Below are 41827 nucleotides of genomic sequence, written 5' to 3' on the forward strand. Positions count from 1 at the left end.
AAGAAGTAATCGACATAGGGCACGACCACCAGCCTGAGCGGTTGTGCGCGGCTGACGATCCGATGCACGCGCTTGAAATAGCGGTGAAAGCGCGAGTACTGATTCGACTGGCGCAGCAGCCCGCGTGGCCGCTCGTCGGGATCGACGAACGCGATCTGCAGATCCGCGCGGTTCGCAGCAACGATCTGTCTGGCGAGCGGATGGTCTTCGTTACCGGATTCCGTCGCGAGCATGCACGGATAGCCGGCTTCCGTGCAGGCCTGCATGGTCCATTCGACATAGCGCCAGCGATGGCCGGTGAGGTTGGGTTCCACAATCAGGACGTAGTCTTGTTCCATCGATAGCGTGGTCGTCAGTAGTCGAATACGTTGTGGAAAAGCACCCTCGCGCCGCCTGTCTGGGGGCGCTAGCTGAACAACGTTAGCATCGGCGGCGGCAGTGAACCTGTCTATTTGACGCGTTCTGTGGGTCAACGTACGAGCATGCAAAGGGTTCGGCTGAACTGGCCTAGCTGATGGCGGTTGTCGCCGATTCTCTCGCGGTAAGGTCGTATATAGGATTCGATGAAAAAGCTCGCCAGCTTGCTGGTGCGACCTAATTATTCATGCGCCGGCGGCGTTTCGCAGCGATGCGTTGAATCGCTGCGTGTGCCTGATTCCGCGGCGCTCCGATTCGACGGAGATGCAGCTTGCGGGCGATCAGGCTTCCGGCACTCTCGATAGCGACCAGCTTCGGCGCGAGCGCGGCAACATGGGTGCTGTTGCAGCAGTTCGCCGTGCGTGGACTCGTAGCAATCAAATTTCTTGCCATCGGCCGGATGCTCGGGCCGGCGGCGATCGGCAGCGTGAGCGTGGCCTTGCTCGCCGTGGCGATTGCCGAGGCGTTATCGGATACCGGTCTCGCGCAAGCAGTCATTCAAGGCGAACATCCGCCGACGCGTTCGCAACTCGGTGCGGTGTGGACCACGCTGACAGCGCGCGGCGTGCTTATCTCGCTGCTGCTGGTGGCGCTCGCGCCATTGCTCAGCAGCCAGTTTCATCTGAACGGTTCGCTGGTGCTGATTCAGCTTGCGGCGCTGCTGCCGCTTTTGCGCGGACTGGCGTCGCCCACTTACTACCTCGTGCAGCGCGAGCGGCGGTTCCAGCATATTGCCGGCGTCGAGGTCGCCGCGGCATTTGTCGATTGCTCGACCGGTCTGGCGCTCGCGTATTGCGGCGCCGGGGCGGCCTCGGTGTTGATCGGCCTCGTGGCCGGTGAAAGCCTGAAAAGCACCCTGACCTGGGCGACGATGAAACCGCGCCCGCCGATCCGCGCCGTCTGGTCGGGCATCGGTCATTACGTAGGCTTCAGCCGCTGGATCTGGGCGAGCAGTGTGGTCAATCTGCTACTCAACCAGTTCGACAAGGTGGTGGTCGGCAAACTGCTCGGCCCGGCGCAACTGGGCGGCTACCAGATGTCGTCGCGGCTCGCGCAGATGCTGCTTGCCGACGCCGCGATCGCCATGTCGCAATACCTGTTCCCCACCTTTGCGGCGCGTCATCGCCGGAGTCCGCAGTCGGCATCGCGGATCATCAAGATTTATCTGCTCGTCATTGCGATCGGGCTGGCGGCCTTTGTCGAGGTGCTGAGGTTGATCGCCGAGCCGCTCTTCTCGCTGATTCTCGGCGCGGCCTGGTTGCCGGCGGTGCCGCTGTTCAGGATTCTGGTGATCAATATGGCGATCGGCGCGCTGATCGCCGTGCTGGTCGCTTATCTGCGCGCGGTGGGTGACGCGAAGGCAACGGTGCATGCGTCGCTGATTCAGGTTGTGGTGCTACTGGTCAGCGTGCCGCCGGCGGTTCATTGGTGGGGCGTGACGGGCATTGCCTGGTCGATGACCCTTGGCCTTGGCTGCGCTGCGGCGTGGATGCTGTTCAGGACGCTGACTGCAAGGGTTCCATGATGCGTGTTCTACATCTGGTTCTGGCGCCGCGTTTGTCGGGCGCCGAAGTCCTCGCGAAGGATCTGGCTATCGATCAAAGCGCCGAAGGCATGGCGGTGTGTGTCGCCTCGCTGCTACCCATGCATGCCGAATTCGTGCCGTTGCAGGACGATCTGCAGAAGCTCGGCGTGCAGTGCCTGTTTCCGCCGCGGCGCCACCGCCTCGCCGGCAAACTGTGGAATCTGTTCGTCGCGGTGCGGCGATTTCGCCCGGACGTGATTTTCGCGCACGCTACGATTCCTTCGTTTTACGCGCGCGCGTTGCCGCTGCGGGTGCCGGTCGTGTATGTCATGCATTCGGCGATCAACGACTTCGAGCGGCCGTTATTCCGGCGCATCGAGCACATCCTGACAGGGCGCGCGCGGGTGGTGATCAGCGTATCGCAACAAGGCGTGACCGATTACGTGCAGGCCATTGGGCCGCATCCTTCGATGACCGTGGTGCCCAACGGTGTCGACCTAGGGCGCTTCACGTTCACCGACGGCGCCGGGCGTAGCGGCAGGACGCCTGAGGTGGTGCAGATCGGGCGCTATGCGTCGGAGAAGAATCAGCTTCTGACGGTGCGCGCCTTCGGCGAGGTGCTCGAGCGGGTCACAGACGCGCGCCTCGTCCTGCACGGCGTGGTCGACGATCGGGATTACCAGCGCGCAGTTATCCGCCTCGTGCGGGAGTTGGGAATCGCGGACCGTGTCGTGGTGGCGGGGCCGCGCACCGACGTGGCGAGCGTGCTGTCGGAGTCGAGCGTGTTCGTCATGCCCTCACGCTCCGAGGCGCATAGCGTGGCGTTTCTCGAAGCGCTGGCGTCCGGTATCCCGATCGTCGCTAGCAGGATTCCGTCGTTTGCGTTTGCGAGCGGGTTTCCCGGCGTGCAGTTGGTCGACACGGACGATGTGTCGTCCTACGCCGATGCGATTGTCGTGGCGCTAGGACAGATGAGGGCGCAGCGCTCGCTTGCCGGCCTGACACTCAGGGATACGGCGGCCCGCTATCGGGCGATCGCGCAACAGGTCAGTCGTCGTCTGGCGGTATCGGTCCGTTCGTCCACCTGACCATCTTTCCCACACCCATGGTGCGCCGCATTCAATGGTGGCTGATGGCGATGCTGCGTTCCTCGGGTGTCGCCTCGGGCGCCGAGGCCGGTGGCCACGCGCTCGCCAGTTCGGACTCGCGCAGCGCGAGCGAGACGAGAAGCTGGGCTTCCTTGCTGCTCGAGTCGAGCTGCAGCGCATCGCCGGCTTTGTGCCAGACGCATGCCCATCGCGCGATATAGCCGCAACCGCGTGCCACACTCAGTAGCGCGTCCCGCTGCTGTTCACGCTCGGCCACCGCTGCGCGTATGCGCTGTGCCTCGGGATTGTCCGGCTGTACCGCAATGGCTGCAGCCAGGCGCGCTTTCGTCGCCGACAGATTGTTCTGCTGCAGATTGGCGCGGGCGGCTCTCATCTGCTTCGAGGCATCCACGCGCGGTTTGTCGGGCGGCTTGCTGGTCTGGCCGCCTGGATTGCGCTTCGCCTCGGCCGATGCGGTCACCATGCGGCCTGGCGGGGGCAGCGTAGACGCCGGTGGCGGGGTCGGCGGTGTTCGCACGGGGGCTGGCCTCACCGGCGTTTGAGCGACGAACGCAGGCGCGGATCGCTGAGTAACGGTACGCGGCGGCCTGAGGTTCTGGGTTTCCACTTTGCCGGATACCGCGATGGGCGTGCCCTCGACCGAGTCGTTGTTGTGGATGAACCCCAGGTAGACGGCGGAGGCCACGACCAGGACCGACGCACCGAGCACCAGGGGCTGGCGCAGTCTCTGCGTGGCAGGGGGGGTGGCCGGCGACTCGGTGGTGACCGCATGCGGATCGATTAAGTCGCGCGAGGAAGGACGCCAGATGCGCGGCGTGATCAGCCGGGCGGGCAGCATCGGCTGGGTGTCTTCCAGTGGGACTTGCAAGGGTGGTGGGGGCGTGGCGCGCGCACCGAATGAATCGACCGGACGCGCGTGGCATTGAGGGCAGGGCGTAAAGCGGCCGGCTAGCGGCGCACCGCAGTGCTCGCATTGGGGGTAATCATGCTGATCGGAAGTAACGTCGCTAAGCATTGCCGTTTCGCAAGTGGGCGTCGAATACCGGCGCCACAATCAAGAAAAACAAGGCACCGCAACGAGGCCTGCAAGCGGGATTACTGTGCGACTACGTAACCCCGTGCCTGCATGCATGCGCCATACGCGGCCCAGTACTGTGTCATTGGCGGTTCGGGTGCCGGCAGGGGTGGAAGCTTCACACCGGATGCCGCTGCTGTCTCCGACGCGCCGTTATCCGCGACGGTGGCCGATGCCGGCGTGGCCGCCGCGGTCGTTGCGCTTGCGGCTGCGGCCGTCGCCGTGGTCGAACTTGCTGTCTTCGTGGCCGCAGCGGTCGCTGTCTTAGCCGTCGCTGTACTCACGGCGGGCCCGCTTGCGCCCGATGCGGCTGCGGGCATCGCTGCGCCCGGCGGCGTCGCTGAAAAACTGCTGGGGGGCAAGGGGGGCCGCGACGGCGCACCCGTCGACGATGTTTTGGTGGCCACCGGTTGGCGTGGCGGAAGCTGCGATTCGTGCGCGATGTTGATCTTGGTCTGCTTGTTGGCCGTGGCGTAGCACATCGCGGTGTCGATGCTGCGCTGATAAGCGCTTTGACTTCGGATAGGATAGACGAGTGGCTGCCATGCGAAGGCAGCACTGCTAAATACCCCTATCATCAACGCTGTATATGTTCTGATTCGCATCGCAGTCGCTCCCGCAGCGATGGTTCGCCGTTCGCCGGCAATCGCGCTTCGCGGGATGTTGTCGTGGCTACTGATTCTGCCGCTAAACGGCGGCTAACTGCCGCGAAGGCTGCTTTCCTCAGCGTAACACCACGTGTTCCGCCGCAATACATCGTCATAGCATGTGAAACCGCCATCCTGCAGTCGAATCAAGACAATTCGGCCCATTGTGGCACCGCCTGCTTGCAGTACTCACTTAGTCGGAACCTCTGGATGCACCATCGCTTTCAGCAACGACTGTCCCCCTGTTGGCTATTCCGGCGTCTATCGCTGATGTCTGGCGTGCGCTATGCGAGAGCGCCGGCGAATTGGCGAGCTTGAGCCAGCGGGGCGTTCTGAGTTGGACGATGGATGCATAAAGCCAAACGTACGCGACCATGAAGGCGAGCGCTGTCGCGGCGAGTACGTAAGGCGAGCGCCAGAAAAAAGTAGCGGGAACTATGCTGATGAGGCTGAGCAGCCATATGTAAACAGACGCTAACGAATTGCGCCGAGTTCGTTGGTGAGGCTTGGCCGCCGTACCCCCTCTGCGCGTGATGCGCTTATAGATCAGCGTGTGGAGATGAAGTCCATCAGGCATGCTCACCGACCTGCCACGCAGGATCCTTCTCCGGTAAATGGAGAAGATTGTCTCAAAGACCGGATAGATCGCAACCAACGCATACCACGCACTGACTTGCGGATGGCGGGAAATTAGTCGTATTAATAGTTCAGCCATCACGAAGCCTATGAAATAGGCGCCGCCATCCCCCAGAAAGATCTGAGCATTCGGAAAGTTCCAGAGCAGGAAGCCGGCGATCGCACCGATCATCACGAGCGCGAAGCTCGCAACCAGAAAGTCACCTACTTCATACCCAACGTGACAAATTGATGCAAAGATCAGCAAGGTAACGACTGACGCCAGTCCATTGAGACCATCAATGATGTTGATTGCGTTGGTTAGGCCTGCAACGGTAATCATGGTGAAGCCAATGGCAATCGGTGCAAAACGCAACAGGTCATCGATTATCGGGGAATCCACTCGTGTCGCCACGCCGCCCAGCGCCCAGCAGCCAGCCAGCGCTGCGCCAAGCGCACACAGCAGCCTAGTACGTGGACTGACACGCTTCGTGAGGTCTTCTGCGAGACCGCCTGCAAATGCTGGTATCGAACAGCACAACAGCAACAGTGCTTCTCTGGTAGGCGACGTGCCAAGAAATACCGATAGTGCGACTGTTATTGTCGACGCGATGACGATTGCGGCACCACCCACGCGAGGCACCGCGACAGCGTGATTCTTCTGTACGCCGCTCAAGTCCCGGTCAAGAAAAAAACGACACTGCAGCGCTCCGGAACTCACCACCAGCCAGGTCGCCAGGAAAGAACAGATGAAGGCGATCGAGAGATTGAGCATACCTGGGTCTCCAACGCGTCAAATAAATGAAGCGGGTTTCTTGTTCTTGCTGCCGGGCTGTGATTTATAAATATCGTAAGGAGTATTCAGCGTCAACGAAAAGTAGCATAGTAATGAAGCCTCTGTCGGACAAGATCGCTACGAGCGTGGCAGATAAAGGGTCTTGAATTTCAGGCTAGAAGAATTTCGTGTCACTAACAAGGCGTGGTCTACCGTTCTGATCGGACAGGAAATAGATGAATCGCGCCATGACCAAAATCTTGCGGTTAGCGGCGTTATATTGGCCCGGTCAAAATGGCCTTGTCATCATGGGGGGGCTCGCACAGAGCGCCCCCCGTTGCTGATCGCACAACGTGGCACGTCGTTCTGTGGGCCTGCGCACGTAGCCAGCTCGGGTCGTCCACTACGATGGCTGGAGGCGATGACTGTGATGGTGCAAGGGCCGACGCTGATTGGTATTGAGTGGATGTTAACGCGCGTGGCGGGCCGGCGTCAGCTATCAAACAGATTTTCTGATCTGATGAAAAATTGCGGAGTAGAGATCGTGAGTTTCGTAATAAATATTTCACGCTGTCAGATTAAAAAGTCTGGTGCCTCCGACAAATGAAAATAGAGATTCATGCGATTAATGAAAGTCATCAGTCATGCTTAATTAAAGTTACGTAGCTCAACGCAGGGTGGAATGCCATGAAGAATGAGAGAAAGCGCGAGCGGCAGGAGAACAGCGAAAAATCTTCGGCATTCGACTTTGCGTCGATTTTTGACATATTGTTCGTCAGCCGTTGGCTGGTGCTTTGCACATTGGCGTTATTTGTGGCGGGCGGCGCGGCTTATGCGTTTCTTGCGAGGCCTGTCTATCAGGCGAGAATACTGGTACAGGTCGAGGACACGGGGGACGCTCCGAATGCTTCGCCTGCCGAATTTGTCGGCGATGTCTCGTCGATCATCGGAGCGAGGTCCACTTCTGACGGCGAAATCCAAATCTTGGGTTCGAAGCGTGTGCTATCCGAGACCGTTGACGTGCTGCAGCTGAATGTCTCGGCACAGCCTCACTACTTCCCCTTGATTGGCCGGTCGATAGCGCATCACCGCGAAAGTTTACCCGATCTGGGAATACCGCAGTTCGGCGACTTTGCATGGGGCGACGAGTCCATCAGCATAGCCCGGTTTGACGTGCCGAAGAGTCTGGATAACGCGAACTACAGTCTCAAGAATTTGGGTAACGGATTCTACGAGATCAGTGGAAAAGGCCTTGAGGGGGCGCAACGCGGGCGTATTGGTGTCGTCGATCAGTTCGAGACCCGCGAGGGGCCGATTCAATTAGAAGTCAAAGCCATCTATGCGGGTCCCAGAGTAGCATTCAATCTGGTTCATCGTTCGCGACAGCAGACTATCAACGCTTTGCAGGCCAGCCTGCAGATCGTTGAGCAGGGAAATAAATCGAACATATTGTCGGCGACGCTCACCGGGGACGATCCCGTGCTGTTAAGCAACACCCTGAATGAGATCGGCAAACAATATCTGAAGCAGAACGCCGAGCGTAGTGCTAACCTCGCAGCGAAGTCGCTCGCGTTTCTCAACACCCAGCTTCCTGAAATGAGGAAGGAGGTCGAGCAGGCGGAAAACAACTATAACGCCTATCGCGCCGCTCATGCGTCGGTCGACATGGACGAACAGGGGAAGTTGCTGCTGAAGCAGTCGTCCGACGCGAAGACGGCACTGTATCAACTCCGTCAGCACAAAGTGGAGGTGGCGTCGATCTTCGCGAATAATTCTGCGCAACTTATGACGGTGGACGCGCAGATCAGGGCGACCCAAACCCAGCTGGATTCGGTGACTCAACAGATCAAGGATCTGCCGGGAGCCGAGCAGGAGGCACTGCGCCTGATGCGTGAGGTGCGCGTCAGTACGGATCTCTATGCGTCGTTGCGCTCCAACATGGAGCATTTGCAATTGTTGAGTGCTGGGAAAATCGGTTCCGTACGCGTGGTTGACAACGCCGACGTTCCCGAAATACCCATCAAGCCGCGCAGAGAGTTTATCCTGGCGGCCGCTGGCGTAATCGGACTTTTTGCAGGTGTTGGACTTGCGTTCGTCCGAAGCATGATGGGCAAGGGCGTGGTCGATCCGCAAGAACTGGAAGCTACCGGCCTTAATGTCTACGGGTCTATTCTCTATAGCACGCGGCAGGCGAAGATGGAACTCGATGCAACGTCAAAAAAAGTGTTGCCGGGTCTTCTTGCTGCCGTTTATCCAAAGGACCCCGCCGTGGAAAGCATGCGCGTCTTGCGCACGGCCTTGCAGGTCGCGCTATTGGGTGCGCGCAATAACGTAATCATGTTGACCGGTCCGATGCCTCGTATCGGCAAGTCTTTTACGTCGGCGAATTTTGCGGCGGTGCTTGCGTCGGGAGGCAAGCGTGTGTTGCTGGTGGACGCGGACTTGCGCAAGGGGCATCTTCATTCCTATCTGGGCTTGCCGAAAGAAAGAGGTATTGCCGAGGTAATGAGCGGATCTTTACAGCTGAAGGACGCGATCCGGCGGAGCGTCGTCCCCAATCTTGATTTCCTCGGCACGGGGGCTTACCCCGAAAATGCGGCTGAGTTGCTCCTGAAAGGGAATATTCGGAAGATGATTGAATCGGTTTCGCCGCTATACGACATTGTTTTGATCGACTCAGCCGCTGCGCTGGCGGTGTCCGATGTCGGGATCGTTGCGCCGGCTGCCGGTTGCATCTTTATTGTGGCGCGCTACGGTGTAACGCGGATCAGCGAAATGTCTGAGGCAGTCAACCGGCTGAAGCAGGCGGGTTGCAGGGTGCATGGCGTATTTTTGAACGGCGTCCCACAGGGTGGTGGCGGATATGCCTTTGCGAAGAAGTACGGTACCCAGGCCTATACGCAGTACTACGATTCGCGGGAAACCTAAGCCACTTCAATTGGGACCACGCTGAGTGCGGAAAGTCCGCCCATGGATGGCTTTAGGATAAGTCTCACATGCGCGCACGATCCATACCAAAGCGTGGACTCTACGCCTGTCATGGCAGCCGGCCCAGGTCGCTTGAGCAGATTGTTGAGTCTTGAGGCGGTCGATGAAAATAATATTTCTCGTCAGTTCGATGGGGAGCGGCGGCGCGGAGCGAGTAGCCGCTACGTTAGCTAATGCCTGGACAGAGCGTGGGGATGACGTCACGCTCATTGCGACATTCTCAAGTCGCGGTCCCTGTTTTTATTCGCTGTCTGACAAGGTACGTTTTATTCATCTCGCGGATATTGTGAGTCGCCAAGGTCGAGGACCACTCCAATATCTCGCCCGGATCAAGCGATTGCGCTCATTGATCCGACACTCAGATGCTGACGTCGTGGTCTCGTTTTTGACGAACGTGAACGCCATGGCAATCATTGCATCCTTCGGGTTGAAGGTGCCTGTTGTTGTTTGCGAGCACAACACCCCATCTGCTGACGGCCGATCGATGCTATGGAAGCTGGTTTGCAGGTTCTTATATCCGAAGGCCAGTCTTCTGACTGTGCTCACGGAAGGCATAGCTGCATCATTCAAGAAGATGGTTCCCGCGGCAAAGCATATTGCAGTGGTCCCCAATCCATTGCCAGACGAACTGTTTTCAAATTCGTACCCGCCTGCTGACCGCGGAAGTCGAAAACGTATCGTCTCCGTGGGTCGTCTGAACAGACAGAAGCAATTCGACGTGCTAATCAATGCATTTGCCACCTTGGCGCCAAGAATCGAAGATGTCGATCTCTGGATCTGGGGCGAAGGAGACCAGCGTGCGGCTTTGGAGGCGCAGGTCCTTCGTTTGGGTATGACCGACCGCATCTTCTTGCCGGGAAACACGCCGACACCATGGAGCGAGATGGCGCGCGCTCGCGCATTCGCCGTGTCCTCACGATTTGAGGGCCTTCCCATGGCGCTGATGGAAAGTATGGCACTGGGTGTTCCTTGCGTCTCATTCGATTGTCCGAGTGGACCGAGAGAACTAACCCAAGACGGCCGCGATGGATTGCTGGTTGCCCCAGGCGACGCGGATGCGCTGAGCGACGCAATGAGCCGACTACTGCTGGATGACGCGCTCTGTGAGGAAATCGGCCGCAGGGCGGCGATCTCGATAAGGGAGCGATATGGATTGCATGCAGTGCTGCCGAAATGGGACCAGATATTTTCCCACGTTGAGAAAATATAACTGAGTCGGTGTGGCACGAAAGCACGCAAATCCTACGACATCTCGACCAGAACTCTCCTTCACTGACCCCGCCCTACGTCGTAAATTACCGCTACTTCAATCCTTCGGCCCTTGCTTCCTTTGCGGTTGAAGCGAGTGACCGGGTTAAGGCCGTCAGGGCATCCTGAATCCGTTCGCGTCCTAATTCAATGTGTCACTCCGCGAAGTGCCTGCCGATGTACCCAAGACATATTTGTCTGATCAAAAAAACATGCTAATCGTCGGTTATTCGTCATACTAAATGATGATTGATGTTTCATCCGTGTTACATTTTCTTACTTGGGGCAGGTACGAACTGCTTGTGTCATACGATATGATTCAACCCGAAGTAACTAGTTACCATGTTTGGGGCTAAAGCTTGCGGAGTGGTGGGAATTTGGACGTGACAGCAGGGACTGCAACCACCACCAAGTCGGAATGACCGATCGATAGGACCAGGTTTTCCGGTGCGTCTCGGGCGCTTCTTGAAGTGCAATACCGTACTGCATCAAATGGTGTCTGGACTCCCGACATCCGGTTAAACGTTCACGCAAGTATAAAGTTGGTAATCCTAATTGATATTCGTTATCCAACGCATTATCCGCGAAATCTGTTTTCGCGCCGTTAAATGGGAAGAGAGCGAGTGATGGCAGTTTTGCCATCGAAATGCGCCATTCTTTTTAGTAGATGACGGTGCGATCGTCAGATCACATTCTGTTAATCTTTATTGAAAATATAATGGCTTCAAAAAGAACGAACACCCAGGAATCATTTGTCGAAACTCACAGCGCAATGCGCCGAAAGGTTTTCTCCACGTTGCTGATGGGCGCCGGATCGCTTGTGCTGGCCGCTTGCGGTGGGGGCGGCGATAGCGCCTCGCAGAGCGCGGACGCTGTGGCCAACAAGCAAAAAGGCGGCAAGAAGACGGGTGGCGCTAGCGCTGCCAGCGGTGCTAGCGCACCGCAGCCAGCAAGCACCACCGGCACGAACGGTGTTTTGCTTGACACCTCGTTCGGCGTAAAAGGTGACGGAACGACCGACGACACGGCTGCGTTGCAGGCGGCGATCAATGGATCGGTCGGCCAGATCCTCATGATCACCGGTAACAGCCGGATCAACGGAACGGGTCTCACCTTGCAGACAAACAGCCATCTCCGTTTCGCTCAGGGCGCTTCGCTCAAGTTGCTGCCTTATAACCTGCAGACGTATCAGATGTTGCGCGTGTGGGATGTGAACAATGTGATCATTGAGAGTCCATATCTTGACGGCAGTAAGGAATTGAATTCGTCCACGACCGGCGAATGGGGCATGGGTATCTCAATTGCGGGCGCCACGAACGTCAGCATTTCAGCGCCCACCACGATTGATTGCTGGGGCGACGGAATTTATATCGACAACAGCACTACCGGTAATAATGCCTATAGCTCGAACATCACCGTCGATAACCACACCGCAGATGGCTGCCGACGGCAGGGCATGACGGTCATTAGCGTCAGCGGCCTTGCGGTGAATAACCCGTTATGGCAGAACATTAGCGGTACGGCGCCGAGCTCTGGCCTTGATATCGAACCGGACAACAGTCTGAGTGTCCTGGAAAACATCACCATCGTGAACCCGACGACAAAGAACTGCGACGGCGCCGGTATCCAGATCGACCTGGCCAATTTCCCGGGAACCGCGGCGAAGCAAGTCAACATCAGCATCAGCGGTCACACCAACGTCAACTGTGATGGCGCGTTCGGCGTTGCCAATCTGCAACCGAATGGCTACCCGGTCACGGGCGCGATTACGAGTGCGAACCCGGTATGGGACATGCCGCTGAACCTGTCGTATACCTTGACGAATTGGGCTAAGTCCGGCCCGACAGTCAGCGTCACGAACCCGACGATCGTGTGATCTGAACGAGGGGCGAGCGAGCCAGATGCTCGTGGCGCTGCTAGTGCGCCACGAGCATCCGCTCTCACGAGACCCCGCCATCGTGGATTCGCGCGGGGCACAGTGGGTGCTGCCCCGCAGCGACGCACGATCTTGTGCGTCTTTCGAGGCGCACAACCCGTCTCTCGTTGCGGGGCGTTGAACGAGGTGATGCATCTACCGTTTGTCGACGTTGCGCGCACAACCGGCGGCTAAAAGTCGTCGATGTCAGCCTCTCTTTCCATCAAGCAGATCACCAATGAACCGCTCGAAGCTCGGCAGCAACAGCTGGTTTGCATAGCCACTAATATGGTCGCCATCGAAGAATAGCGGTTTCCCGCCGGCATACGTTGAGCAGGTCGCGCCCGGACAGAGTGTCGGAAGCGGATCCCACACACTGACGGCCGGAACTGCGCGCCCGATATCTGCGTAGACTTCGAGCACCGGCGCACGGTAAGCCTCGATCTCGGCTTTGCTGACTTGGTCGTTGAATGCGCAAATCGGATTATTGCGGTTGAACCAGTCGGCGCAGCGGAACGCCGGCACCTTGAAGACCGGCTCGGGCGCTTCGAATACGATCTTTGCCCCTTTCGCGGCGAGCTTGCGCAGTACCGGAATGGCTTCCAGCGTGCCCTCGCGTCGGCTCTCTTGCGCCGCCGCTCCGAACATCTGCTCCTGTGTGGCCGCGTCGTCGAGGCTTGCGAATTCCTCTGAAAAGCGTGGCAGCCGCAGCGACGGCATGAACACCACGTCGCCGGGCCGCACGTTGGCAATGATTTCCGCTACCGCGGCATCGTCGTAAGGTTTGCAACGCAACGTGTCGTCGTGCTCCATCGGCAGCAGGCCAATGAACGGGCAGCCGCCATTGTTGTAGGCAAACACCTTGACGCCGGTGCGAACCGCCAGCGTACGAAACATCATGTTGTAAGCCTGCGCATGCGAGTCGCCAATCACGTACAGATTGCCCACGTGCGTCGGCGGCTCGGCGCAGCCGACACGTGAAAAAATCCACAAGGGGCCACCCCCCACCTCCTTTGTATCCCATTGTTCGCGGCATCCCGCAAATTCGACATGCACCGAGCCATACGGATACCAATCGGCTGCGCTGTGCGACACGACGCTTAACGACAGCGCCGGCTCTGCCTTGTGAATCCCGAATGAAAGCGCCGCACTGAGCGTAATGGTTGCCACACCGCAACTGACGACAAGCCCGCGCGGCCATTGCTTCAAGCGCGGTGCGCGCCGGATGGGATTCTCCACGAGGTAGTAGGATGCAGTGGCCAGTGCGAACGTCAGGACGACGGCCACCACACGCCAGATCCCGGCGTCAACTCCGGTGGTCCAGCGCAATAGAACAAGCACCGGCCAATGCCACAAATAAAGCGAATAAGAGATCTTGCCGATGAACACGACGGCTCGTGCGGTCAATGTACGGTGAAGAATCCCTTGGGGCTGTCTGCCGTTCAGGAAAGCCAACACTCCTAACGTGCCAAGCGCTGGAAGGATCGCCCCTGGGAAAGGAAACGAACCTGGATTCGAAATCACAAGACTCGCGACGAGTGCAGCCATCGAACAAAACGCGCCAACTAGCGAGAGCCGGGTAGCGGGTCGGCTGGCCGCCCCGAACGGACGGCCGGACAACTCCAGCAACTGATAAAGCATCACGCCCGCGGCCAATTCCCAGAACCGGCCCGCTATTAGATAGAAGTTGAGCGTTTCATCTCTTGCGCTAAGCCACTTAGCCACTAACAATGATATTGCAAATCCAACGAAAAAGAAGGCAAGCACAAGTCCCTTGCGTTGCTTCCTGCTGACCCATAGAAAAAACAGAATCGGAAAGATCAGATAGAACTGCTCTTCGACGCCGAGCGACCACGTGTGCATATAAGGATTGAACTCGACACGAGGCGAGAAGTAGTCGTTGCCGGTCTTGGCGAGCACAACGTTGCTCAATCCGAAGAATGCGAAGAAACCAGTGACGTCATTTGTGTTGCTCAGCCACGCCGATGGAATCAACAATGCGGAGGCCAACCCCGTGATCAGCAGGCAAACGATCAGTGCCGGCGCGATTCGCTGCATACGCCGCGCGTAGAAGAACAACGCGAACCTCGAAAAGCTCATATTCGTCATATGGCCGACTGACGCGCTAACAACGAAACCCGAGATCACGAAGAAAATGTCGACGCCAGCCAGTCCGCCGGGTAGCCAGGCGGAATGCAGGTGGTAGACGATAACTGAGAGGACTGCCAGCGCGCGAAGACCGTCAATATAGGGAGCATAAGCATGCCGGTCTGGGAATGCACTCGCGTCGGCCTGTGCTGGACTCATAGGCACTCCGATCGGTATTTGCTAATTTGTCGTGCCCTGCCATCGGAACGTTCTGGCTCGTTCCGCCGGAGATGACATCGGCGTTGCGAGAGATTGTTCGCACGCGGCCGCTCTTAAAGTCGCGCCATGGCGTAAATCGATCGCACCCCATCGCGCATGGTAGAGGCTAGGAACGAGCCGTGTCGGCCATTCGCCAGGTGCACCCGGACAAGCCGCCGGCGCTGGCAACCACGTGTCGCTGGGGTATCAGACAATTATCTTTCGACGAGTGGCTGAACATACATGGCATAAGCACGGCTAATTTGATCTGCAAGGCGTTACGGCGTTGGCGCTTACGCTATCGGATTTTGCGGACGTTTACTAGCGTGTGTGTCAGCGCACAGAGCAAGAAGGTTAGAAAGGGGCCGATTCTATCGGTCGGATAGAATGGCCTACCGATCGGCCGCCGGTCATCGGCGCGAAGTAGGACGGGATGAGTTTCGGACCACGACGGTGTCGTTCTGTGACTTTATACTTGGGATGCCGTACTACTGGCAAACGTATATGACGAAGACCGTGTCGATGCCCCATTCTGCCAATTCGGACCCGACAGGGTACGAAGCTCCGACGCGCGAACTATTTAAGACGCCAGGTGGGTGGGCGTTCGTGTTGATCTCGTCGTTGGTGCTTTACCTCCTCGCAACAACCGAGCGACCGCCAACCCTGCCTGACCAGTGGTCCTACCTTGCCTATTTCCAGGTGACCGACTGGCAATGGATAGTCGATTACTATAGCCAAAGCACATCGGCAGTGAGCCTGGCCGTAGGTTTGGTCACCGAAGAGCTAGGCTGGCGAGCGTGGATCCTTCTTGTTAATTCGTTTGGTGTGACTCCGGAGATGGGCATTCGAGTCACCGTTGTGATTATCAACGCGCTGGTTTTCTGTTCGCTGAGCCGCCTGAGTCGACCTTTGTTGGGACTGGCGCTCTGGTTCGTGATACCGGCAGCGCTTGCTATCGTGGGCCTGTTCCAGATCCGGCAAGGATTTGCTTTCGCGATCGCGATGTTGTTTGCGATCAACTTTAGGCGGCCTGTTTTGGGCGCCTTGATCGCAAGCACAATCCACACAACCTTTGCGATCCCGGCGATCCTGCTGATTGTCGCTAGATTGAGCGGCGACAGGCAAAAAATCGCGCTACCGGCGGTGAGCCTGGCCGGAATCCTGCTGGCTTCGATGGGTGGGCTGCTTTTTAAGGATTACGGCGGCCGGCGGATCGACAATTACGCGGGTTATCAGGCCGAATTCTCGGCACGACTCCTGGTGTTGGTGATCACATACGGAGTCGCTTCGGCGATGCTGCTCTATCAGTTAAAGCCAGTTGAGGACAGCCGGCTTAAGCCTCTGCGAGAATTGGCGACGATGCATATCGGACTGATCGTTTATCTGATCGCTGCATTTTTCGTTTTCCCCTTTGGGAAAGATCGCGTCTTCTACTATGTCTCCTTGCTTTTGCCGTATTTTTTTCAGGTGCTCAGGGTCCGCACCCCGGCCTCTTTATGGTTCCTGCTGGTGCTGCTTGTGACGATGAGTGCGGAGATCGTATTGGCCAACGCTAAAGGCGCGTATTCCGTGATTCTGTACTATTAATTCTCCCGCAAATCATGAGCTCGCGTACCGCGTCGCGTGAGTTAGCATTGAAGTTTCAATTTCCAACACGCTGCCTTGATCAAACTAAAAAGTGCAAACCGCACCTGGTCACGCTGACACCGCAAGACAGGCGCTCGCGCAACGCCTATCTGCGCGAAACCGCGTACAGCATCATATCCTTGATTAAAATTGATTCGATTACCTTTCTACTCATGCTTTCAACAGTAGGCTTAACGCCGTGCCAAATCATAATCCCTTTCGGTTGATGGTAGCCGGTACCAGGATCGCGGAAAATTTTTGATATACCCAGATCGGCTAATGGAATTTCTTGCCTTGATCCATCCTCCTTTTGAAGGAAGATCAATTCAGTATCCATAACCGATTGAGGTTGTCCCAATCCCAGGTTGGCAGAGAGTCCTTCGTGGCGTGCACGGAACCATATCGATTTGCCGTCGGAATCGCAAAGCCGGTTGGCTCGTGCGGTAAAGTCCTGGGCATGCTCGATCGAAGTGAATCCAAAGTTAAAGTCTGGCTGCATCGCCAGGTTAGATTTGAATTCAGATTTAAATCCTATTACGGTTGCCAATTTTTGAGGGTCGTTTAGCCGCAACTCTCCGTGATATGGCATACGGCTAACCGCCTCCTGCCCCATTGACGACAAAATCAAAAGAGACCCGCCATCTCGTTGGGTCAAGCTGGCAAGTTTTCCAATTTGATCGTCGGCGATGTCCATTGCCGCGAGAACGGTTTCAGATTTGAACCTGTCACTGTCTGATTTATTCTCTTGCTCAAAATCCTCGGGGAATACATAGCGCCAATAACGGTGCATTGCGCCGGCCACATGATTGGTAAAAAAAGTCGAAAACTCAGGTCTTGTTTTTTTGTACGCATTCAAAAATACATCGAAGGCGACGGGTGCCTGCATGAGCGGGCGACGCGCTCGATAATCATTGTTTGTTCGCTCCTTGACGAGCTGCGTGGCCAGCTTGATGAAAGTAGGAGGTCGAACTCCAATAAAAGAAAGTTTCATTGCATCGGTCACGAGCGTCCCTTTCAAGCTCACATCCTTAGCGACTGCACCGTCCAATGCCGTCTGCCGAAGATTGATCTCCTGAAATATCGAGTACTTTGATGGATATGTTTCTGGGGATTGTGCAAACGTATCCGGAATATAAAAGCTATATTTTTTGTCGGACGGTGCAGGGTAGGATTGGAGGCTCCCGAATACGCCAACCCTATATCCTTTTTCAGCAAGAATTTCCCAGATCGGCGGGAATTCACTCGCTGTTGAAAGATCCTGATTGATGAACCTTATATGATGTTTATCGTTATAGACGCCCCGATGCACGGTGGGCCAGGTCGACCATGGATGCAGCTCGCCCTGGTCGTGAGTCACCGTGGTGTACGAGAGAGACCGTGGGAGGATCTGAGCCAATTGTGAATGCGGGCGATGCGAAATATACCAGTCAACGATTCGCCACGGGACTTCGTTCAATTCATAGACAATAAGTGGAAGGCGGCCGCCGAGTTCAGAGATTTCAGAAAAATCAAAATGTTCAGACATTTTCTATCTCGATATTGAGGGTTGGATTTGTACCGAAATGAGAAGTCCTATCGTACCCTTCGCCTGCGCTCCCATTGTCACTCGCCGATTTAACCCGGTCATTCCCGGGGTGCTCTGTGTGGCATAAAAATTGTAGATGCCTGTTATCTTATGGTCCGCCAATATATCTGCTTTCTCCGCCGGTATATCCTCTACGGCTTTTTAGAAATATTGATTGGACAGTGAATAAGGTGGATAAATAAAGGGTTATTCCCCTTACAACTCAAAGAAGCACAGCAACTTCCACAGAGCATAGTTGCGTGTGCGGAACGCGCAATCCAGTTCGTCGCCTTTGTCGTCCGGGGGGGCATTGCTGCGCTCGCCTCGCAGGGTCGCCACCTGAAGACAACATAGGTCGAAGACAGTTTTCTTTATTTCATCGTCGAAATTTGCGAGTCTCGAATACAGGAGTGCTCCGAAATGCTTTTTGACCTCCTTGAAAATATTATTATCGATAGGCATGCCTATCGATCTTCGGTGCGCCAGCAATTTCGGCACGATCCAATATGCATCCAGAGATTTTGGATTTTTGATTAGGCCTGCCGTTAGGCCGGCTGGATTTGACCGATAATAATAAACTGGCTGCGGCAAGCTGGCGTACCCTTTTGCCAAGGGGAGTAGGACGAAGACGAAAATGGTGTCTTCATATGCCATACCCTCGGGAAACTGTACACTCCTGAACAGATCGCGCCTGATAACTTTTCCCCATGGATAACCCGATAGCGTCTGCGTATCGGGATCGGCATGGGCCGACACAGTTTCGTTGAAGACTTGCGTCCTGGACACGTTGTCGTCGACGTCAACTACCCAATAGCTACCCTGCACTATATCGACTGTGTCTCGGATGGCGCGTGAGAGCAAGGTCTCAACGCAGTTCTCCGGCAAATAGTCATCGGCATCAACAAACATCACATATTTGCCGCTCGCATGCCTTATTCCTTCGTTACGAGCAGCGGCAACGCCGTTATTAATAGTTCGGATTATTTTCAGTTGAAAGTGGTTTGTATATTTATCGAGAAGTGCCGCAGAATCATCCGTGGAGCCGTCATCAACGATGATCAGCTCATACATGAACGAGGTTTTTTGGGTGGTGATCGAATCGATGCATTTCGTCAGGTATTTTTCTGAATTAAATACAGGGACGATTATGGAGAGAGTGATGTTGTCATCGCTGTTCTTGCACGTGAGCGGTTGCGGGCCGAGCTGGCCATTTGGCCTGATTTTCTCGATTTCATTTTCTAAGGCCATTTTGTCTATTGGTTTATTTCGGCTGACATGGGTTGTCTTCAAGAAAAATGTGACGAACGACAAAGAAAAGCGAAAAATAAAGTCAAAAGTTCTGGCAATTGCCGTCGAACCCGTCATTTTCAATACATACCTATACACCTTGCTCATGCGCCCTCCCGATAAAACAAAGGACTTTCGCTCCATACCCTATCAAGAGCGTTCGCGATAGATAGAAAGAAGCTTTCGTGGCTGGTTGCTTCCAGCGATTCCAACCCGCCTCCAACCGCAGCGAAATGCGCTAACGAATGCACCTATCGCTTTCACCTGGCTGAACTCAGCGTCTAATCATCCGATCATGCGATGTGGCAAAGTCAAATGCCCACAAGGTCGCCACGTCTCTTTTCCAGAGCACTTTCCAGGCTGCTCATCTGCTGCTGGTTCCACTTCTCCGCTACCGCGCGACTTGCTTTGGCATAGTGTGCTGAGAGTTCGCGATCTCGCACCAAGGTCAGTATCGCATCTGCCATCGCCTGAGGGTCGTCGTCGGGCACGCATATGAGGGCATTTCCCCGCAGCGATTCGAGCCCGCGACTACCGGTCTCGGTGCTTACGAGCGGCACGCCCAATGCGAGGCACTCCATTGCCTTGATGTTGACCCCGGTTCCCATTCGCACAGCGTTGACTGCGACACTCCCGTGAGCGTAGGCGTCCGCGACGTTTTTGACTCGCCCGAGTTTGCGCACGCCCGGCGCATTGGGAACCGCGGTACAGACATCGCCGGCGAGAGCCAGTTCAAAATCCGGGATTTCGTTTCGTAGCAGTGGCAATACTTCGTCGATGAAGTAGCGAGCGGCCTCGACGTTGATCGAATTCACAGAGCCGACGAACACCGCTCTCGGGGCATGTGGGTCGGTGTGACGGGCGGACAGATCGAGCAGGTGCCCCACGGTCTTCATTTGTACGGTCTGCCCTATTAAACGCGTGAAGATGTCTGAATCATGCTCCTGCATCCAGACTACCGCGTCGGCGCGTAAAAAACCTCTGCATTCCTCTTCGATTGTGGTGGAGAACCATTCAGGAACTTTCCCGGCACGCAGGTATATCAGATGGCGATCTGCAAATTGGTCCATGGCGTCAATTACCCTCATGACTTCGGGAGGGAATGCTTCGAACGCGCGGGAGAAAAATACGTATGCGACGATCACGGCATCGAAGGCATGTGCGGCGTGCAGTTCGCGCAATGAATCGTGAATAGTCGGATCGTACCAATCGTCTATGTTCCAGAGATAGGCTGCCTCGCTTCCAGCAAGGCGGCGCAAACGCCTGACTGCGCGTGGAACGATCCCGCTTCTCGCATACGGAGGCCGGTAGCCCAATCGATGCAATCTCTTGCCGAAGTAAGCTTGCATAGCCGCTTCATCCCCGGATTCCATGGAAATCCATGCATAGTCCACCGAGTGGCCTGCTGCACTCAACCCCTGTTCGAGTGACAGGAGCCGGGCGCGATTGCCAGCTGTCGTGGGATGCGTCGGGGTCGGCGAAATGATCAATATCTTCATGGTGTCCTCTTCCTGGCTCGGTTGAATAAAGCGGTGATTGCGGGCCGACTTTGCGATCTCCGCTCGAGCAGCACTGTTACATCATGAGGGGCTTCTACGTAATTGTCTGAGCGTTGCGATGATTTCGAAGAACACATTCCGGGCGGCGAAGGAGACGAAACCGACGTAGATCAGCACGCCCACGCCGGACAATAAGACGAGACGGTAGATTGCATGCCACTCCGCAAGCTCGGCGTTCGATCGCAGCGCCGCAATGACCGCGCTCGCGACCGCGCAGCCGAGAAGGAACGGACGAACACGCGAAAGCAACGTTCTCAGCGATATTCCTATGAGCCTGCGAGTGATGATGAAGCTCGGTACCATGGTGATCAACTGGCCCAATACATACCACCAGACGATCGTAGCAAGCGGCATGTCCCGGGCAAGCCAGACGGTGATGAGCGTCACGGGCGTTTTGAACAACAGAAAGAGAAGTCCGATATGGGGCTTCCCGATTGCGTTGTAGACCGTCCCGTTATAGAACTCCATCACCTCAGCGGCCCCGAGCAGCGCCATCGGCCGCATGATATCGGCGCTTTGCCGCCACTTTTCGCCGAAACAGGCAACCGTGACTTCAGGTGCCACGCAGGCGAGAAGGATAAAGATCGGCACGGCAATCGCGCTCGTGACCGTGATCGCCTTGTAGTAGGCTCCCGCTATCGCTCGACCGTCGGACGCAACGCGCGAAAAGCCGCTATGCGCGACGTCGAGAATGGCGCCGCTCAGCGCGTACATCAGCGATTGGTAAACCTTCACCCCGACCAGATAGGTGCCGAGTGCTGAAGCGCCGAGGTTCGTCACGAGGAACAGTTCGATGCCACGCGTGTAGCCAAAGTAGAGTATGTGCGAGCCGACTCTGCTTGTCCCATAACTAAACAGGCTACGAATACCTTCGAAGTCGAAGTTGAATGAGAATCTCCACTGCGCGCGAAGCCAGAGAAGGCCTGTGTTCGCAGCAGCGGCGATTACCAACTGTGCAACGAGGCTCCAGATACCATACCCGGAGAGCGCAAGAGACATGCCGACCGCCCCCGAGACGAGGGTCGACGAAAACGCGCAGACCGCGATCCAGCGAAAGTGAAAATTCCTCTTATGCATTGCCTGCTGACTGAAGCCGAGTGCAGTGAACAGGATGCTCAGGCTGGCGACCCGCAACACGAGGCTTAACTCTTCGAGCTTCATGTATTTCGCAATGAGTGGGGATGCGAGCCACAACACCGCGAATAGCAGTACGGAAAGTGCAAAATTGACGATGAATGCCGTGTTTAGCAGAGCCGGCGTGACGCTGGGGCGCTGCACGATCGCTTCGCCGAGGCCTTGGTCGACGAAGATGGAGACGAACCCGAGCACGACCATCGCCGACGCAAAAACGCCGAACCCGTGTGGGTCGAGCAATCGCGCAAGAATGGCGAATAGGACCAGCGAAACGACCTTGCCGCCCCAGTTTTGAACGGCTGACCATAGGAGGCCGGAAAGCACCTTTCCATGCAGGTCTTCGGACATAGGATTTTCCTGGGCTTGTGTCGAATCGCGACGAGGCGCTCGGTCAAAAGCTCGCCGTCGGCGCTCATGCCGACTGCCTGCAAATAGCGCCTTTCTCGTGTCCGAACAGCCGGACGAACGGTCCTCTCGGCACGGCTGTCGGCCTGATAGATTGTACGGCTTGGCGTGCTCGCCCACAGCCAGCGCTTGCGAGCAGTCTCCCCGCCGCATTCGCGGCTAGAGGCGAGCTGCGGCCGCGCAATCGTGGCCCAAGGTCGATACTTCACGCCTTACGAACCGGTCCTACACATCAGTGTTAAGGGTCTTGCGCATGGTAACCAGTCTCGCGCCACGACAGCGTGGTTTGCCGCACGTGATGCCTGTTTTTTGCGCGTACTCACTAGACCTTGGCCTAATTAATCTAGAGCATTGCGCGGCCCGCGAATATGCGCCATTGATCAAATTGCGTGTGTCTTTCCCTGAGATGTAGACGCATAGCGGGTCTCACCGTCTTGTCAGAAAACGTAACTATGTATAACTAACTGAGCGCGTCGGGTCACGCACGTAGGTCTATTGTTTTTTCCAAGAATCGTGGCACTATCACAGCGTAGCGCGATCGCTAATATGTAGTGAAGATCTGAATGCCGAACACGGAGGGGTCCGTTTCACGTGGCGTGTTCAGACACCGCGAATTGTTATGACAGATATTCTCGGACGCATGGTCACACCTTCAGTAAGTCGAAGCGGCCTCGCGTAAAAACGAAGCGGCGAAAGAAGACTGTTGAATATGCCGATGGATGGAACGCGAATGTCAGCAGGTCATGGCAGTGTGATTTGGTTTGGTTTCGAACGGATGAAGAGCATTTCCTCCTTGCGCTGCGCGCGGGGCGCTGTCGTAGCCGCTGCAACCTGTTTCTGAACGACGATCGCTGTGTGCTCCGGATACTTTTCTGGCTGCAGCGTTCAGCCGGCACGCACGCACCTATGCGTCGTGGCGCTCAAAGTTTCTGGTCCCCTTATACGCACGTCGCCAATCAATCTGGGAGAACGGTGACGCACAGGCAAATCGCTAATCGTGCTGTAGGGAAATACTAAAAAATCAGAGGAAAGAGACATTATGACGCTGAAATATCCAGTCTACAGTCCGTACCTTGGCGGTCGTGAAAAGGAATTCGTTCTTGATTGTCTGGATTCCACGTGGATATCCTCGAAGGGAAAGTACATTAGCGAGTTCGAGACCAGATTTTCATCCTGGCTAGGCGTTGAACGCGGGTTGTCTGTTACCAATGGGACGGTAGCACTGCACGTTGCGCTCGAGGCTTTAGGCATTGGGCCTGGAGATGAAGTGCTGGTGCCAACTCTGACCTATATTGCTTCCGCTAACGCGGTGAGATACACCGGTGCGAACGTGGTGTTGGTTGATAGCGAGCCAGAGTATTGGCAGATGGATGTCAAGGACGCGGAGCGTAAGATCAATAGCAAGACGAAAGCGATCATTGCCGTCCATCTCTACGGGCATCCGTGTGACATGAAAGCCGTCATGGAGCTTGCAAAAAAACATTCACTATTTGTCGTTGAAGATTGCGCGGAAGCGATTGGCACACGCTACGCCGGCCGCCGCGTCGGAACTTTCGGCGATGTCAGCTGCTTCAGCTTCTTTGGAAACAAGACGATCACCACGGGTGAAGGTGGCATGGTGGTGAGCAATAATTCGCGGCTCGCTGCGCGAGTCGCGCATTTGAAATCGCAGGGGCTTGCCGCTGATCGGGAGTATTGGCACGACGCCATCGGTTTCAACTACCGCATGACAAATCTGTGTGCGGCGATCGGTTGCGCACAGATGGAATCAATCGACGAAGTGATTGCGAAGAAACAGCAGATCGCTGATTGGTATCGAGAATCGCTAGCCGGTGTTCCGGTCGAGGTACATCGTACTCAGCCAAGCGCGTTTCACAGCTTTTGGATGGTATCGATTCTCACAAAAATGGCATCCGATCGAGACCCACTACGTGTGAAGTTGAAAGACTGCGGTGTCGAGACGCGCCCGCTTTTTTATCCGGTTCATCAGATGGACATGTACAGGTCACTTGGCGAAAGTTTCCCGGTTGCAGAAAATATCGCGTATCGCGGAATCAATTTGCCGAGCTACCCCGCACTGACGCGAGCCGACGTCATGCAGATTTGCTCGTACGTGCGCGAATACTTCGACTAGTTGTCCAGGTGGACTTGCCGTGCATGGCCGGCAGGCGGTCCACGCCATTCGCAAGGCGGATCAACCGCGCGCTGACAAGAGCGGGAGGATAATCGCTCTCGCTATCCTTCACAACGCGGGGCGCCGGACGTAGCCTCGTCGAGGCATTGGGTTGGCGATTCATTGATCCGGCCTTTTCCACTTGCCAGATACGCCATGGTTGGCCCGACACGGTCCCATGCAAGAGTACGGGAACAACGTTGCTTGGCGCGCTCGGCTTTTGTCACGCATTCGCCATAGTGTTCAACTGACCATGTCAAACAGTCCGCACCCTGGCTACCGCTATTCCCGCTCATGTACGTACACTCATCTTCATTTAGATAGTCAACGACACCCCCGACTTTCGAAACGACCATCGGGATTCCGCAGGCCATCGCTTCCAGAAGTGTGTTATTGGCGGTCGCGTCGATTAGCGGAAGGAACAGAATGTGACACCGCAAGTACATTCCCCTTAATTCAGCGTCGGTCAACGCTGAATACCACGTGACGTTGTTCAACCGTGCAACGGCATAGTGATGTTCCGTAACCCTTGCCAGGAGGGGGACAACCAGGTGGAAGCGGAACCGGGAAAGCGTCCCCCTCGAATCTAGCTCATCGATGGTCTCGCGAAGCATGCGGAAATCACGAAGCCACATACCGCAAAACAGCACGTCTATCGCGGCGTCGGCAGCTGACTCCGGGCGGGAGCCGGACGCTCCGAAGAAATCGAAATCGACGCCGTGAGGAACAAAGCATGTGTTCTCATGGCCCAGTTCCCGCGCGTGAAACGCAGCGGCGTCGCGCGATAGCGCAATGACCGTATCCACACTCTTATACACGTTATGCGCGACGCCGGCGACTCTCCACCACGCCGGAGGCTGGTGCGACACGCCTGCAATGCGCGTCGTCCGTGGCAACCATTTCCTGGCTGCGGAGAAGGTATTGAAGTGGTCTTCTAACGCTTCAAAAAAGACAACATCGAATTGTCTCTCCGTGGCCATTCTGCGAGCCGCAATCTCCAGCAGTCGGCCGCTGCGGCTATAGAAAGGACTCCAACCTTTCTTCTTCGGCCGACCGAACAAGTGTGTGCGAATGCTCTGACGTATTTGCCACGCGAGTAGCTTTACCTTGTCGTGCCACTTCGGCGCGACTCGCACAACTTCAAAGGACTCGTCCAGTGTCCGACTCAATGGCGCCAGCCCGCTATGGCTCCCGAGGTGGGACCACGATGCACCGACCAGCAAAAGCGTGGCTCTGCGTGCAGATGTGCCTGAGTTCATTGTGCTTCCTCGTCTCGTTCCTCGCGCCATTCGGATTGTCAATTCCGCGACAAGCTCAGCGAGCCCCAGTTGAAACTCCTCGGACGAACGAACCCGATTGTAAGTCGGTTCTGTGTCGTTCGCCCCGCAAGGCTGGCGAAAACGGCTGTAGATGACCTATACGGTCTTGATACCCGTCGGCCGAACGTATCTGGAAGCAGACCTGTCGCGCCGACAAAATTTGCGGGTTTTTGAGTTTTTGCTCTGTGCGCTGACACACGCCGATGGACGTCGACATGGTCGGTTGCAGCGGAAACGTACGGCTCGATACCTCGATTGGCGGCCGCGCCGGAGCCCGAATGAAAATTGAAAGGATGGATTCGCGTAATATATAACTTTCGCGTGACGGATTTTGTGGTGGGGAACCGAGAACTGCCCAAGGGACGAAGGGTGACCGCCTGACGTCAAGCACTGGCTGCGGTAGGCGGGCTTGGGGGCGCGACTGTAGTAAAAACAAAATACATGTGTTTCTGATTGAGCGGATTTGTGCTCTGTACAGGTTGTCGTACAACTTTTTGCGGAGCAATTTCCGAGATGTTTGGCAGGCTGCCTGTCGAGGGGCGGGCGGCGCAACACTGAATTGCGGAGAAGGTATGCATTGGATCACCATGATCGGGACAATAGCCATAGGCGCTGTTTTGATTATTTCGTTGCTGGCGATGTTCGATATTCTGTTCCTGAAGCCGACTTCCCGGACCGGAAAATCACGTTTGGCTGATGTGTTAAAGGGGGGCGCATCGCTCCCCAAGGCGGACGCCTCAGCCAGAACACGCCGTCGGCAGCGATTTGCGGACAAAAAGAACTGAATTCAATGATCGCCTGCCTGGATTCCAGATTCGACGCGGGCGCGTTCCGCGCAAGCCAGCCGCAGAGAAGATAGCGCAAAATACGTTGGCAGCCGCGGGCCCGTCCCGAGAAATACGCCGACAACGTCGGAAAACGCGAGCAACCCCAAGTGGCGTCTCCGCCGCATTTAATTTGGATACCGAACGATGGATGCGGGCTGGGCTTCAATTGCTCCGGACGGGTTTCTTGTCTTACCGTTAAGCAGAACGCCCAAGGGAGGCAATTCGCGCCGTTGATTGCTGAGATCACAGCCCGTATCGCAGGTCTGTCACGTCCAGCATTTCTTTTTTGCTTTGAGGCTCCCACAATGTTCGACTAGCCGCGAATACTCGCGCAGTCGATCGCGAAAACTCTATAATTAGCCCCACTCTTCTCGGAGAGCATTCGGGGCCAGCGATCTGGAATCCTTCCAAGGGGCAAGCACATGAATGGTGACGATTTCCGGCCAGTCTGGCAGTGTCGGGCGCCCGGCCGCGCTGCGATCGATTGGAGCGTCGCGGCGGCGGTCCCGCGGTGGGCGGTTCGTTCGGTTTCTACAATGACGGCATGGCGGCGGCGCCGGAGTGGTTTGATGTCACTAATGGTCTGCGTGTCGTCCGTCGCCTTTGCCTACGATTCTCCCGTACCACGTACATCTCAATGTCCGTTGACATCATTTGTTCCTCCGGCACTTTTCCACGCTAAGGATCCCCGCGATTTCGGCGCAAAGTGCGATGGTGTGACGGACGACAGTGCCGCGTTCCAAAAGGCGATGAATTCGGGGGACGTAAAGGTGGCCGCCGGCACATGTCTAATCAACAAAACAGTCACAATCAGTGTCAGCAACAGACATCTGGAGTGCGCGCCAGGAACATTGCTCAAGCGCACGGTCTCGAATGCCAACAGCATGTTCCTGTACGAGGCCGGACACGGCGCGCTAGTCGGCGATAGTATAGTGAACTGCAATTTTGAAGGTGCAAATTCTCCCCGTCCGCTGATCGATTTTAATGCTCCGGGACATTGGGATATTCCAGTGCTAACAAGAGATAACGTCAGTAACTTCCTACTGGCCGGAAATACTTTTAAACAATTCTTCGGGCAGTCGATGTTCCAGACCACCGCCGCCAACGCCGGTAGCGGTGACAAGGTTATTTTCAATACGTTCATGAGTTGCCCGCTCTATGGGCCGGCTTTCGTCGGCCATAGAAATGGTTACGTTGCCTACAATAGAGTGATCGGCTGCACTGCGGGTGTCGAAAACGATGATGCCGGAGACAATACTGGTGGAAATATTTTTGAATGTAACAGGGTGACCTCAAACGGCGCACCGGGATTCATCACCGGCGGCGTCTATGGCGCCCACACCAATTACAGCGGCAACATCGTTCGCTATAACATCATCGCCGGTGATAATACCGGCATTCTGAAAAAGCACAGAGATGGCGGAAAGGATGCTCAGTACTTCGGCAATTCTTGTACCGAAGGATGCGACGTCAAATAACACGTAATAGTCGGCAGTGCCCGCCTTGATGGCGTCTGGCGGGTAGTTGCTTTGGATGCTCGTTACGCAAATTGCGACATCTCCGACAAATCAGAGGATTTTGGAGAAACCTGCCCGTTAGCATCGAGCCACGCCTCGAACATCAGAATGGCCCACAGTTGGTTTTGCCAGTTGTGGGTACCTGCAAGATGCTGCCGCCACAGGCTTTCAACTGCTGATGCGTTGAAAAATCCTTCGTTTCTGAGCCGCGTTCCGTCGAGCAAATCGGACGCCCATTCGCGTAGTTCACCCCGAAGCCACGCGGCAATCGGCACGGCAAATCCCTGCTTCGGCCGGTCGATCAACTGTCTTGGCACGTGCAGGTCAAGAAGTTTTCGCAGCAACTGCTTGCCTTTGCCGTCGCGCACTTTCATGGACAGTGGAATGGTCCACGCGAACTCCACTACGCGCCGATCGAGGAACGGGATACGCGTTTCGAGGCTCACACGCATTCCCGCGCGATCCACTTTCGTAAGGATATCGGTTGGTAGATATTGCAGGGTGTCAAGATACATCATCCGTTCCGCGTTGCTGAGACCGGATGGCAGGCCTTCTGCCCAAGACGCACCGATCAGCGGCTCTTTGCCAGTCAGTACGATCTGCTCTGGCGCATCGAACGTGGACACGAGCCGCGCGTAAAATGCTTCAAGGCTGTCCGCGCCCATGACGTCCGCAAGTTTGTGCAGCTTGTCGCCTACCTGAGCTTGGCGACGATTCTTCGGCAGCAGGCCGAGCAGGGGCGCGGCCATTCGGTCAAGATGTTCTCGTCGAACGCCCTTGATGCAGTGTGCGGCGAAATGTCGAGCAGACAATGGCACGCTGTCGAGCCTGTTCCAGAGTCCTTGCGCCGCCACGTGGCGGTTGTACCCGCCGAATAGTTCGTCCCCGCCATCTCCGGATAGGCTTACCGTCACGTGCCGGCGCGTCATCTGGGAAACCAGAAAGGTCGGAATCTGCGACGAATCCGCAAAGGGCTCATCGTAGATCTGCGACAACACTGGAACGACATTCAACGCGTCTGCGGCCGTGGCGTAGAGTTCATGATGTTCTGTGCCGAGATGCCTGGCAACGGATTTCGCATGTTCGGCTTCGTCGAACCCCGCGTGGTCAAAGCCGATGGTGAAAGTCTTAATGGGACGCCCAGTCTGAGCCTGCATCAGTGCGACAATAGTCGATGAATCGATACCGCCTGACAAAAACGCGCCTAGCGCTACGTCTGCCACCATCTGTTCGCTAATAACGGTGCGAAGCAATTCGTTCAGCACTACGACCGCGTCGGATTCGCTGCCTGCGAATGGGTTGGCACGGCCGCGCGCCACGGCATCGTTGAGGGACCAGTACGTCTCGACGGTCACATTAGTGCGATCAGGGCTAACTGTGGCAACCGTCCCGGGCATCAGCTTGCTCACGCCCGTGTAGATCGTGTATGGCGCTGGAATGCTGTTGTAACGCATGTAGAGGCATAAAGCATCACGGTCGATGTTTGCCGCGGAGAACGTCGGGTGCTGGCGCAGTGCCTTGAGTTCGGAACCGAAGAGAAACGTGTTTCCCATCCACCCGTAATACAACGGCTTTTCGCCAAGCGGATCTCGCACCAGGGTGAGAACACGTTCGTCGCGATCCCATAGTGCAAAGGCGAACATGCCGCACACCGTCTGCAGCGTCCTTTTGATGCCCCATTCGGCGATCGAGGCAAGCAGGACTTCTGTATCAGAGTGTCCGCGCCAAACGGGCGGATTCGCCAACGCGTCAAGTTTCTTGCGCAATTGCCCGAAGTTATAAATCTCGCCGTTATAGACGATGACATAGCGGCCGCATGCAGAAATCATTGGCTGATGTCCCTGTGCGGACAAGTCGACAATCGCCAGGCGCCGATGCCCTAGTGCGACGCCTGCGTGCGCGTCGACCCAGTATCCGGAGTCGTCGGGGCCGCGGTGCTGGATGCTGTCACACATGTTCCTCAAATGCCTGAGGCTCGCGGCTTCATCGAGCAGACCGCGAGTCAGGAAACCTGTGATTCCGCACATCGCCATGCTCCCTTTTGTACCGTGCTATACGCCTGTTTGTAGTGATCCCAGGTCGACTCGATCGAAAAGAGGGAGCGGATGCGTTGACGCGCCAGCTCCCCCAGAGTTCTCTGCTCGTCCGTGGACAGGGCCAGCAGCGACAATAGTCCGGACGCCAGCGCCTCGGAATTCTCTCGCGGAACGATTCGCCCCAGATTACCGACCAGCAATGCCGTGTCTCCGACATCGGTCGCGACGCACGGAACCCCGCAAGCCATTGCTTCGCCGACGACGGTGGGAAATCCCTCGCTTCGCGATGAAAGGCAGAACACGTCGAAGCCGGGGATCAGAAGGTGCAGGTTATCTCGCGGACCCAGGAGGTGAGACACACCGAAGACACCGGCCTCCTCCAGTGAGCTGCGCAACGCGCGGTTGTCGCATTGCAGGCCCTCTCCAATCATTACGAATTGGACACGCGGCAACTGCCGGTGCACGCGGCCGATGGCGGCAACAAAATTCCCATAGTCCTTGACAGCGTGGTATCGACCGACGATGCCGACGATCGGCACGTCGTCCTCGACACCGAGCAATTTCCGCAGACTGGTTCGCGCAGTTTCCTCTGGTCTGAACAAATCGATATCGAACCCGTTCCGTATGACATGCATGCGCTCAGCACAGTAGCCGCCTCGAATGTGGTTTGCTTTCACCGAGTCGGCGCAGCAAACAATGAGGTCAGGGATTTTCGACGACACCATGGCGCAACATTTGGCAACGAGTCCAAGCTTTGGTCCAACGCTAAAGGCTGGGAACTCGGTTTGGTGAATGGCCCACAGCAAACCAAAGCGGCGTGCTCCTTTCTCACGCCATGCCAGAAGCTGCCTTGCGACATAGGCGGCGACGCCGCCGAAAAGGTCTGCGTGGTACATCCACGTCTGGACGATGTCAGGTTTGAAGGCGACGATCCAGCTGATCATCCGGCCGAGAAGAAAAGGCTGAGGCACCCCGCGTTGCATGCCGAGGATGCGCACTTCCACCCCGAGTGCCCGAATCCTGTCTCCCATCATGTCAAGCGACGAAAGTGAGATCACCAGGTGTTCAGTGCCGTCAACTTGCGACTCGCGGATCAATCTGTAAAGCAGCGTCTCGGCTCCGCCCACCCCAAGACCTGAAATGATGTGCAGGATTCTCATTCGCTAAGCTCGTCGAACGTATGTTATGCGTTCAGCACCCAACGTAAACACAGCGACATATCCGATGGAAACCAGGATGAAGACGACCACTTCCTGGTCGACCTGCTTGGACGCTGCAACCAGAATGCAACCTTGACAGCTTTGTATGCTAGACGTTAATCCTGCTGCAGTCCAACAGTTGATGACGATTATAGTTAGTTGTTCGACGGAAAGAATGGCGATAGCCTGACGAGCATTGGGCCACGAGATGTGAGGCTCGTCGAAGTGGTCATAGTCTCATTTATTGTTTTTAATCTTCTTTAAATGGCCGTAGTAGACAGTGAAAAGACCGAATAGAAAGGGCGGCCTGAGACAACATGAGCGGAACTGAAGGCGACGCTCGGTAGCGTGTGCGGTCCCGCACATCGAGTGACGGAGGCAACCTGTAGCGTGCGCTAGTGGAGGGATGAATGCCCCTGCCGTTGGTAGTCCGAACCTCGGCTGCGAAACTTCATTCCACGTGCGGGTTATTTGTCTGAACGTATCCCTCGGGGGGCGGGGTCTCGAATGCAAGCGGGCGTTGAGAAAGATAATCGATAGAGACGCCGATGCTTTTCAGCTACCAGAAAAAATCATGACACTCCCGAAGTTACAGGGCACGCAATAGGCGAAGGTCATTGCCTTCAACGGAGTGTGCGTTCCCCCCACAAGGAAGGAAGATTCATGCACGCATCGAACGACTTAAAGCTCGCGGTAATTGGCTTGGGCTATGTGGGCTTGCCCCTCGCCGTAGAATTCAGCAAGCGGCGATCGGTGGTTGGGTTCGACTCGAACCCTTCCCGTATTTCTGCATTGCGCGAAGGGCACGATAGGACGCTCGAGGTGAGCGATATTGAACTGGTGAATGCCACCCGGCTTACGTTGAGTGCTGACGTCGCTGATCTGGCCGATTGCAACATTTACATCGCGACCGTTCCAACGCCGATCGACGAGTATAAGCGCCCGAACCTGACCCCGTTGTTGCGGGCAAGTGAAACGATCGGCACGGTGCTCAAACGGGGCGACATTGTTATCTACGAGTCGACGGTGTACCCGGGGGCGACGGAGGAACAATGCGTTCCGGTCCTTGAGCAAATATCGGGTCTCAAGTTCAACGTCGATTTCTTCGTTGGCTACAGCCCCGAACGGATCAATCCAGGCGATAAGGAGCATCGCATCACCGACATCCGGAAGGTGACGTCCGGATCGACCCCAGAGGTCGCGGAGACGGTCGATTGTCTCTACCGGGAAATCATCACGGCGGGGACTTTCAAGGCAACCAGCATTCGCGTGGCGGAGGCCGCCAAAGTGATCGAAAACACGCAGCGCGATGTCAATATCGCGCTGATCAACGAGTTGTCGATCCTCTTCGGCAAGATGGGTATCGACACGGAGGCGGTGCTGCACGCGGCTGGCACGAAATGGAATTTCCTGCCGTTTCGGCCGGGACTCGTGGGCGGCCACTGCATCGGAGTCGATCCGTACTATCTCACGCACAAGGCGCAGGCGTTGGGTTACCACCCGGAAATCATTCTCGCCGGCCGGCGGCTCAACGATAGCATGGGCACCTATGTCGTATCGCAACTCGTGAAAGAGTTGACCAGGCGCCGCATGGTCATTTCAGGCGCGCGCGTTCTGATCATGGGTCTGACGTTCAAGGAAAACTGCCCTGACCTGCGCAATACCCGGGTGGTGGACATCATTCACGAGCTGGGGGAGTATGGTCTGGCCGTGGATGTGTACGATCCGTGGGTGTCGAAAGAGGACGCGCGTCACGAGCACAACATCGATCCGATCGATAGACCCGAGGCCGGTATTTACGACGCCATCATCCTGGCGGTGGCGCACCGCGAATTCGTACAACTCGGGGCGGCGAAGCTGCGCTCGTACGGGAAAGAAAACCATATCATCTACGATCTGAAATACATCCTGACAGCTGAGGCGAGCGATCTTCGCCTGTAGAAGGGCAGTTCAGACGCTTCACGCTCTCCATTGCAGTGACTCGGCAAGTCACACGCTGCCGCTAACCAGGAGTTGCCGTTAATGACGGACCGCTTTGATCGCATACGACAACAGCTTGTCGAAGAGCCGAAGAAATGGCTTATTACCGGCGTAGCAGGCTTTATTGGTTCCAATTTGCTGGAAGCGTTGCTCAAGCTCGACCAGTGGGTAGTCGGGCTGGACAACTTCGCGACGGGATATCAGCATAATCTCGATGAAGTACGGAGCCTCGTCACGAGCGAACAATGGAGCCGGTTCAGATTCATTGAAGGTGACGTCCGGAACTCGGATGATTGTGCGGCCGCTGTGACGGGCGTCGATCACGTTCTGCATGAGGCTGCACTCGGGTCCGTGCCGCGCTCCGTGCACGATCCGATTACCACTCATGATGTGAATAGCGGGGGATTTCTCCGCATGATGGTGGCCGCTCGCGATGCCGGGGTGGCGAGCTTCACTTATGCGGCATCGAGCTCGACATATGGCGACCATCCTGGCTTGCCCAAGGTGGAAGACCTGATCGGACGGCCGCTATCGCCCTATGCGGTAACCAAGTTCGACAACGAGCTCTACGCCGATGTCTTCGCGCGTGTCTATGGCTTTGGTTCCGTGGGCCTTCGCTACTTCAACGTGTTCGGCAAGCGGCAGGATCCAAACGGTGCGTATGCCGCTGTTATCCCGCTGTGGACGGCTGCGCTTATCCAGGGCGACGACGTCTACATCAATGGTGACGGTGAGACGAGCCGGGACTTCTGTTTCGTGGATAACGTCGTGAGGGCGAACCTTCTGGCCGCCACCGCAGAGGCGTCGGCGAGGAATCAGGTCTACAACGTCGCGGTGGGCGATCGTACGACCTTGAACCAGCTGTACGAGAGGCTGAAACAGGCGCTTGCCGCTCATGGCGTCTTTTCCGACAAAACGCCGGTGTATCGTGAATCCCGACTCGGGGATATCAGACATTCGCAGGCAAGTGTCGAAAAAGCGGAGACCCTGCTGGGATATACGAAACGGGTGCGGCTCGCGGACGGTCTGTTCGAGGCGATGCCCTGGTATATCCGCAATGCTGGCTCGTCGTCGGCATCTGCCGGGACCGAGCAGCCAACACGGCGCCAGCTTTGAAGGCTGGCCGTGCCGGGATGCGCAGATAATTTTCTGAGTCAGCTTGCCCGCAGTCCGGACATGCCCACGGGAACGTGATGATCGGGCGCGGCGATACGGCGCATTGAGCGGTGTGCAGATTACTTGGAAGCACAAAGCAGGAGGCCGCATGACCATGCCTAAGGTAGTGCTGTTCGCCAACACGGATTGGTATCTCTACAATTTTCGCCTTTCGCTCGCGCGCAAGTTGCGCGACGACGGTTTCGAAGTCATTCTCCTATCACCAGGCGGTGAGTACGGCCCCAAGCTGCAAGAACTTGGATTTCGCTGGCAGCCGGCCCCAATGAATAGACGCAGTCTGAATCCGCTGCGCGAACTGGCGCTCATCGTATGGCTAGCACGGTTTCTGTCCCGTGAGAGCCCGGACATTGTGCATGGCTTCACGATCAAGAGCGCGGTCTATGGTTCGCTCGCGAGCAAACTCGCCGGCGTGCCCGTGCGCGTCAATGCGGTGGCGGGAATGGGTTATGTGTTCACTAGCCGGGACTTCAAGGCGCGTATGCTGCGGCCTGTGGTGCGCCGCGTCATGCGTTTCGCTTTGGCCGGATGCGGCAGTGCATTGGTCCTGCAGAATCCCGATGATGTCGCGTTGTTCGAGCGCTCAGGAATTGTCGATCAAACCGCAATACGGCTCATCAAGGGTTCAGGTGTGAACCTCGCTCGATTCAAGATGCGGCCGCACACGGAAACGGATGCGCAAGGGCCATTGCGGATATTGCTGGCCGCACGCTTATTGTGGGACAAGGGCATCGCGGAGTACGTTGATGCGGCCCGGGCGCTTAGGAAGGAAAATCGCTCCGTTAAATTTCTTCTGGCCGGGCTGCCGGATGAAGGGAATCCGGCATCCGTAGATAGGGCTATCGTAGAGGGCTGGGTGAAGGAAGGACTCATCGAATGGCTGGGTCATGTCAGCGACATGCCGAAGCTGCTGTTGGAAATAGACGTCATGGTCTTGCCGAGCTACCGCGAGGGGTTGCCCAAGACTCTCATCGAGGCAGCCGCATGCGCGTTGCCGCTTATTACCACCGACGCTCCGGGATGCCGCGAAGTGGTCAGCAAGACGGGTGTTAACGGCATTGTAGTTCCGGTGCGCGACCGCATCGCGCTGGCGAATGCCATCCGATTGCTCGATGATGACCGCGTTCTGGCCAGAAAGCTTGGCCTTGCTGCGCGCGACAGGGCGCTCAAGGAATTCGACGAGTGTATCGTCATTGAACAGACCTTGGCAGTGTATCGGGAACTCCTGCCTACTTTGGGGCGATCGACGATCCCAATCTAGTACGAAGCGGCGGTTTGCCAGGAGCGGAGTACTAACCTCCCGTTCGCCAGCATGAAGAAGCGTCGGCGAAGGCAGTGAAAAGCGCTTCGATTATTTTGCTTCGGCTAGAACTGCAGAGGCGCCATGGCATCCAAGGCTTGCAGCACACCGGTCAAAACTCTTCCGCCGATGTCGTGATGAAAGATCCAGACTCCATTTATCCGCCCTCGGAACGCGGGCTCATTCCCGATCTGAGCGTCAGGGCGAAAGCCGGAACCCAGGCCGAACGAAAACAGTCCGCTTATCGCTTCGCCATTGATGCTGAGCGGGCGCCCTAATGGGTCAATCTCGATTCCGCCGCGGCAGACCTGCAGCGGAATCGGCGCTCCCCAATGATCGAGCAGTGTGGGTATGTTTGGTCCATAACCAGCCCCGTGAATCACGGCACATGAGTTAGCCACGCATTCGGCTGCGCGGGCGCGCGCGGCTTCGCCGGAGCCTGCGTCAATGAGTTCAACGCGCGGCTTCGCTCCCGACACGCCTCCGCGTGACAGGATGGAACATGCCACCTCGAACGCGCGGTAGCGCAAACCGCTTGCGCGATTGACGCGTTTTGTGATCGGGCAGACATCTTTCGCTGCGTCGACGGAATAGCCCCATAAACGCGCTTCCTCCGCAGTTTCAAAATAGAGCCGGATGGGCGAGCGATGAATAATGGCTATTTCGTGCAGTTTGATATCGCCGAGATCTGTCGCGAGACGCTCCGCCATCGTAAAGGCGCTATGTGCACCCCCGATGATCGCAATGCGGTTTATGCGTCGCGGTGCCGTTTGTGCGAGAACGGGGGCGAAGGTATCGACCAGTTTCGCACTAGAGAGGCGAAGCAGATCGTCAGACGTGTACGTTTTGACATTCTTGCCAGGCGATGGAATACGCAGCATGCGACACAGGCCGTCGATTTCTTCGACACGCTGTCTTCCGCCTGGATTCATCACCACGGTGTCGCTTGTTATCAGGAGAGGTGTCGCAGGCTTACGCGTGTCGTGATGAACGATCTCGAACCGCCCGTCTTCGAGGCACCGGATCGTCTCGACTTCGTGCCCGCGTAGTACTTCTACGTCGTAATGTTCGGTCAAGTGGGCGATAAACCGCTCTGCCGCAACGGTGAGCAGTGTGCCGACGTCGGTTAGCCGCGGCGTGCTGTCGGCTGCCGCTGTGAGTATTCTGTCCAGCGACGAGCATTCGCTTAGGTCGCCTAATACTTTTTCAAAGCATTCGTGTTCCAGGCATTCCAGAAAGGTCTTGACCATCGAATAGCCGGTGACGTTCACATAATCACCGAGTTTGCCGGCTCCGAGGCTGGAGCGTTTGTCGATAATCAGGAGACCATTTCTGGCAATATCCGCCAGCTTGCCGGTTCTGTAGGCATGAAACAGAAACCCCATCCCTGCTGGCCCGGCACCGCATGCTACGCATGAATAGTTGGTGCGTACTGCTCGGGAGCTTGCCATGGTTTTTGCGGTGGGCCTTTGCATGTATTGGGCTCTGTGGATTATCGGTAAAGGCTACCCCATCCGCCGCAGCGTGTTAGGGGAAACCGGGCAGATGGCGCGTTCAAGGAAGACGTCGCGACTGAATCAAACATTGGCATTGGGTCCGTCTGAGAATCGTGGGTGCCTATAGACTCGGCATTCTGCGGTCATTTCTAATATCTCCCTAGGAAGCCTCATTTCTTGTGCATGGCCTCCTTGCGCTCCTTCAAGCTTGACGAGCCGTGCCTAAGCTCTGGATCTCGGTCCGGAAAGAGCCATCCGCTAGATACGGCTTTGACTTAGCCAATGGTTTTGCACTTCGCAGCAGCAGAGCGTAGGCCGGACCGCTCTCACTCAACCGTAACTGACTTAGCCAGATTGCGTGGCTTGTCCACGTCTGTTCCTCTCGCACACGCCGTATGATAGGCCAGCAATTGCAATGGCGCGACGTGAAGAATGGGGGACAGCAGCCCATAGTGCTCCGGCATTCGGATCACGTGAATACCGGCCTCATTGACGATGCGCGTGTCCGCATCCGCAAACACATACAATTCACCGCCACGTGCCCGCACCTCCTGCATGTTTGATTTCAACTTTTCGAGCAACGTGTCGTTTGGCGCCACCGTGACTACCGGCATGGCCTCAGTGACCAATGCGAGTGGTCCGTGTTTCAACTCGCCCGCCGGATAGGCTTCCGCATGAATATACGAGATTTCTTTCAACTTCAATGCGCCTTCCAGTGCGATCGGGTAATGCAAACCACGTCCCAGGAATAAGGCATGGTCCTTGCGCGAAAACTCTTCGGCCCACGCGATGATCTGCGGCTCGAGCGCTAGTACGCTGTTCAGTGCAAAAGGTAGGTGCCGCAACTGCGCGAGGAACACCGCTTCCTGGGTCGCTTCGACGTGCCCGCGCAGCTTGCCGAGCGTGACCGCGAGCATGAACAGGCTCACTAACTGGGTTGTGAAAGCCTTGGTCGACGCAACGCCGATCTCGGTGCCGGCGTGCGTAAGAAATGACAGTTCCGTAAGGCGCATGATTGCGCTCGTCGCTACATTGCAGATAGCGAGTGTGTGCGTGTGCCCGAGCGATTGCGCATGCTTCAGCGCGGCGAGCGTATCGGCGGTTTCGCCCGACTGCGAAATCACGAGCACCAGCGACTTCGGGTTCGGCACGGATTCGCGATAGCGGTACTCGCTCGCAATCTCCACCTGCGTCGGAATCTTTGCAACGGATTCGAGCCAGTACTTCGCTGTCAGGCCCGCGTAGCAACTCGTGCCACAGCCGATAATGAGCACGCTGTCAATTTCGCTCAACGCGTTGGCCGCCCCGGCTCCGAATAGCTGGGGATCAAACCGATTGGCCTGCGCAATCGTGTCGGTAATCGCGCGCGGCTGTTCGAAGATTTCCTTTTGCATGAAGTGGCGATAAGGTCCGAGTTCGACGGCGCCGCCGTAAGCCTCGACTACGCGCACTTCGCGTTCAACATGCAAACCTTCCCGATCGACGATCTTCACGCTCTCCGGTGTTATCTCGACGACGTCGCCTTCCTCAAGGAACGCGAACCGGTCTGTGCTGCCGGTGAGGGCCAGCGCGTCGGAAGCGAGATAGTTTTCGCCGTTGCCGACACCGACGACGAGCGGCGAGCCTTGCCTCGCGCCGACCACCGTATGTGGCTGGTCTCCGTGGAGGACCGCGATCGCATAGGCGCCGTGCAGTTGCTTCATCGCGTCGCAGACGGTCTCGAACAGGTCGCCCCGATACAGGCTGTGGACCAGATGCGCGATGACTTCTGTGTCGGTCTGCGAGACAAACTCGTAGCCTTTGGCGCGCAGCATTTCACGCAACGCCTCGTAATTTTCGATGATGCCGTTGTGCACCAGGGCGATCCCGTCACGGGAGAGGATCGGATGCGCATTGGCGGTGACCGGTGCGCCGTGCGTCGCCCAACGCGTATGGGCTATCCCGCACGTGCCGTCGAGATGCGAGTCGTGCACCTCGGCGTCGAGTGCCGATACGCGCGAAACGCTGCGGGCACGCCGCAACTCGCCGCGATGCATCACGGCGACACCGCAAGAATCGTAGCCGCGATATTCGAGACGGCGCAGGCCTTCGACCAGCACCGGTACGATGTTACGCTGCGCAACGGCGCCAACTATTCCGCACATGATCTGATTCCCATTTCATGGTTTGTGTTGTGCGCGCGGAGCAGCCGCGGCCCGTGGTCTGCCGTGCGGTGCGTTGTGGCATCGCAGATGTCCGGCGGTCCGCCTAGTTCCAGCCATTAAGTTTGCCAGGTGTCTTATTCGCCGTGCACGATGAACCTGTAACCGCTCGAGTCGTTGAGTTTGACGGTGAATGCGCGACAGGACTCATTTTTCGCCGCATGGGTCAGCGGCATCTGTACGTTGTCGCACGCACGCGGCTCATTGCTTCCTCGCACGGCAACCTGAGCGATTCGGCTGGCCGGTTAGGCGTGTCACATCGATTAAGTGGTTTCCCTGGTTCGAGGGCTGTAGAGGTCAGCGGGGCAGCTCAAAGTGGCCGCATCACGGAGTTCAGACGGACGGCGCTTAACCTTGAAGGATTGGCTAAGTACCTGTCGCATCAATCCAGTCGGGGATCGCAACTATAAATGAATAGGAGCCCGGCTCGAAATTATCTTTAAAAATAACCCGCATTGATTCTCCGAACATCAATCTCCCCACAGTGCCGTACAATAATTTGAACAAAAAGCCAGCGCTGTTAGGTGCCCGGGGATAGTTTTGGATGGACGCAAATTTTGAATAGCCATACGACTTTAGGAGATTGATGACTCTTGATTGGCCATTCGTGAAGTCAGATAGATGCTGTTCGAACAGCAAAATGGGTGCATTATTTTTAATAGTCTTTTCCGAACCTTGTAGAGCCTCATATTCGTGACCCTCCACATCTAATTTGATTAATTTTATTTTTTCTGAAGTATCAACTATTGAATCCAGTGTTTGCAATTTGATATTTTGAGTGTGCGTGGACGGTGCGGTAGAAACGTACGAGCCGCCCATGTTGTCCTGATTAACGTGGAGTAATGCTTCCCTGTTGCTGCTAGATATGCCAACATTAAAGCACGTGATATTTTCAACGAGATCGGAGTTAAGTGAAAGTATTTTATAGGTTCTTGATGCCGGCTCGAAGCTAAATACTCTTTCGAAAAAATCTGAAAAAAATAGGCTGTGATTACCTATGTTTGCACCTATATCAATCGCGGTGCCATTAAAAACGCCCTTGTATTTTGAAATCCAGCCGAAAAAGGTTTCCAGCTCTTTAGCCTCGTAAATTCCGTTGAGGTTAATGTCGTGGGCTATATGGTCAAAAGAGAAAACAACTAATTGTCTTTTGTTGGCAAGATGTTTTTTCGACTGCTGGAGCAGTAGAAAATTAATTGGCCAAAAAACCATCTCCCTAAGAAAAACAAGCCGGCCATAATTTTTCATAAAAACTGGCGATTCGCTGAGGCTGTCTTCGCGCATTATTTCCCTCGTTGTTCCTTGATTGTTGCGATGACTTTTTATTTCACCCGGCAGATGGTCAAACTTTATTGGCAGCATTCTTGACGCATTGATGCAAGCGTCGTCGGAACTCATGGGTCTTGCATAATCGAAACGGCAAAAGTATTCCCGGGGGGCTGAGGCTCTGCTTGCTGGCGCAGTCGAAGGAGATCTGCCGCTTGCCACGACTATGACCGCAACTCACGATGGTCTCATCGCTATCAGGCTGAAGCGTCTAGTCGTGAATGTCAGTGCGGTGCCGCACCGACTGACGATTTAGTGCTCCATCGGCATGTTGGCGCAAGTGCCCAGAATCGAGACGGGTTGCAGCACCAATCCACCCGGGTTAAGCGCTCCCGCCGCGCCGGAACTCGATCATGTTTAAAAAGCACTTGACGTGAAGCCAACTTCGCGGCGGCGGCCGCTACTGGGGTCTTACCAGACGCCAGTAGCGGCGCCGATGAGGATCTTTTTGATCTTCGTTGGCACAAGTCATGACTGCACGGCCATCAGAGCAGCGAGACACGAAGCGCCTGAGCCATGAACAGGCTGGCGGCGAGAAAATTGTATGAAGTCCGTGCGATCCTCGATTCGTTACCTTTACGCAATTGTTATCGTATCGCTTGGTGAAGAAATTGATTGAGCAACTGAATCCCGATGAAACCGGAGCCGCTACACGGGGTAGGGCGGCCAATGCTCTCAACTTAAGCCCCATTGCGTTAAGCGAGCTTGTAGGCGAGATGATGATGGGGCTTGGCTTTTCTGGGTGGTCGTGAGTAGGCGCGCGAAGGCTGGATGCGGCATCGGGTCGGGGGGGATTACGTCAAGCACATCGGCTAGCCTGTCGAGACACTGCTCAATGCGCAGAAGGCAGCCACCGAGGATGGGCTGAAGCGTACCCAGCGCGTAAAGCCGGTTCGGACGACTGGCGCGCTCATCCTCGCTGGGCGTGTCAAACTCGCAGAGCAATGTACTCAGATTGTCTGCGACAGTCTTTGCGCCGAAGTCCTGCTGTAGCGCCAGGTAATCGAGACCTGTCACAGCTTCCAGCCGCAGCCGGTGTTTGAGT

27 protein-coding genes and 1 pseudogene (1 of these 28 running past the window's edge) are annotated in these 41827 nt (G+C 56.3%); 12 read left to right on the forward strand and 16 right to left on the reverse strand.

Annotation, left to right across the window (positions count from 1 at the left end; all coding sequences use genetic code 11):
• Nucleotides 1-338 carry the start of a glycosyltransferase gene (locus PQQ96_RS15585; RefSeq protein ID WP_408293247.1) on the reverse strand. 853 nt of this gene lie to the left of the window's left edge, so the window shows 338 of its 1191 coding nt (coding positions 1-338); it begins with the start codon at nt 336-338; its stop codon lies beyond the left edge, outside the window.
• 350 nt (nt 339-688) lie between these two features.
• On the opposite strand from PQQ96_RS15585, the gene PQQ96_RS15590 reads away from it, so the two are divergent.
• Both PQQ96_RS15590 and PQQ96_RS15595 read left to right on the forward strand, forming a co-directional pair.
• Entirely contained in the window at nt 689-1942 is a 1254-nt protein-coding gene (locus PQQ96_RS15590; protein ID WP_408293250.1) for an oligosaccharide flippase family protein, read from the forward strand.
• On the forward strand, nt 1942-3030 hold the full coding sequence (locus tag PQQ96_RS15595) for a glycosyltransferase (RefSeq protein WP_408293323.1): 1089 nt from the start codon (nt 1942-1944) through the stop codon (nt 3028-3030). The genes PQQ96_RS15590 and PQQ96_RS15595 overlap by 1 nt, the downstream gene beginning before the upstream one ends.
• A 31-nt stretch (nt 3031-3061) precedes the next feature.
• Here the strand turns inward: PQQ96_RS15595 and PQQ96_RS15600 are convergent, their stop codons facing one another.
• The 3 genes from PQQ96_RS15600 to PQQ96_RS15610 all read right to left on the reverse strand — a co-directional run bounded on the left by PQQ96_RS15600 (nt 3062) and on the right by PQQ96_RS15610 (nt 6163).
• On the reverse strand, nt 3062-4066 hold the full coding sequence (locus tag PQQ96_RS15600; protein WP_408293253.1) for a hypothetical protein: 1005 nt from the start codon (nt 4064-4066) through the stop codon (nt 3062-3064).
• An 80-nt stretch (nt 4067-4146) separates the two neighbouring features.
• Nucleotides 4147-4731 carry a hypothetical protein gene (locus PQQ96_RS15605; RefSeq protein ID WP_408293256.1) on the reverse strand — a complete coding sequence of 195 codons (585 nt, stop codon included), beginning with the start codon at nt 4729-4731 and terminating at the stop codon, nt 4147-4149.
• A 235-nt stretch (nt 4732-4966) separates the two neighbouring features.
• Nucleotides 4967-6163 carry an MraY family glycosyltransferase gene (locus PQQ96_RS15610; RefSeq protein WP_408293259.1) on the reverse strand — a complete coding sequence of 399 codons (1197 nt, stop codon included), beginning with the start codon at nt 6161-6163 and terminating at the stop codon, nt 4967-4969.
• A gap of 687 nt (nt 6164-6850) precedes the next feature.
• On the opposite strand from PQQ96_RS15610, the gene PQQ96_RS15615 reads away from it, so the two are divergent.
• The 3 genes from PQQ96_RS15615 to PQQ96_RS15625 all read left to right on the forward strand — a co-directional run bounded on the left by PQQ96_RS15615 (nt 6851) and on the right by PQQ96_RS15625 (nt 12275).
• Complete coding sequence (locus tag PQQ96_RS15615) at nt 6851-9091, forward strand: polysaccharide biosynthesis tyrosine autokinase (protein ID WP_408293262.1); 2241 nt, start codon at nt 6851-6853, stop codon at nt 9089-9091.
• Nucleotides 9092-9254: 163 nt separating this feature from the next.
• The gene (locus PQQ96_RS15620; RefSeq protein ID WP_408293265.1) at nt 9255-10361 is read left to right on the forward strand and encodes a glycosyltransferase family 4 protein; all 1107 of its coding nucleotides are present in this window, start codon (nt 9255-9257) and stop codon (nt 10359-10361) included.
• A gap of 711 nt (nt 10362-11072) precedes the next feature.
• Entirely contained in the window at nt 11073-12275 is a 1203-nt protein-coding gene (locus PQQ96_RS15625) for a glycoside hydrolase family protein (protein WP_408293268.1), read from the forward strand.
• Nucleotides 12276-12521: 246 nt separating this feature from the next.
• Here PQQ96_RS15625 and PQQ96_RS15630 read toward each other — a convergent pair whose 3' ends face one another.
• Nucleotides 12522-14621, reverse strand: coding sequence for an acyltransferase family protein (locus tag PQQ96_RS15630; RefSeq protein ID WP_408293271.1), 2100 nt, complete (start codon nt 14619-14621; stop codon nt 12522-12524).
• A 543-nt stretch (nt 14622-15164) separates the two neighbouring features.
• Between PQQ96_RS15630 and PQQ96_RS15635 the strand changes: the two genes are divergently transcribed.
• Complete coding sequence (locus tag PQQ96_RS15635; RefSeq protein ID WP_408293274.1) at nt 15165-16247, forward strand: EpsG family protein; 1083 nt, start codon at nt 15165-15167, stop codon at nt 16245-16247.
• Nucleotides 16248-16392: 145 nt separating this feature from the next.
• On the opposite strand, the gene PQQ96_RS15640 is transcribed toward PQQ96_RS15635, so the two are convergent.
• From PQQ96_RS15640 to PQQ96_RS15655, 4 genes are all read right to left on the reverse strand, one after another.
• Nucleotides 16393-17811, reverse strand: coding sequence for a hypothetical protein (locus tag PQQ96_RS15640; protein ID WP_408293276.1), 1419 nt, complete (start codon nt 17809-17811; stop codon nt 16393-16395).
• Nucleotides 17812-18066: 255 nt separating this feature from the next.
• Nucleotides 18067-19245 carry a glycosyltransferase family 2 protein gene (locus PQQ96_RS15645; protein ID WP_408293279.1) on the reverse strand — a complete coding sequence of 393 codons (1179 nt, stop codon included), beginning with the start codon at nt 19243-19245 and terminating at the stop codon, nt 18067-18069.
• Between the two features lie 203 nt (nt 19246-19448).
• Complete coding sequence (locus PQQ96_RS15650; RefSeq protein ID WP_408293282.1) at nt 19449-20636, reverse strand: glycosyltransferase; 1188 nt, start codon at nt 20634-20636, stop codon at nt 19449-19451.
• Nucleotides 20637-20717: 81 nt separating this feature from the next.
• Nucleotides 20718-22178, reverse strand: coding sequence for a lipopolysaccharide biosynthesis protein (locus PQQ96_RS15655; RefSeq protein WP_408293285.1), 1461 nt, complete (start codon nt 22176-22178; stop codon nt 20718-20720).
• Nucleotides 22179-23274: 1096 nt separating this feature from the next.
• On the opposite strand from PQQ96_RS15655, the gene PQQ96_RS15660 reads away from it, so the two are divergent.
• A complete protein-coding gene (locus PQQ96_RS15660) occupies nt 23275-24369 on the forward strand; it encodes a DegT/DnrJ/EryC1/StrS family aminotransferase (RefSeq protein WP_408293288.1) in 1095 nt (364 codons plus the stop codon).
• Between the two features lie 101 nt (nt 24370-24470).
• Here PQQ96_RS15660 and PQQ96_RS15665 read toward each other — a convergent pair whose 3' ends face one another.
• Nucleotides 24471-25667, reverse strand: coding sequence for a glycosyltransferase family 4 protein (locus PQQ96_RS15665; protein WP_408293291.1), 1197 nt, complete (start codon nt 25665-25667; stop codon nt 24471-24473).
• Nucleotides 25668-26299: 632 nt separating this feature from the next.
• Between PQQ96_RS15665 and PQQ96_RS15670 the strand changes: the two genes are divergently transcribed.
• A complete protein-coding gene (locus PQQ96_RS15670) occupies nt 26300-26512 on the forward strand; it encodes a hypothetical protein (RefSeq protein ID WP_408293293.1) in 213 nt (70 codons plus the stop codon).
• Nucleotides 26513-27123: 611 nt separating this feature from the next.
• Nucleotides 27124-28032, forward strand: a complete 909-nt coding sequence (locus PQQ96_RS15675; RefSeq protein WP_408293296.1) for a hypothetical protein — start codon at nt 27124-27126, stop codon at nt 28030-28032.
• A gap of 62 nt (nt 28033-28094) precedes the next feature.
• Here PQQ96_RS15675 and asnB read toward each other — a convergent pair whose 3' ends face one another.
• Together asnB and PQQ96_RS15685 are read right to left on the reverse strand one after the other, a co-directional pair.
• On the reverse strand, nt 28095-30098 hold the full coding sequence (gene asnB / locus PQQ96_RS15680) for an asparagine synthase (glutamine-hydrolyzing) (protein ID WP_408293298.1): 2004 nt from the start codon (nt 30096-30098) through the stop codon (nt 28095-28097).
• Nucleotides 30074-31267, reverse strand: a complete 1194-nt coding sequence (locus PQQ96_RS15685; protein WP_408293301.1) for a glycosyltransferase — start codon at nt 31265-31267, stop codon at nt 30074-30076. The genes asnB and PQQ96_RS15685 overlap by 25 nt, the downstream gene beginning before the upstream one ends.
• 702 nt (nt 31268-31969) lie before the next feature.
• On the opposite strand from PQQ96_RS15685, the gene tviB reads away from it, so the two are divergent.
• The 3 genes from tviB to PQQ96_RS15700 all read left to right on the forward strand — a co-directional run bounded on the left by tviB (nt 31970) and on the right by PQQ96_RS15700 (nt 35720).
• A complete protein-coding gene (gene tviB, locus PQQ96_RS15690) occupies nt 31970-33247 on the forward strand; it encodes a Vi polysaccharide biosynthesis UDP-N-acetylglucosamine C-6 dehydrogenase TviB (protein ID WP_408293302.1) in 1278 nt (425 codons plus the stop codon).
• 81 nt (nt 33248-33328) lie between these two features.
• On the forward strand, nt 33329-34402 hold the full coding sequence (locus PQQ96_RS15695) for an SDR family oxidoreductase (RefSeq protein WP_408293305.1): 1074 nt from the start codon (nt 33329-33331) through the stop codon (nt 34400-34402).
• Between the two features lie 148 nt (nt 34403-34550).
• Entirely contained in the window at nt 34551-35720 is a 1170-nt protein-coding gene (locus tag PQQ96_RS15700; protein ID WP_408293308.1) for a glycosyltransferase family 4 protein, read from the forward strand.
• Nucleotides 35721-35824: 104 nt separating this feature from the next.
• On the opposite strand, the gene PQQ96_RS15705 is transcribed toward PQQ96_RS15700, so the two are convergent.
• The 4 genes and pseudogenes from PQQ96_RS15705 to PQQ96_RS15720 all read right to left on the reverse strand — a co-directional run.
• Nucleotides 35825-37234 carry a hypothetical protein gene (locus PQQ96_RS15705; RefSeq protein WP_408293311.1) on the reverse strand — a complete coding sequence of 470 codons (1410 nt, stop codon included), beginning with the start codon at nt 37232-37234 and terminating at the stop codon, nt 35825-35827.
• A gap of 347 nt (nt 37235-37581) precedes the next feature.
• On the reverse strand, nt 37582-39399 hold the full coding sequence (glmS, locus tag PQQ96_RS15710) for a glutamine--fructose-6-phosphate transaminase (isomerizing) (protein WP_408293314.1): 1818 nt from the start codon (nt 39397-39399) through the stop codon (nt 37582-37584).
• Nucleotides 39400-39822: 423 nt separating this feature from the next.
• On the reverse strand, nt 39823-40854 hold the full coding sequence (locus tag PQQ96_RS15715; RefSeq protein WP_408293316.1) for an FkbM family methyltransferase: 1032 nt from the start codon (nt 40852-40854) through the stop codon (nt 39823-39825).
• A gap of 603 nt (nt 40855-41457) precedes the next feature.
• Nucleotides 41458-41827, reverse strand: a pseudogene (locus tag PQQ96_RS15720) (hypothetical protein); the annotation flags it as partial.

This window comes from Paraburkholderia sediminicola (genome assembly GCF_046027825.1).
Classification (GTDB): domain Bacteria; phylum Pseudomonadota; class Gammaproteobacteria; order Burkholderiales; family Burkholderiaceae; genus Paraburkholderia; species Paraburkholderia sediminicola_D.

What these genes read in the sequence shown, in the direction of transcription:
- PQQ96_RS15630 (WP_408293271.1), bottom strand. Translation starts at nt 14,621, where the DNA reads ATGAGTCCAGCACAGGCCGACGCGAGTGCATTCCCAGACCGGCATGCT.
- PQQ96_RS15615 (WP_408293262.1), top strand. Translation starts at nt 6,851, where the DNA reads ATGAAGAATGAGAGAAAGCGCGAGCGGCAGGAGAACAGCGAAAAATCT.
- PQQ96_RS15695 (WP_408293305.1), top strand. Translation starts at nt 33,329, where the DNA reads ATGACGGACCGCTTTGATCGCATACGACAACAGCTTGTCGAAGAGCCG.
- PQQ96_RS15715 (WP_408293316.1), bottom strand. Translation starts at nt 40,854, where the DNA reads ATGAGTTCCGACGACGCTTGCATCAATGCGTCAAGAATGCTGCCAATA.
- PQQ96_RS15650 (WP_408293282.1), bottom strand. Translation starts at nt 20,636, where the DNA reads ATGAAGATATTGATCATTTCGCCGACCCCGACGCATCCCACGACAGCT.
- PQQ96_RS15620 (WP_408293265.1), top strand. Translation starts at nt 9,255, where the DNA reads ATGAAAATAATATTTCTCGTCAGTTCGATGGGGAGCGGCGGCGCGGAG.
- PQQ96_RS15665 (WP_408293291.1), bottom strand. Translation starts at nt 25,667, where the DNA reads ATGAACTCAGGCACATCTGCACGCAGAGCCACGCTTTTGCTGGTCGGT.
- asnB (WP_408293298.1), bottom strand. Translation starts at nt 30,098, where the DNA reads ATGTGCGGAATCACAGGTTTCCTGACTCGCGGTCTGCTCGATGAAGCC.
- PQQ96_RS15645 (WP_408293279.1), bottom strand. Translation starts at nt 19,245, where the DNA reads ATGAGCAAGGTGTATAGGTATGTATTGAAAATGACGGGTTCGACGGCA.
- PQQ96_RS15640 (WP_408293276.1), bottom strand. Translation starts at nt 17,811, where the DNA reads ATGTCTGAACATTTTGATTTTTCTGAAATCTCTGAACTCGGCGGCCGC.
- PQQ96_RS15700 (WP_408293308.1), top strand. Translation starts at nt 34,551, where the DNA reads ATGACCATGCCTAAGGTAGTGCTGTTCGCCAACACGGATTGGTATCTC.
- PQQ96_RS15605 (WP_408293256.1), bottom strand. Translation starts at nt 4,731, where the DNA reads ATGCGAATCAGAACATATACAGCGTTGATGATAGGGGTATTTAGCAGT.
- PQQ96_RS15660 (WP_408293288.1), top strand. Translation starts at nt 23,275, where the DNA reads ATGACGCTGAAATATCCAGTCTACAGTCCGTACCTTGGCGGTCGTGAA.
- PQQ96_RS15670 (WP_408293293.1), top strand. Translation starts at nt 26,300, where the DNA reads ATGCATTGGATCACCATGATCGGGACAATAGCCATAGGCGCTGTTTTG.
- PQQ96_RS15655 (WP_408293285.1), bottom strand. Translation starts at nt 22,178, where the DNA reads ATGTCCGAAGACCTGCATGGAAAGGTGCTTTCCGGCCTCCTATGGTCA.
- PQQ96_RS15675 (WP_408293296.1), top strand. Translation starts at nt 27,124, where the DNA reads ATGTCACTAATGGTCTGCGTGTCGTCCGTCGCCTTTGCCTACGATTCT.
- PQQ96_RS15685 (WP_408293301.1), bottom strand. Translation starts at nt 31,267, where the DNA reads ATGAGAATCCTGCACATCATTTCAGGTCTTGGGGTGGGCGGAGCCGAG.
- PQQ96_RS15595 (WP_408293323.1), top strand. Translation starts at nt 1,942, where the DNA reads ATGCGTGTTCTACATCTGGTTCTGGCGCCGCGTTTGTCGGGCGCCGAA.
- PQQ96_RS15600 (WP_408293253.1), bottom strand. Translation starts at nt 4,066, where the DNA reads ATGCTTAGCGACGTTACTTCCGATCAGCATGATTACCCCCAATGCGAG.
- PQQ96_RS15635 (WP_408293274.1), top strand. Translation starts at nt 15,165, where the DNA reads ATGACGAAGACCGTGTCGATGCCCCATTCTGCCAATTCGGACCCGACA.
- PQQ96_RS15610 (WP_408293259.1), bottom strand. Translation starts at nt 6,163, where the DNA reads ATGCTCAATCTCTCGATCGCCTTCATCTGTTCTTTCCTGGCGACCTGG.
- PQQ96_RS15705 (WP_408293311.1), bottom strand. Translation starts at nt 37,234, where the DNA reads ATGCAAAGGCCCACCGCAAAAACCATGGCAAGCTCCCGAGCAGTACGC.
- glmS (WP_408293314.1), bottom strand. Translation starts at nt 39,399, where the DNA reads ATGTGCGGAATAGTTGGCGCCGTTGCGCAGCGTAACATCGTACCGGTG.
- tviB (WP_408293302.1), top strand. Translation starts at nt 31,970, where the DNA reads ATGCACGCATCGAACGACTTAAAGCTCGCGGTAATTGGCTTGGGCTAT.